Below are 57,671 nucleotides of genomic sequence, written 5' to 3' on the forward strand. Positions count from 1 at the left end.
GTAGTTTTGGAGTTCTTGAGAAAAGAGATTCATTTCGTTTGAAACAGAAAAACTTTATAGAAAACGCCATCCTTCCTGTATATTTCTACAAGAAGAATAGCGTTTTTTAAGTTATGATAATACAAATTCCTTTGATAAGCTTATTTGGCATGCCTGGCTTTCAAGAACTAGGTAGTTTTGGAACAATATCATTTTGTGCTATTAATATACGTTGTTAGCTTGATGGGCATGGGGGAGCGTCAGGAAAATGCGCATTTACAATGCTAAGGAAATTACATGATGACAAACCCCAATTGCTTCATTAAGATGAGAAATTGTGGTTTTTTCATTATGGAGAAATCAAGAAACGAGAAAAAAGCAGTAGAGACTTGTTTGAAATTGAAAAGGATTAAGCCGTTTTTTCTCCCCTTCTCCAATAGTCTTTTTCTTTCAAGACCCCGAACATCCTTCAAACAGGAATGCTGCCCCTTTAGAGTACCAATAAGAAAAACACCTCAACTCTAAGAAATCTATAGAGGTGAGGTGATTTTTATCAAACTTTTTACAAAGCTACAGAAATCTAATATCACAAAGTTTAAAATTTTTTAGTTGTAATCCCCCTCTTACTTCACTTTTGGAATTTGTCTAAAGCCGAATTTAATCCTTACGATTGTGCCTTCTTCATTTCTTTTAAAACGCAGAATAAAATTCGAGTCTTTTATGTGTACTAAAAATGTGTCTTCTGCAATTGGTTTAATTATTGTCTGAATTCCATCTGAATCCATATGAAGTTTTCCCGCTTCAACATGAAGTTTCACTTTCGCTCCTTCACCAGAAACAAATTCACCTTCATATTCCTTTAATTTAGCAAGGGATACATCAATTTCTTTCAAACTAAAATGAGTATCGTAAACAGATTTACCCAGTTGTTCTGCAAATGCACTATATAATAGTTGTGTAGATGGTACTCCTGCTAAGTTAGCAAATGCGATACCTGCTAAACCTAATTCTGGAATCATATTCAATTGGGATGCTACACCTTTAATGGAACCTCCATGTTCTATCAGTCGATAACCAAAAAAGTCTGGTACTATTATTAAACCGTATCCGTAATATTTATCGGGATCACATTGTATATAAGGTGTTGTCATTAATTCGACGCTCTTTGGTGTCAATATTTGTGCCGAGCCTACTTTTCCGTTGTTTCTGAAGATTTCCGAGTATTTAAGCATATCGTTTATAGTAGATTTCAAGAATCCAGCTGCACGCATAGCGGGCGCGTCCCAAGGATTATTCGATTCAAACACGATTGTTTCTTCCGCTTTTTCCCGTGAATTATAAAGGGTGGCAATATCCTCGTGTCCATCTAATTCTTCTAAATGAAATACACTTTGATACATGCCTGCCGGATCTAGAATGTAATCTTTCATATATTGTTCGTATTTGATTCCACTTACTCTTTCAATAATAGTGCCTAAAAGAGCGTAACCCTCATTTGAATAGCTAAACTCTGTACCAGGTGCACCAAATAGCTGATACTCCGCGTTCGCAATACCTTCCATCAGTTCCTCATATGTTTCAATACATGGAAGTTTAGATAATTCATTTTCTTTCTTTTCATCTTCTTCAAATCTTGGATCCAACTCTATACTCTTACGTAAGGCACCCATTAATAATGTTAAAGGAGGTAATCCTGCAGAATGAGTCATAAAGTGATGAATCGTCATTTGTTTTGTATACTCTTCATCATTAGTTTTAAATTCTGGTAAATATTGAACAACAGCATCATGAACAGAAAGTTTTCCAGCCTCTTGTAGCTGGAGAATGGCCATACACGTAAATGACTTCGTTATTGAACCAATTCCAAATACGGTGTCAGAGGATAAAGGTAGCTCCTTTTCTACATTTCGATAGCCAAAGTCACTTTCATAAATTAATTGCCCGTCTTTCGCCAAGCCCATTGCAAACCCTGGAATTTGATATTTCTTTGTAAGTTCACCAGCGTACTGATCGAATTCTTTCAGCATTGTTTCTTGTTTCATATTGTACATCTCTCCATTTCTTAATTTTCTGATTTTTTAATAAATATATCTTTTGGAAATTCATTGTTCTAGAGGCCTGAATTGCTGCATGTGAATGTGATGCAATGATTGGGTTATTGCTTATTTATAGACAATAAGAAATCGATTTCCCCCTTTCGCTGTCTACTTTAATTGTATGGAACGAACTTCTCTTTTTTCTTACTCAATTCTTACAAATTCCTTAAGCTTTGAGACAAGCATAAAAGAGTCTAAGTAAACGTAAAACAGGAGCTTTCGCAGATTCCTCTAATAATGCTACTGTTCAACCAAGGAAAAGCCGAAACTTGCTAGCGAATCACTTTGGTTAGGATTTACTGTGCAGGGTCCCCAAAACACTATATATGCCAATAACAGTGTTAACATTACATTTGAATTCGGTTTTTTAGGTGAAACTTTTACTTTATGGGGTAAAAATATATATAAAATACCCTGCAAGAAAGAAATGTTATCTTTGGTAGAAAAGATCGGTCTATTTTTTTAGAGGAAATATGAACCATACAACAAAGGCGAAGTCTTAAAGCAGACTCCGCCTTTGTTGTATCATGAATCAATTAATATCAGTATTATAATTACATATAGATTTAATCTCTAGACACTTCTTATTCAACTATATTAGTATTTACAGAAATGGTTTCAAATTCGACAGGAATGGCTTTTGTTTCTATCGTTACTGGTTTTTTTGAGTTAGTAATGTCAGTAATTTTAGAATATAAGCGCGTTCCAAATTCGAGTAGCTACCCAGTCCATAACTCCGGAATCATCGAATCACAGTGAACGCAACATACCTCATCCTTTGCTTTTTTCGTTCACTTCTTGAAAAATAGGCCATGAGTAGTGCGATGGTTTCAATATTACCTTGAAATGATTGAGAATACGTTGTTTTTAATAGGATTTAGTTTTGAGTTTTCACGGATAATATCTACTACAATATCTACTATTTTTGTTCAAACGGTTCTTTTCAATAAAACTAGAAAAATCAAATAAAACGGTATCTTGTAATGATAGGATTCAAGAAAAATTAGGCTACTTAAAGCCAAAAGAATTTGGTCAGCAAGCAGCCTAATAATTGTGTTTTATAAGTGTCTCAAATAGCTTTTTTAATGCTTTGAATAGTAACGCTAACTTCTGCTTCTAATATCCGCTTTAATATTCAAACTGACTTATTAGGTCTTTTAACTCATCAGCCATGTCAGAAAGTGCTTGAGCAGACGCATTAATTTCTTCCATAGAAGCCAATTGCTCCTCTGTAGAGGCAGCGACTTCTTCTGATGTAGCTGCATTTCCTTTAGCTGAAAAAGCTAAATCCTGAGTATTAGCTGAAACCTCTTGGACACTCTCTGACATTTGTTCTGATGTGGAAGAAACCTCCTCCATTTGAGGAGTAATTTCTTTCATACTTGACATAATTACTTTGAACTTGGCTATGGCTTCATCTGAAACCCGTAAGCCGCTTAGTACATCTTCAGTGACTTTTGCCATAATACGTACAGATTGCTCTGTGTCTGCTTGAATTCCATGAATAAGGTCAAAAATTTGTGTTGCAGATTGCTGTGATTGCTCTGCTAGTTTTCTTACTTCCCCGGCTACTACTGCAAAACCCTTTCCATGCTCTCCTGCCCTAGCTGCTTCGATTGCAGCATTTAGAGAGAGCAAGTTCGTTTGTTCAGCAATGCCTGTAATGACATCTAGAATAGAGGTGATTTGCTGTGAACGTTCATGTAACGTTTGAATCTTTGTGTTTGAATCTGTAACAGACAGATGTATAGAATTCATTTGATCTTTTGTATCTTGTACTGCTTTCCCTCCCTCTAGGGCATGCTTAGTGGCATGTTGGGAGAGGGTGGTTACGGTGGAAGAACATTTAGCTATATGAAGAATTGCTTTCGACAGTTCATTTAGCGCTTCCACATTCTTATCTGCATTCGTTGTTTGGATATCTGCGTTACTAGAAACTTCTTGTATAGCGATAGCCACTTGCTCAGTAGCCATACTAGTTTGATCGGCATTAGCGGTGAGCTCTTCTGCTGAAGAGGCAACTTGTTCTGCATTTACCTCTACTTTTTGAATAAGTGTTTTAAGACTATCTTGCATGTTATTGAAAACTTGTCCCAATTGTCCAATCTCATCTTTAGAGGTAATCACCAATTTTTCAGTCAAATCCCCTTTACTAATCGTCATTGCACTATCTTTTAAATCTTCAATTGGTCCGATAATTCTTTTTGTAATAAAATAAACGGCAACGGCACATACAACAATTGAAATGGCTAATACGAGAATAGTGGTAACCAAGATGGACGAAGCAGATTCATCTATTTCTTTCGAAAAAATTGTTCCTGTAATTTTCCAACCTGTAAGTTTATTTGTTGTAAAAAATAATGTTCGATTATCACCATCATATACATAATCATACATACCCGATTTTGAATCATAAATCTGATTCATAAAGCTCTCTTTCACTTCCCCTCCCCCTTTTAAAGTAGGGTGTGAAATCACCTTTTTATTTTCATCAAAAATAGATGGGTATCCCGACTTCCCAATACTAATTGAATTTGATACTTTTTGTAATTCTGTTAGGTTAAGGTCCACTGCAACAACACCTGAACGATCATTTAACTGCTGAGCAATTGTAACGATCATATCTTCAGTCCGCACATCTTTGTAAGGTTCTGTTATAAAAGGATCTCCTTTAAGCTCTACTGCTCTTTTATACCAACTTCTTTCTAGAGGATTATAATTTTTGGCAGTAGGTACATTCTCACCTTGAATAAATGCTCCACTATTCGTTGCAACATAAATACTGAAAACATCTGGGTTTAGATTAGAATATTGCTGAAGAGATGATTTTAGGGTAACATCGCCCTTTCCATACATCGAAGAATTAATTTCCTCACTAAAGACGCCTAATTCGTTTATTTTTTCACTGATGGTTTTGTCTATAAGTTTATTTAATACTTCAACACTCTCGTTGGCACTATGAAGAATTTCCTTTTCTATAGAATCTTTAGCTGATAAGTATGACAATATCCCAACCAAAACAACAGGGATTACTAATACAAGCGCAAATGAAATATACAGCTTATTTTTAAGGCTTCTGAATAAATTTTGCATGCAACAATTCTCCTTTTTCTACACTATGCTTTAAAAGCTTTTTTCTTAAGATGCTTTCTTACAACTATTCTCTGTATGCTTTTATTCGCAAACCTTATATCGAAATACTGATAAGGAATCAAAAAAGACAAAAGCTGCTTTCTTACATATTTTTTTAACTACAACTCCTTTGATTGATAAATTATGTCCTTTGCTTTTATCGGTTGAAATAAAATAATTCGAACATTAAAATTATCAATAAAAATCACATTTAAAAATTCGCAACTAATGACCCATTTCAGAAGCATTCTAGCCTCCCGAAATAAATTAATCTAATTCATTAAAACAAACTTCATAAACAGATAAACAAATAGAAAGAACTCATTTTGATCAATCTTCTTTTTTAAAATGAGTTCTATTTTACTTTCTATTAAATTCAATGTTTCAAGGATAAAAAGAATTGTGAAATAAAGATTTTGAATAAATGAAAAAGGTGCAGAACTTCATAAATGCAAGAGATCTGAACCCGATTTGTTTCACAATTGCTTGATAAGGATAGCGTTAATGCATTTACTCCAGATGTTATCGGTGATTTGTTAGCAAATAATGAGTTAGTTGAAGAAAAAGAGGCATCACTTCACATCTACAGTTTTATCTACTCAACCGTATTTATTTCTTCACAGCATGGATATAATGAATTGTTTCAAATGCAGTTAAATAATCTTCTCTATCATTGAAAAATTGTAATTGAATATCTTTTGGAGATAAATGTTCATAGATTAATAAGCCAGCTTTTTGTAAAAGATTTTCTATTTCTTCATAGGAGAAACTTGCTTTCATAGGCTCTCCACTAGCATTAGCTAATGTCACCATATTCTCTACACGATTCGATAAACCTTTTTCGGTAAATAAATTTTCATCAGCATAATCAAATACTATCGAGCTACCCTCAGGCATTTCTTTAAAAAGATTAATTAATAATTGCTCGAGTTCAGCTTTAGATAAGTAATACGATACGCCAAGTAAACTAAAAAAGGTTCTTTTTCGTTTTACATTGTTTTTGAATAAAAAATCTGATGAAATATTTTTAGTGAAATCACATTGAATAAAATGTAAGTTACTAGGAATTGTTAAGTTAGCCTCTTTTAACTTATTTATTTTATATTCTTGTGTTGTAGTGGAATCTACTTCATGAATGGAAATGCTATGTTCAAGTTGAGGATTACGTAAAGCGAATGTATCCATGCCTGCACCTAAAATAATATATTGAGTAGCACCTAAAGAGGTTTCATTGAATAGCACTTTTTCACAAAATGCAGCGCGTGCTAATGGTGTAGGTGACAGTTGTATTTGTGTAATCCATCTTAAAATTTCATCAGGTTGATCTTTCAACTTATCCCCTAATTCAGCATTAAAAAAGTTGATTCCCTTTGTCATATTAATTTTAACAGCTTCAAACTCTTGTTCTGTTAAAAGTTGAGCGGCGATAAAATCATCAAAAATAATAGGTTGATCAAAAAGGTGGTGATAGGCTCGTCCAAAAGCCGAGATTAAAGCAGTTAAACTTGATTCATTTGAATTCATAATAAAACCCTCCATTTGATTTTTATCCTCAATTGCAAGGTTCATTATAACACGCAAATATAATATTATATCACATATAAATATTTTTGTCAATACGTTAAGGTATGGTCATTTCTCTTACCGATACTTTGTCCGCAGAGGTTATCTACTAGGATCATAATTAACATTAAGGGTTAGAAGTTTTCCAAATAGTAAAACCCCCTATTGTCAAGAAACAAAAAGGGGGTTTGTAGTTATTTTGCAAAAATTTGAGTACCGTATGTTGGATATTGAGCGTTTTTACCTGAAACAACAATACCTATTCCAACTTTTTGATAATTAGGTGATAAAATATTTTCTCTGTGACCAGTAGAATTCATCCAGCCATCCATGAAACTTGTTGCTGTTGGATAACCTGCAGCGATATTCTCCCCTGCTGCATATGTTTTATACCCTGATCCGTTAAGTAAGTTTGACCAGCTTCCGTAGGATGGGCTTGTATGGCTGAAATATCGATTTTTCTCCATATCTAGTGAACGAATTATCGCAAGCTTTGTAAGCTTTGGATCTTGCTTTAAAGGTTTCAATTTCTTTTTTGCACGCTCTTTATTTATTATGCTAACTATTTGATCTTGCATTTTTTTATTTCCTAAATCAATGTAACTATCAACAAATTTACCAGATTTAATCCAGTAAGTCTTGCTACCTTTGTTTACTTTAATCCAACCATTTGTATTTGCAGCACTCACTTTATAAATCCCAGCTGCAAGCTTCGTTGTTGATTTGGAACCTTTTGCTTTTTTATAGGTTGTTGTTGTTTTTGAAAGATAGATATAATCACCAGTGAAACCGTTCTTTACCCACTTTTTATCTTTTGTTTGCATCCATTTATCTTTTGTTGTTTTGATAATCGTTACTTTCTTTTTAGCAGCTACTATAGATTTTCTTCCATATCCACCTTGCTTAGTAAACAGTCTACTTGTTTCAGTAAGCGTTACTTGTTTTATTTTTGGACTACTTGCTTTAGCATTTGTTGGGCTTGCTAAACTACATAATAAGATCATCGCCATGAATACGACGCTAAATTTTTTCACCATTTTATTCAACTTAATTCCTCCGAATCTAATTATTAAAACGATAATTTTTAATGTTAGTAGTTCTCTCTCAATAGTCTTTTCAGAGAATTCTCATTAAATATAGTCGTTTAATCAATATCAATTAAAAAAGAATCGTATTGACTACAATTTTTACTCACTATATCACAGTATCAAATTTTTATGGTCATAAAGACAAAAAATAGTTTTAAACTATTAATAAATTTACATAATATAGGGATTTAAACTCAGAAGATAAATTTGTATATTTATTTTCTATCTGTTGTATACTAGCAGTAAAAAGAGTGATTATATGATTTCATTTATATTAACTACAAATCGTCTTTTAAAAGCTCTTATTCGTGCTTTTAAGCAACCGTTATTTATTTCATTGATTACATCATTATTTTTTATCCTTTTGTCAGGGACGATGTTTTATACGAACGTAGAAGGTTGGTCTATACTTGATGCCATTTACTTTTGTGTCGTCAGTCTCATTCCAAGCGGTGTAGATACTTCACTCACACCGACTACAAGTCTAGGCAAAGTATTTACGATGTTTTATTTAGCTGTTGGCGTTGGTGTTATGTTTCTAACATTACTGATTCTTGGAAAGACAATGATTAAGTCAACAGATGAATCGACTTCAGAAATTACAAAAAACAGAAAATTATTGTAAGTTTTAAGGTTGTCTTAATAGACGACTTTTTTTATATTTTTACAACTCATGGTATTTTTATGCAATGAACCTTTACTCTAACGATGAAATTTTTATAAATGTGTTTTAAACCTATCATCAGATATTGTCGAAACAAGGAACTTTTCATACAAATATTTCCCAAATGAATAATTGAAATATTTACTCTATAAGAAATATAAGCTATGATAATTAGGAAATAGTCAATTCTATCTATATTAATTATAGATAGTGATAAATCACTCACTTGCGACCATCTATCTTTTTTGATGGCTAGCATATAGGACGGAGGTCATTAATTTGAGTTTATTAGAAGTATTAAAACAGGCTACACCATACATACAATTGGCATTCAATAATGAAATTTTTGTCAGTATAGTTGATCGTGATCAAAACAAGGTTTACTTTTCGTCTCCTGGTAATAAAGTTGATCTAGGGGTAAAAACTGGCGACATAATGGAGGATACTGAAGAATTACGACAAGCCTACGCAGGGAAAAACGTATCGCGGGATATACCTGCCGAATTTTATGGGGTCTCACTTCATACGAAAATATATACAATTAAAGAAAACGGTCGTGTAGTTGGAGCTCTTAGCTTAGTTTTCTCGATGGAGAACCAAGAAAAGTTACAATCTTATATGAATCATCTACAAAATGCTGTCATTGGTTTACAGGATAAAGTACATCTTGTTGCCTCTCATTCAGAGGAGCTTGCAGCAACAAGTACTGAAATTACAGTGCAATCTCGACAAGCACTTGCTGATTCAGAAGCTTCACATAGTGTAACAGATTTTATCAAATCAATTTCTCAACAAACGAATTTACTTGGTTTAAATGCTTCTATTGAAGCTGCTCGAGCAGGTCAGCATGGGGCTGGATTTAATATTGTTGCTCAAGAAGTACGAAAATTATCTTTAGAAACAAAGTCTGCTACAGAAAAGATTGAAGATTCACTTAAAAATATCACACAAAATCTACAAGGTTTAATGGGGAGTATGAGTCAGATTAATACTGCATCAAATGAACAAGCAGAGCTAGTACAAGATTTCAGCTCAATTATCGAAGAATTAGGTTCCCTGAGTAGTCAGATGGGCCAATTGGTGAAAGAAACATTGCGTTAGATTTCCACATTTTCAAATCGAAATAATCAAGCCCATTGAGTGTTGTGTATGCAATGGGCTAATTTAATCTTACAAATATATAATCTTACTTCACATGCGTGCTATTTGAAAATACTTCCTTATTCTATCTACTTCTAACCACCTTTTACATACTTACAATTTAAAAACTTTATTAGCACCAGTAATAAAAATACTTCTTGATTCAAGGAACAAATGTTCTTATAATGAATATAAGAGGTGAGTCGTATGGAACAACGAGTAAAAAAACAGCAATTGACAACTGTTGAGAGGCACCATTTACAGTGCGCTGCAAACGAACTATTAAACACTGCATCAAAGGATACAGTTTTATCCACTTTAGCAATCTACGCATGTTTATCCAAAATAAAAACGCCATCTACAAAGAGATAGCGTTTTACTATGTTCATTCATAAATTTGGATTTTCATAACCCCTGAATGTATATGGTTCTTCTGGTTGTATTGTTTTCTCCCAAGAATCAACCTTCAATACTGGGATATTTGCTTTAAAAGGTTGGTAGTAAACTGTAGAGATCGTACCTTCTACATTCACCCAATCATCATCTTGTAATTTCATATCATCCGGAAATTCTACTAACATTCCAAAAACACCTGAGTCTGCTACACAGTGAATGACACCAAAGCGTAACACAAAAGCCTGCTTACGATCTATTACTTGCTCTTTGTATATAAATCCTTTATATGAGAGTTTTTTTCCGATAAATTCTCCAGGGAAGTTATAGATTGTCTCCATCCCTTTTAGAAAATTTTCATCATTTAAAGCGACTGTAGGCATATTAGCGAAGACACGGAGCTCTTTTTGCATGATTTCATCATATCCATCTTTTCCAAAGTAAATGCTAGTATCTGGACGTAAATACTGCGTTTGTACAAAAGAATCCCCTTCCTCAAAATCATCAATTGCTTTAAATGAAAAGCCTTTTGATTTTACTACAGTTGAATCTAATGTAGCTATTGGAAGAAATAAGCCTGTCACTAATGGAAAAATAAATATTGCATAGTGGCACATTCTAATGACAAGCGAGCTGTCCTTTTCATGTTTATGATCATGGTCACAGCACTTATGACTGTGTTCCTCTTCCTCTTTTGTCATACTGATAATTTGAACAATGGTCAGTATTGCAAAAAGTATAATTCCCAATATACATATATACTCATACTTCATATTAATATATTTCGAATTATCACCTGATGAGTAGAGGTAATAAAAGAAATAAGTAAAGCTCATTAGTATTAATGCTCGAATCATCTTTATTCCCTCCACTATACTAACATCGAGCTGATAAATACGAAAATAACAATATATAAAATCAGCGTCATTATGAATTTCTTTTTAAATGTTGAAAGCATCATTAATAGGTTTTTAATATCAACCATTGCACCGAACAATAAGAAAGCAACTAACGAAGATGTTGTAAAAGTACCTCTAAATGAGGCAGCTATAAATGCATCTGCTTCAGAGCAAAGTGATAGTACAAACGATAGTCCCATCATGACTAAAGAGGATGTAGCTTTCGTTTGGCCTAATTCTAATAAGAATGAAGTTTTAACGAATATTTGCATAGAAGCTGCTACAAATGCACCGATGATTAAGTACTTCCCTACCGAGAAAAACTCATCAATTGCATGATTAAGAGTACCAACAAATTTTTGTGTAAATGATTTCTTTACTTCGTCATGATGACATTGTAATTCGGGTTCTTCTAATAACTGCGTGTCTTTATATTGAAATGAAATGATAAGTCCAATGATAAATGCAATAACAAATGCTAATCCACCACGATACCAAACCATATCCCAACTATTCCCAAAAGCAATATAAGTCGAAAATAACACGATAGGATTAATAATTGGACCAGTAAGCATAAATGGTATAGCGGCATGTAGTGGCACGCCTTTTTTTAATAATCTTCTAACTATTGGTATAATGCCACATTCACACGCAGGAAATAACGCACCAATTAACGTTCCATATAAAACTGCAAGTATTTTATTTTTCGGTACAATTTTAGCGATCATCTGTTCACTTACGAACATTTGAATAAGTCCTGAAATAAATACACCTATTAGAACAAATGGTAATGCTTCTATAATAATACTAATAAAAATAGTATTCAGTTGTAAAAATGTTGCCACGCTTTAATTACCTTCTTTACTTTATCAATTTAATCACTCTATGCATTGTACTCTAAAAAAAATAAAAAAGAAACTAGAGTAATGACATAAGCTAGTTATTGATTATAACCTCTTTCGAGTGAGCTATATTCATCTTATATATGCTAATAGATTGTATTTAGTACTACTCTTCATTCATTATAAACCGCCTCTTAATACCCATTATTGTATATAAAATTCCATTATATTAAAAAATAGGAATACTACAGTTGTATCAATATCAAAAGGTTTAAGTCAACGTCTCAACCATAATGCATTGAGAAAACGTGCATTAAATACTTCTACTTGACGTTATATAAAGTCAGTTAATTCTGATGATTTTTCAACAAGTGGTGTAAGGACTGTGAAAACAGCATGTCCATATTATCCTGTAACGAATGTAGTCTTATCAACATCTGAAAACTATAATGTGATAAAGCAATAATGAAAATAAGCCCTAAACACTTCGTTGAGTGTATAGGGCTTATTTCTAATTCAATTAAATTTAGAACGTTTAAATCAAGATTCTAATAATAAGTCTTCTGGGTTTTCAAGTAATTCTTTAACGGTTTTTAAGAATCCTACAGAATCTTTACCATCGATGATACGGTGGTCATAAGATAATGCAACGTACATCATAGGGCGAATTTGTACTTCATCACCAACAGCGATTGGACGTTTTTGGATTGTATGCATTCCTAGAATTGCAGCTTGAGTACCATTCATGATTGGTGTTGACATTAATGAACCGAATACACCACCATTAGTGATTGTGAATGAACCACCTTGTAGGTCAGCTATTTGTAATTTTTTGTCGCGTGCTTTTTTAGCTAGACCACCGATTGCATCTTCAATTTCAGCGAAGTTTTTACGGTCACAATCGCGTACAACTGGTACTACTAAGCCGTCTTCAGTAGATACAGCAACACCAATATCATAGAAATTATTTAGGTGTATTTCGTTACCTACGATTTGAGCATTAACGTATGGGTATTTTTTAAGAGCAGCAACTACTGCTTTTGTAAAGAATGACATGAAACCAAGACGAGTTCCGTCATGTTTTTCTTGGAATTGATCTTTTTTACGACTACGAAGTGCCATAACGTTTGTCATGTCGATTTCGTTGAATGTAGTAAGCATTGCCGTACTTTGTTTTACTTCAAGTAAACGAGTTGCGATTGTTTGACGACGACGAGACATTTTTTCAACTGTTACTCGAGATTCGTCAACTGCAGGAGCAGCTTTTGGCGCTTCAGCTGGTTTTGCTGCAGGAGCTTGTGGAGCTGTACCGTGTGCAGCTACATCTTGTACGCGAACTCGACCTTGTGGATCAACTGGAGATACAGCCGCTAAGTCAATTCCTTTTTCACGAGCTAGTTTACGAGCAGCAGGGCTAGCAATTACACGCTCATTTGATGATGATTCTTCTACCACTACAGGTGCTGGTGCAGCTTTTGGTGCCTCTACAGCTGGCGCTGGTGCAACAGGTACAGCTACTTCAGCTGCTGGTGCTGGAGTTGCAGCAGCATCACCTGCTTCAACGATTGCGATTACAGCACCTACTAGTACAGTATCGCCTTCTTCAGCAAGGATTTCTTTCAAAATACCAGCTTCTTCAGAGATGATTTCAGCGTTTACTTTATCAGTTTCAAGTTCTACGATAAACTCGCCCTTTTCTACTCTATCACCAGGTTTTTTCACCCATTGTGCGATCGTACCTTCTGTGATTGATTCTGCTAATTCCGGGACAATAATTTCAGCCACTATAATTTCCTCCTTCAAAGTATTCGCTATTAGCGAGTTACAGCTTCTTCAATAATACGTGCTTGTTCAGCTTTGTATGAATCTGCATCACCTTCAGCAGGAGATGAACGTACGATACGACCGATGTAACGAACGTCTTTGTCTTCTGCTACTTCACGCATATAAGGATCTGCAAATGACCATGAACCCATGTTTTGTGGTTCTTCTTGTACCCAAGCAAGTTCTTTTGCATTAGGGAAACGTTTAATGATTGCAGCAATCTTCTCAGATGGGAATGGGTACAGTTGTTCAACTCGTACTAAGTGTACGTGATCGAACTCTTTACCATCGCCAACTTTTTCTGCAATATCAATAGCTACTTTACCAGAAGCAAATAGAATACGCTCAACTTTTTTCGCAGCTGAACCAGTTGTTGGGTGTTCAATAACTGTCTCGAAGTGGCCAGTTGTTAATTCTTCAAGATCTGCAGCAACGATTTGATTACGTAATAGTGATTTTGGTGATACAAGAACTAATGGACGAATTGCTTCTGTACCTAACATTTTAGCTTGACGACGTAATAAATGGAAGTAGTTTGCAGCACTTGATAGGTTTGCAACTGTCCAGTTGTTTTCACCAGCTAATTGTAAGAAACGTTCTAAACGAGCACTTGTATGTTCTGAACCTTGACCTTCAGCAGCATGTGGTAATAACATAACAAGACCAGATTTTTGACCCCATTTAGAGCGAGATGCTGAAATAAAGTTATCAAACATTACTTGAGCCATATTTGCGAAGTCACCGTATTGTGCTTCCCAGATAGTTAAGTTTTTCTCGTTTTCTAAATTATAACCATACTCATAGCCTACGATAGCAGCTTCAGATAACGGGCTGTTATAAACAACAAATGAAGAATCTGCACCGGAAATATGGTGTAATGGTGTTAATTCTGCACCCGTTTTTTCGTCATGTAATACTAAGTGACGGTGTGCGAATGTACCACGTTGTGCATCTTGACCTGTTAATCGGATTGAATTACCTTCTTGTGTAATTGCACCGAATGCTAATGTTTCAGCATGACCCCAGTCAATTTTTCCTTTACCCATGAATGCATCTTCACGACGGCTTAGGATTTTGCCTAATTTTTTGAAGACATTGAAGTCTTGTGGCCATGTTAATAATTCTTTATTCATTTTTTCTAGACGTTCGCGTTCAACACCAGTTTCTACGATATCATAACCGTTCTTCACAGCTTCTGGCATTTCGTTTTCAACATGTTGCCCTTCGCCAACTTCTTTCACATGATCATAAGCTGCTTGCATTTCCTTTTGTGTATCAGCATCTAAAGAAGCTACTTCTTCTGCTGTTACAATGCCTTGATCTGCAAGTACTTTACCATACAATGCGCGGACAGTATCGTGTTTATGAACACCTGTGTACATTGTTGGGTTTGTGATCATAGGTTCATCCATTTCATTATGACCATATCGACGATAACCGACTAAGTCTACTAAAATGTCCTTACCGAATTGTTCACGGTATTCTATTGCAAAACGAGCCACTTGTACAACTGCTTCTGGATCATCAGCATTAACGTGTAATACTGGAATTTCATAACCTTTTGCAGGATCAGAAGAGTATACAGTTGAACGTGAATCATAATGTTCAGTAGTAAAGCCAATCATATTATTAGCAATAATATGAACTGAACCACCTGTGTTAAATCCTTTTGTACGAGAGTAGTTCATCGTTTCAGTTACGACACCTTGACCAGCAAACGCTGCGTCACCATGAACTAAGATCGCTAATGCAGATTTAGCATCTTGAGTTGGAGCACCTGCATTAAAAGTATTATCTTGAGCTGCACGAGCTTGGCCTGTAACAACTGGACTAACTACTTCTAAGTGAGATGGGTTATAAGCTAATTTGATTGTTGCACCTTTTTTGCTGTTATATGTAGCACCCATGTGATATTTAACATCGCCGAACCATCCTTTAGTCATTTCTAAAGAACCGTCCTGTGGAATAAATAACTCACTTGGAACGTGTGCAAAATCAGCAAACATCATATCATATGGTTTGTGTAATACATGTGTTAACACATTTAAGCGACCACGGTGAGCCATACCGATCATGACATTTTTTACACCTTTGTCTTCTGAACGGTGAACAATTTCATCCATTAGAACAACTAATGCATCTAAGCCTTCGATAGAAAAGCGTTTTTGACCAACAAATGTTTTGTGGATGAATTTCTCAAAGCCTTCAACTTTTGTTAATTGGTTTAAAACTGCTTTTTTCTCATCACTTGAAAGACCAGTGTTTAATACACCACTTTCAATTTTAGATTGAAGCCACACTCTCTCTTCACTGTTAACAACATGTGCAATTTCGAAAGCAATTTTACTTGTGTAAATAGCTTTCAGGTAATTAATAGCATCTAATCCATTGTTAACGGTTGCAGGAATGTCTTTCAATAATACCGAAGCAGGTACTTGTATTAGATCTTGATCAGATAAACCATAAGTTTTTGCTTCGATTCGAGTAGTGTCACGTGGATGGTCTTTTAAAGGATAAATATCTGCGCCTAAGTGACCATATACACGAATGGCATCCGCATATTGAACAGCAGCTAAAACCTTTGTAAAGTTACCAGGATCAACGCTTGTAGCGTCAGATACTTCACTAGTTTGTACTGGTGCACCGTATTGTTCGAATAATGATACAAGTTCTGGATCAACTTCTTCTGGTGATGTTAAGTACAAATCGTACATTTCCATCACATAGCCAAGGTTGGGACCTGAAAATGCTGCCCATGGTGAGCTTACAGGTGAAACATTGTTTGACATGTAGAATTACCTCCAACTTTTTTGCCAAGTGGCAGTTCCATTAATTAATTTAATTAATAATTTGAAAATCCACTAACTATCTTACCATTCTTCCTGCTTAAGTGAAACAACTGTATTAATAAATCAAGAAGAACATTTTTCCCCTTCCATCTTACTACTCTTCACAAAAAATACAATCGTTTTCAACAAATTTAGCAATTTTTTTCTTGAACGAACTAATAATAGAATAAACTTTGAGAAAAACGTCATTTTTCAGCTGGCAAATCTATATAAAAAGTACTACCAAAATGAAGTTTACTTTTCAGTTTAATGGTTCCGCGGTATTTATTTACCAACATATTTACAATACTTAAACCTAATCCTGTGCCTCCATCTTCACGTGAACGAGATGAGTCGACTCTATAAAAACGATCGAATATACGTGCTTGATCTTCCTCTGCAATACCAATACCTTGATCTGACACTTCAATTTGCACAGTTTCTTGTTGTTTCGAGAGTCTAACCTTAATCATTGGACTATTTTCTGAATAGCGTATAGCATTTTGTAAAAGGTTACGTAAAATCTGGCCAAAAGCGTTGTCGGAAATAATCGCTCGGTAACTAAACTCTGGATCAACTTCTAATTCAATCGCAGCAGCTGGAAACAATACTTTTATTTCCTCCATAATATCGGTAGTAATAAAAAGAAGATCTGCACTGTTTTGTATATCATTCTGCTCTCTTCTTGCAAGATCTAACATCTCTTCTATAAGCTTTTTCATACGTGTAATTTCAAGCAAAGAAGTGTTTAGTGACTCTTCAAAAACCGCTGGATCATCTTTGCCCCATCTTTTGATTAACGATAAATGTCCTTCTACTACTTGAATTGGTGTTCTCAGCTCATGAGAGGCATCAGAAATGAATTGTTGCTGACTCAGGAATGATTGCTCTAGCTCCCCCATCATCGATCGATAAACGGACAATAAGTCACCAATTTCATCCTTGGCATCGTATTGAAGTTTAATAGGTGCTGTAAAACCCTGTTCAGCAACTTCTGTCATCTCTAATCTCAAGTCGTCTAATGGTTTCAGTAAAGTTGTCGCCAAAAAATAGCCTATTCCGGCAGATGCTATAAGGGCCCCTAATCCCATAATACACATAGCCGTTAGAATATATCGCATAAGTGATACAAATGAAGTCAAAGGATGCGTCAATTGTATATAGCCTGAGAAAGGTCCAATCCTTATCGTGGATGTCGCCAAAAACGTATCTACACTTTCTACCTTTTCTTTCGATATTGCATAACCGTGATCAGGTAAATTTTCTGGTAATGAAGGCATAATTTTCGTCGAATCATTAATACGTAATATTTCTACTTTATCTTGATTTAAGATACGTACCGTTTGATTTTTATCAACAATAGAATTCATAAGCCCTTTATTTGACTGTATATCATGTATGGTTAAGAAATTACCTTGAGATTCAAAGAACACTGTTAAATCATCCATCGTTCGCTTAACAGACTGCTCCTGTTCATTTAAAAGCCATGAATGGATTGCAATATAGAGAACCGAACAAATTACAGCAAAGCTAATGAAAATGACTACAGCAGATGTAAGTGCCCATTTCCCTTTTAATGACTGGTTTGATAGATAATATTGGAATTTCTTCATTCTCGTATCACATACCCGACTCCACGAACCGTTTCAATATAACTACTTGCCAATTTAGGTAATTTTGATCGAAGGTGACGGATATAAACGTCTACAACATTTGTTTCAACATCTGATTGATAACCCCAAACTTGCTGTAAAATTCGATCACGAGTACAAACACGGTTTTTATTTTCTATAAGTAGGCAAAGTAAATCAAATTCCGTTTTCGTTAAACTCAGTATTTCCTCGTTAACAAATGCAGTGTATGCAGCAGTATTAATAGTTATATTTTTAAATGTTAATTGTTGACCTGTTGATTCTGTTGAAGTGTAGCGTCTTAAAATAGAGCGAATTCTTGCAAGCAATTCTTCTATTGCAAAAGGCTTGACAATGTAATCATCTGCCCCCGCGTCTAGACCCGCTACACGGTCAATTACAGCATCCCGTGCGGTTATTAAAATAATAGGCACATCCGAAATGGCTCTAATACGTCTACATACTTCAATTCCATTTAGTTCAGGTAGCATAACATCGAGTAAAATGACATCGAATTCTTGTTCTAAAGCAGTCTCTAGACCAACACGACCATTAGAACAAACTGTCACTGCAAATTGCTCATGCTTTAGTTCTAATTCAATAAATCGCGCAATGTTTTTTTCATCTTCTACTAATAGAATATGCTTTTGCATTGAAAACACCTTCCATCTTTAACTTGAAAAATGATATGAATTTTTCCCTTTTATTTTTTTGGCAATATATAGTGCCTGATCAGCTTTATCTAGCAATTCTTCTATTGAATGACCATCCTCAGGGAAAGAAGCAATCCCTATAGATGATGTTGGTGAAAAGTGTTGTTCGTGAATTGTCCAGCCGTCTTTTATTGTTTGCTGAATACGTTTGATCGTATTTTTTACTTGTTGCTTTCGAATGCATTGGTCTTTGGACATATTCGTTAAAACAACAACAAACTCGTCTCCACCAATTCGACTAACTATATCTAGATCTCGTACACTGGCAACAAGCGCAAGACCAAAATTACGGATAAAATCATCCCCAACATCATGACCGAATTCATCATTGACCTTCTTAAACTCATCTCCATCTATATAGAGCAATGTTATAGCATAGTTAAAAACCGTCGCTTCTTTGACTAACTTAGTAAATTCCATCAATAAATAACGTCGATTTGGTAGCAAGGTTAAGCTATCATGATAGGCCATAAAGCGCAGCTGATCTTCTCTTTTTTTACGATGAGTAATTTCCCTAGCAACAGATACATATTGGAACACTTCGTCACGTTCTGCATCCTTTACTGCTGTAATATAGGTTTCAGTCCAAAAAGTTTCTCCATTTTTCGTTTTAATTTGTAAATCAATTTGTACGTCTCCCTCTTCTATGAGAGTTGATTTGAATTCACCTTTTAACAGCTCTTTACTATCATCAGACATCATATCAAAATAGAAACAGCCAAGTAGCTCGTCCTTTTCAAAGCCAAGTCGTTTTATATGATTCGGAGACACATAAATAATTATTCCATCATCGTTCGTAATGACAATCAAATCATTTGTATTTTCGGTAATTAGACGAAATGTCTTTTCAACATTACGTAGATTGGTCATCATAACTTTCTTATCAGATACGTCAAAGCAAACAGAAAGGAAACTCTCTATTTCTCCACTATTATCGAAAATAGGGACAATAGTAGTATCCATCCAATAACGATTGCCATATTTTGAATGATTGCAAATCTCTCCACGCCATATTTGACCATTTTGTAACGTTTTCCACATTTCATCATAAAATGAAGAAGGATGAATGCGAGAATTTAATAGCATATTTGTATTTCCTATGAGATCCTCTGGTCTATATTGACTAGATTGTGCATAACGTTCATTAACAAATTGAATGATACCATTTTTATCTGTAATACAAATATTTGCTGCTGAATTCAACGCACCTTTATAACTATTTAGCACTTGATTTACGTGACGTAAATCTTCTTTTAACTGGATATTTTTTGTCAATTCTAACCATTGAATATAAATTGCTACAACTTGTTTATTTGTAGAGATTGGCGAAAAACTGACAAGAAATTTACTCTCATTGCCATCCGCTTTTTTATGTGTATACAAAACGGACGACTGCCCTCTTCCATTTAATGCATCTTGAAGATGCTCTGCAAACGATACACGATCTTCTGGTGAAACAAGCTCAAAGTCAAAAAATAGCCTCCCTTTCCAGTCTCCAATCTTGCAGTTAAAGTACTGCTCAAATTTCGGATTACCATCAAAAAAGGTTAAATCATTGGCTAATACAATTGTCGGATCCATTTTCATGTCAAAAAGTGATTGTAGAAATAAGTTTTTTTCCTCCATCACTTTTTGCTGTGAAATTTCTTTCGTAATGGCAAGAATATATTGCTTCTCGTCATAGGAAATTGGTGTAACTGTCGTCTCATTAGTGCGCTCAGTATCTGAAAATAAATAGAAATCTCTATAGTGTAGAATCTCCTGTTTCTCGATGGATTCATTGTAATATTTGACTATAATCTCAACGATTTCTGTTTCTAAACCAGCAAATAAACTTTTTCCTATTGGCGACTCGTCAAAAACCTCTTCAGCAGCACGATTTATATATACGTATAGATATTCACCATCAACTTTTTCCATAAAAAAAACAAAATCTAAACAATTTTGATAAAGCCCATCAAACTGCTCTTTAGTAATCAGATTACCACTCAATATTGCCACCTCTTCAAGAAGTTAAATAAATAGACGCTGTTTTAGTCTCTGCATAAGTAATTAGTGTTTTATAACCTTTTTGCTCGTCTGTTTCTTTAACAGATTGCCACAACCATTCATTTTCGTTGGTTAACTCTAATTCAGCTAAGAAAGTTGCATTACCAATTAGTTTTAAAACATATTGCCCTTCATTATGTTTTACATGACATTGAACAAAACCACCAGGGTTATAGACTGTTACTTTACCTGTTGAAACTACTCCCTCTATAGAAGAGACCAATGCAGATGCTGTCATCGCAGTGCCACAAGCGTTAGTAAACCCTACGCCACGTTCATATGTACGGACGTAAATAGAATCCTCATCCATAGGATACACATAGCTCACATTTACACCGTCTGGACAATATTCATTATCCCCATTTAATTTGCTAGATAATCTTTCTTGATGATGCGAATTGGCTATTTTATCTGAATGTACAATTCCGATTAAATGTGGGTTAGGAACTGAAACAGCTGTAAATGAAATATCATCTGCAAATTCCTTTATTACTTCATTGCAAATTTGTTGTTTGTTTTTGTAAAACATCGGTAAAGATGCAAGTTCAAACGATACTGGAGAAATTTCAACAGAATATGTTGGAATCTCATCGAAAATCGAAGCTTCTTTCTGTACCTTCAGGACTACTTTCATTGTTTCAATAAGTGCCTCTGAAACATTATATTTTTCACAAATATATCGAGCAACGCAACGTAAACCGTTGCCACACATAGATGCCTCAGATCCGTCAGCATTGATGACGCGCATTTTAGCAAGCCCTTTTTTAGATGGAGCAATAAGTAGTAGACCATCAGCCCCTCCTAGATTACCTTTTTGACAAAGCCAAACGCCAAGTCTAGACCAATCCATACATTTTTCATCAGTTGTTTCATATATATAAAAGGTATTGCCTGAACCATGGACCTTATGTAAATGCATTGTCATATACATCCCCCCGTATTATCTATTTATATCATAATTCTATTTTATCAAGCATACAACTGTATATGTTCCAATTAAGGGATGTAAATATTACAAATTTATTTTTTAATGTTTTTTTCTTTGCAAAACAGGGAAAACTTAGTATAGTTAAATTGCAAAATAATTTCATAAAATGATTCCTATTTTTTATAGAGTCAATATAGGGAAGGCAAATGGTGCGCCACCAGTAGTCATGCTGGTTCTAGTGGGTTCGATTCCCACCCCGAAATTTTTTATGCAACATTATATGAAAAATTTCGAGGGGGCTAGGACCTGCCATTAATTTGGATGTTCACCCCCGTAAAGGAGGCGTTTCGCTTGATTAAGCGACGTGAATTACACGAATGTAACGATCTTTATGAGTTACTAAAACACCCATCTGTCTTCCCTTTTGTGCGTCAGAAAGCTAAGAGTGCCGATGAGTACTGGTTTTTGACTAACCAACTAATGGAAGACGAGGTAAACGGTAACGCCGTTTCCCGTACGATAACCGATGACTGGGGACAACCCATCGGCACAATTACCGTCTATGATGTGCAAGATGGCGCTGGCTTTTTAGGCACGTGGATTGGTACCCCACACCAAGGTAAGGGATATAATCAGAAAGCAAAAGAACTTTTCTTGCACGAACTGTTCTTTGAACTAGATTTCCATACCGTTTTCTTGCGCATTCGCACTGAAAACACCAAATCCCTTCGTGCGGCCGAAAAAATTGGATATATCATGGATGCCAAAGAAAGCCACCCATCCCTGTACGAGCAAATCAACCAAGGTGACAAGCACTTCGAATTAATGAAAATTCAAAAAGACTTCTTTTATTTATATACAGCTAGTCAGAACACAGAAGAAGAAGAACAAGCAATGTAAACTTAAATGCTGAAGGCGCTCGTTCAGCTGTGAGGACGTTGGAAGGCGGAAGCCAAAGTCGTTCTTTGACTTTGAGCGCCCGACTGAAACGACCCGATCAGATAGCGCCTGAAGCTGGATATACTTAAATGCTGAAGGCGCTCATTCAGCTGTGAGGGCGTTGGAAGGCGGAAGCCAAAGTCGTTCTTTGACTTTGAGCGCCCGACTGAAACGACCCGAGCAGCTAGCGCCTGAAGCTGGATAAACTTAAATGCTGAAGGCGCTCGTATAGACTTGACTGGCGTTGGAGGGCTCGAACACAAGACGCTTTTTGTCTTGTGCCGAGAGACCGAAACGATCTGAGAGTCTAGCGCCTGAAGCTGGATATACTTAAATGCTTCAGGCGCTCGTTCAGCTGTGAGGGCGTTGGAAGGCGGAAGCCAAAGTCGTTCTTTGACTTTGAGCGCCCGACTGAAACGACCCGATCAGATAGCGCCTGAAGCTGGATATCTGATTAAAGCTGAACACATCCTTTCAAAGAAAGATGGTCTATTTTTGCCAAATCCATTGCACCTATATCGCTTGTATTAAAAGAAGCCTTCATTATAATGAAAGCTTCTTTTTTAATTCTTCGAAAAGATCATCTTCTATCTAACTTACAAATAGCCTCATAACTCTATAAAAAAGAAGGACATTATATATTAAAGATAGATAATGTCCTTCTTATATAGCTCCCTCATTTAGAGGTAGATTATTTTATTTGGCATGATTTAGTATCAAATCTACCATTTCATCTGGTGTTTTAGGAGATTCAGTTTCACGCATTTGCTTGATTAAGCCTTCTTTATGTTGTTCTAAGCTAAGTAAAGCGTCCATAAATGTTTTGTTGGTTAAATCATCTTCTTGTAGTACTTCTGCTAAACCTTGTTCAGAAAATAGTTTAGCATTCAGAATTTGATCACCACGTGATTTTTGTAGAGATAACGGAATGAGTAGCATTGGTTTTTCTAAAGCTAAGAACTCAAAAATAGAGTTTGAACCTGCTCTTGATACGATTAAATCCGAAGCGTGTAATAAATCTGGCAGTTCTGTCGTTACATATTCAAACTGCTTGTAACCAGGCATATTCACTAGAGCTTTATCTATATGCCCTTTTCCGCAAAGATGAATAATATTGTGCTTTTCTAAAAGTTGCACAATGTTAGCGCGTACTGCATCGTTAATAAATTTCGAACCTTGGCTACCGCCCATAATTAGGATTACTTCTTTTTTTTCTTTAAATCCACAGAATGCTAAGCCTGTTGCTTTACGACCTTCAAATAAAGCAGGGCGTATAATTGAGCCCGTACAAGATGCTTTATCAGCTGGTAAATGCTTAAGCGTTTGTTTAAATACAGTGAAAATATGCGAAGCAAATGGTAATGATAATTTATTAGCAAGACCTGGTGTAACATCAGATTCATGTGCAATTACTCGAACACCAGCCATTTTTGCTGCCATAACAACAGGTACTGATACAAAGCCACCCTTAGAAAAAATCGCTACCGGTTTTAATTTACGAATAATTGTTAATGCTTGTGCAACTCCCGCTAAAACTCTGAATGGATCTGTAAAATTTTTCATAGAAAAATAACGTCTAAATTTACCGCTTGAAATTGCATGATATTGGAGGTCAGGGAATGCCTGGCCAATAATCTCTTTTTCAATACCCTCTTTCGAGCCAATATAGTGTACCTCATAGCCTTTTTTTATGAAAGATGGTATTATAGCCTGATTGAGTGAAACGTGACCAGCTGTACCCCCACCAGTTAATATTATTGTTTGGTTCTTCATTATTATTCTCCTATTCTGCTAGAACAATGTATGAACTGCTTTGGATTTATTAGAACAGCTACTTATTTTACTATACGAAATTACAATAGAAAAGATGTCAATTAATACTTGGAGGCGAATTATATGCATGAAACATCTACGATAAGAGCGAAATGGACAGTCATGCTGAAAATTGTGTTCCCCATCTTAATCACCCAAATTGCTTTATATCTGATGTCGTTCTTCGATGTCTTAATGTCAAGTAAATATAGTACCGCTGACTTAGCAGGTGTTTCCATTGGTTCTTCGATTTGGTTGCCTGTTTATACAGGTTTATCAGGGATTCTTTTATCCATAACACCTATTGTAGCACAATTTGTCGGTGCTAAAAGGCAGAAAGAAGCGACATTTTCAGTCCAACAGGGTTTTTATGTAGCAATTGTATTAGCAATTATGATTTTCGGACTATTAATGGCGGGCATTAATCCCTTATTAAACGCAATGACTTTAGAGCCTGAAGTACAACGCGTTGCACATGATTATTTGATTGCTATGAGTTTTGGCTTAATTCCGTTATTTGTTTATAGTGTACTACGATGTTTTATCGATGCTCTAGGAAAAACTAGAATATCAATGTTCATCACTTTACTAGCTACTCCTGTTAACATTTTCTTTAACTACTTATTAATATTCGGTAAATTTGGCTTTCCAGAACTTGGTGGCATTGGTTCTGGGGTTGCTTCAGCCGTAACTTACTGGATCATTTGTATTGTGGCTATTTTAATTACGCTGAAAGGCCAACCATTTAAAGCCTTTCAATTGTATGCTAGTTGGCCAAAAGTCCATTTTGCAAAATGGCTCGAAATTTGCAAGATCGGCGTACCTATTGGTCTATCTATTTTTGCCGAAACAAGCATATTCTCAGTTGTGGCAATAATGATGAGTAATTATAGTACTGCTGTTATTGGCGCGCATCAAATTGCTATGAATTTTGCAAGTCTTGCATATATGATACCTTTAAGTATAGCTATGGGTGCAACTATTCTTGTTGGATTTGAAGTCGGTGCTAAACGTTTTAAAGATGCACGTATATATAGCTATCTATCTGTATTAACTGCCGTTATTTTCAGTTTCCTTTCCGCTACTATTTTAATCATTTTCAGGGAACAAATAGCGAGTGTATATTCAACAGATCCACAAGTAATCGCTCTAGCTACTCAGTTTTTAATCTATGCAGCTTTCTTTCAGTTATCTGATGCCATTCAAGCACCGGTACAAGGCGCTTTACGTGGATATAAGGATGTAACGATTACTTTTATAATGGCGATGATATCATATTGGGTAATTGGATTACCTCTTGGATATGTTGTTGCAAATTATTCAGATTTAGGTCCATTTGGTTACTGGATTGGTCTTATTAGCGGACTTACAGCTGGTGCAGTTACCTTAAGCTTCCGTCTCATTATTGTTCAGAAAAAAGAGTCACAAGAAAACGCCTCTATTGCTTAATAGAGGTCTCAGACTGTAGACAAACTCGAAGAAATCCGGGTTTCTCTACAGTCTTTTTTATTTTAAATATAAATAAATAGGACCGTTGATTTCCACTACGGTGGATGCTTTCCGCGGGCGGACGCCAACCCGCTTCGTCGCTACGCTCCTGTAGGGTCTTGGACTGTCTCGCTTTTCCCGCTGGAATCACCACCTACTCTACAATCAACTACACATGTAATATAAACAAATACATAAGACGCTGATTTCCACTACGGTGGACGCTTTCCGCGGGCGGGCGCCAAGTCGCTTCGTCGCTACGCTCCTGCAGGGTCTTGGACTTTCTTGCTTTTCCCGCTGGAGTCACCACCTACGCTACAATCAACTACACATGTAATATAAACAAATACATAAGACGCTGATTTCCACTACGGTGGATGCTTTCCGCGGATGGATGCCAAGCCGCTTCGTCGCTACGCTCCTGTAGGGTCTTGGACTTTCTCGCTTTTCCCGCTGGAGTCACCACCTACGCTACAATCAACTACACATGTAATATAAATAAATACATAAGACGCTGATTTCCACTACGGTGGATGCTTTCCGCGGACGGATGCCAAGCCGCTTCGTCGCTACGCTCCTGTAGGGTCTTGGACTGTCTTGCTTTTCCCGCTGGAGTCATCACCTACGCTACAATCAACTACACATGTAATATAAACAAATACATAAGACGCTGATTTCCACTATGGTGGATGCTTTCCGCGGACGGATGCCAAGCCGCTTCATCGCTACGCTCCTGCAGGGTCTTGGACTTTCTCGCTTTTCCCCTGGAGTCACCACCTACGCTACAATCAACTACACACTTGGAAACTTTACTTGAATTCAATCGACCTTCTAAAGTTAAGAATGAAAAAACCAGCTCTCAAAATTGAGAACTGGCTTATTAAACACTATTATTTTGCTTTAATAAATTGTTGTGTCCAGTAATGACCTTTTGCTACATAACCTACGCCAATATGAGTAAATGATGTACTCATAATATTAGCACGGTGACCAGGTGAGTTCATCCAACCTTTTACAACTTCCTCTGGTGTTGTTTGACCCATAGCAATATTTTCTCCAGCAGCACTGTATTGAATACCTAGTGCTTTCATACGGTCAAATGGTGAACCAAATGTTGGACTTGTATGTGAGAAGTATTTGTTTTGTTGCATATCAAGTGATTTCTCACGTGCAGCACCCATTAAAGCTTTATCTGATTTAAGAGCAGCTAGTCCAGCTTTTTGACGCTCAACATTAGTTAACTCGATAACTTTTTGTTCGAATTGATCTACAGAAGTTGATGCTGAGTTATTCGAATCTGATGAATTGTTTCCAGAGTTACTTGTGTTGCCATTAGAAGAACTGTTACCCGTATTATTTGAGTTACCATTTGATGGCTTGTTCTCTGGTTTAGTTGTAGTGCTACCAGAAGGTTTGTTTGAATAGTGATTATACTTGTAAGTAATCTTACAAGGTTTAACCCCTTTATATATTGTTTGCGTTTGCTTCGATGTATCGGATGAGTTTGTAGAAGTTGAAGCTTCCACCGTTCCTGCCTGTACGCCCATTAGCATAACGAGACTCATTGGTAATAACCATTTTTTCATGTTTTATTCCTCCTTGTCTGCAAATATCGTAACGCGGGATTTTTGTAATAAAGCGTCCAATAATTGCTACCTCGACCAATTAAGAATAAAAACACCTTGGTTTCAATCATGAGTAGGCTATGAAATTGTGCAAATTTAGCAATCTATCGTTTTATTACTAGAAGGATTGGGTTGACACCTAAAAAAATGGCTTGTTATGTTACATGGTACCGACAACCTCGAGCTCATTAACATCTTCACCAATAATGACAACATTAGGTGGCATCTGCATGTATTCTGGCATCCATTGTGTTAAACCATATGCATATTGAAAAAGCATCGGGTTTTTCGTTCCTTTAATAGGAACATACCCCTTCATGCGATAAATTGTTGAAGGAATTGTTCTAAGCCACTCCTCAAAAACTTCTTGTTCTATTGGTTCAGTGAATGTCACTAAGCGCGAACTTAAGTGCATGTGACCTATTGGTGCTGATTCGATTTGAGTAGGACGGGCTGTTGCATACAAGCTTTGTAAAAATTTTAGAGGTACTCTTCCATTAGTTGTTTGTAGTAATTGCGCATGCGGATTTAAAGATTGTATTTCAAATGTCACCTGTGCACGTTCTTCTTCTGTAAGTAAATCGGATTTATTAGCTAAAATAAGATGCGCATGACGGATTTGTTCTAAAAACAGGGAGCGTACTTGAGGTGATAATTGATCTCGTTCTAACCAGCGCTTACTATCTGCGACTGTCACAATCCCTTTAATATTTAATTGATCGGCAAAAAGAGGAGAATATACAGCGTCTAAGGCCTCTACTGGATGTGCTGCACCTGTTGTTTCAATTATCAGTACATCAAACTCTGATTCTGCTAATAATGTTTGTATTTGCGCTTCTGTTTTTTCTGAACCTGAGCAACAAATACACTCGTTTAACATTTCTTTTAATGGAACATCCTCTTCCACTGCTTGTGAATCAAAGTTTAATTTGCCTAGTTCATTCATAATAATTGCTGGTTTAATATTTTGTTCTTTTAATTGACGGATTACATCTGTCATCATAGAAGTTTTACCACTTCCTAAAAATCCACTAAAAAGATATACATCGACCATGTAAAAATCATCCTTTCTTTATAAATGCATGAAAAAGCTGACCTCCTTTGACGGTCAGCTCTCCATGCATTTCTTTTTTATCACTAAATGTGATTTTATATTATTTCGAACTACTTTGTTGTTTCATCAATTTCTTAGCTTTTAATAACTGTGGATCGTCTTTTTTGATCTTCTGTCTTAGCTCTAACATTAATGCATATGTTGTTTGGCCTTTTAAAACGCCAGTTTCTTTAAGCTTTTGGTCTTTTTGGAATGACATTACTGCAGCTTTTGTTGTTGCATCAAATAGTCCATCCACTTTACCTGGTTTATAACCTACTGCTTTCAACATTTTTTCTGCAGCCAACACTTGATCTGATAAAGAGCCCTCTTTCATTGCTTTTTCAGGATCAAGATATGGTAATGAAGCATATGAAGGATAATTTACTTTAATAGTTGGTTCAATACCCTTCTCATGAATCCAATTACCTTTAGGTGTTAACCACTTAGCTGTAGTAAATTTCAAGTTTGAACCATCTTTTAAGTTACTAGCAGTTTGAACTGTTCCTTTACCAAATGACTTTTCACCAATTAATGGAATATTAGCAGATTCACTAAGTGCACCAGCTAAAATTTCAGAAGCCGAGGCACTACCACCATCGATTAATAACGACACAGGTACATTCACTTTACGTCCACCTTGCGCTTCAATCACTTCTTTTTTTCCAGTTCTGTCTTCAATTTGCATAACAGGTTCCCCTGTTTTAACAAATAGGCTTGCAATACTAACAGCAGAATCAAGCAAACCACCTGGATTTTGACGAACATCAACTACAAGTGATTTCATGCCTTTAGCTTCCATATCATCAAGTGCTGTTAATAGTTCTTTATATGTGTTATTAGAGAAGGTTGTAATTTGAATATGTGCAACTTTCCCGCTCAACATTTCACTATAAACTGTTTCAATCGGAATATCGTCTCGAACAATTTTCATCTTAACTTTTTTCTCACTATCACCACGAACAATTTCAAGTGTTACAGATGTTCCTTTTTCACCACGAATTAATAGTACAGCCTCAGAAGAAGTCATGCCTGAGATACTTTTACCATCAACTGTAGCAATGATATCGTTTGGTAAAATCCCTGCTTTTTCAGCCGGCGAGTTTTTAATAGGTGAAACAACTACGATATTGCCACTTTGCTCTTGGATTTCAGCTCCAATCCCTTGGAAGCTAGAAGAGATACTTTCATTGAACTGCGAAGCTTCCTCAACATTCATATAATCTGAATAAGGATCTCCAAGTGCTTCAATCATACCGTTGATCGCACCGTTTACTGCTTCGTCTGTATCAATGTCTTTGTAATAGTTTGCTTTCAATTCATCAAATGCGTTAAATAGTTTTTGGAATTCTTTATGAGTTGGCGTACGAACTTCTACAACTTTTTTCTCTCCAAATGTTAGCGCAAAGATTGTTAAACCAGAAGTAAATAATATTAAAACAATTACCATCATGATCAACGCAAAAGGTTTAATACGTATGTATTTGCCAGCCGGCTTTACATCTTCTAATTTTTCTTGCTCATCAGTGGGTAGATCTTTTTTTTCTGGCTCCACTTTGTTTTGCTCGTCCATTTATTTCACCACTTTCAATCTTCAAGTGTTTTATACACTAATACCATAATAAAGCACCGCTCTTTCAACGTCAATTAAGCCCTTTCATTGAGATTAAAATATCTTTATTTATAGTCACCCCCTCCCCTCTCGTGATTTTTTTTAGAAATACGTTTCCTGTAATCATCAAGTACTTTTCATTTCTTATTTTTCTTGAGTAAATGAAAGGATTATTTATGCTAATGCCGAAAATATATTTCACAACGAATTATAGGAGGCTACAATGACTAATTTAAGTTCGCATATTGCCACCCTTGAAATACCCGTCACTTATCTAGCAAAATCAATTGCGTTCTACACTGATATTCTAGCTGCTGAAGTGCAGTTTAAAAATGAAAAAACGGCAGGCAAAAGGAGTGCCAACAATATTCTTAGTTGAAACAGAAGCAATTGGAGGATTATCATTTAAAAATACGAATAACGAGATTGTTCATAGCGTAATGGACTTTTATACTCCTTCCTTAACAGAATTACATGAGTGGCTTAAAGGAAAACAGGTTGAAGTAGACACTTTAAATTTACAAGGTGAATTAGGCTGTTTTGGATTTAAAGATCCAGATGGAAATAGGTTAAGCGCCTGCAATATCCTCCATCCAGAACAGTAAATAAAAAAGACCAATTACAAAGAGTGGTCTCAGCTTACCGACAAAAGGCAGTTGGTTTAACTCATTCCAACTGCCTCTAATTGGTTTCGTTCATGATTTTGGTTTCTCATCATCATTTTCCATAATATTATTCTTACCTTTTAATTATAAAAGTGAATGAGTAAATAGAAAAGTAGAAAGCAATAAATTTATTGGTTTGGAGAAGCGTCCGCTTGACTCCTGCGGGAAAAGTGAGAAAGACGAGACTCTACAAGAGCGTAGCGACGAAGCGGCTCGGCGCTCGCCAGCGGTAAGCTTCGGAAAACCTGATCTAACCTGTATAAAAAAACTGTAGAAAACTCGTTATTTTCGAGTTTGTCCATAGTCTGAGACTACTTACAAAATTTTATTAAAAGTCAATAATCAATCTACAAATAACTAAATAGAAAGCAATTTAATAAGATGATGTTGCACATTTAATGTTCAATCTAAGGCAGAATCATAAAGATTCTCCCTTTTGTTATAATTCGGTGATTCATCATTAGTTTGATTGAGCATCCTGTTTTCCCAGGTGTAGCTTTTGAATAATTAATTTTGATAATATATAAAAAAGTCTGAACGTTTATACTCCTGAAGAATCTTATAACAGATACCCATCAATTGATTTAACATCAGAGAAATATTATTTAGTACCATTTGGGCACTCAACAAATCCCCATACAACTGAGCCAGGTAATGCACCAGAACAATCTATACTAATCTACCCGTAATATTTTGAGATAATGTAACTTTATTATCCATTAAAAGGCGCTTTAATGAAGTAATGAAAAAGCTCAATTTTTCTATTAAAATTTAGGGAGAAGTTGGACTTTTTAGTATTGGATTTCCTTATCGGTGTGAATCCGCATTTTCCAGGCGGTACTCCTTATTGCGTATAAGGCTACTGCCGACATTTAATCGCTAAGCCCCGTCCTTACTTCATTTGTTCCCCATTTATTATCAAAAATCAATCGATTTAGTTGTTCACGTTTTTCCCAGTTGTGTATTTCAAGCAAGGGTCGATCTGGATAATTATCTGTATACCCAATAGAAATTAATGCTATGGGATCAATATGATATGGAATCTCAAGAATTTTTCTTACATCGGACTTTTTATAAAAACTTACCCATCCCATAGCTAACCCTTCTGCGTAAGCAGCAAGCCACATATTTTGAATCGCACAACTAACAGACATCAGATCAGTTTCCGGAATAGAGTTTCTCCCCAATACATGATCCCCCCCGCTAAAAGGATTGCAAGTTACACATATAGTAACAGGAGCTTCAATAATACCGGCAATTTTTAGATCAAGAAACTTCAACTCACGATCTGTATCTTCATAATGTATGGCTAATGCTCGTCTTTCTTTTTCAACGATTTTTGCAAGTTCTTTCTTAATCTCATCATTTTTTATAATAATAAAATTCCATGGTTGCATAAAACCAACTGATGGAGCATGGTGAGCTGCCTCTAATAAATTATATAATTTATCATCAGGTATAGGGATATTTAAAAAGGACCTTATATCTCTCCTATTAAAAATGGTCTTATATACTCCGTTTCGCTCTTCTTTAGTTAATTGATACAAAACTACCCCTCCAAATTTATTAAAATTACCATTTTTTTACAATGACTAGGTCAAATCTTAGGATTTTCTTACAGCTATACTTATTTTATATCCCTTTTGAGTAAATCACCTTATCAATTCTCCCTATACAATCATGGTAGTAATGCGTTAAAGGTAAAAATGGCTGATTTCCTTTGAATACAAGTAACTGATATTTACTTTCGATATGTTTTGGGTAGTATTCATACCCATACATTTATTTACACCTCACAGAATAGAACGTTTGTTCAATTTTAACTTTTTCACTGTTTATTGTAAATATTTTATCATTTATTAAATCAATAGAAATGAAATCAAAATAAAAAAACGTACACCACTAAATTGATTTTAGTAATGTACATTTTTATAATATGTGCAACATTATAAAAAAGTTATGATAATGAACTATCATACACATTTACTTGTCTTTAATATTACAGAGTAAGTGGTCTCAGCTTAGATTTTCCGAAACTTACCCCTCGCTTTCCGCGGGTGAGCAGACGCTTCTTCAAACCAATAAACATTTATTACGAGTGGCTATTTTTATGCCACAGTTTCTTCCTATAATAGTACCGATAACAAACTTATCACTCCCACAACAGGTAATAAAGCTATCCACATCCATTCCACTAACGCTACATCTTCAGGTGCAATATCCTCATCAACGAAACAATAGTAAATACTCAACAAAATCTTCATGTCCATACACCCCTATGGTTTAGATTTTCCAAGCCTCATCCATTATTGATTTCACTTTGATACTTCTACTCACACGCTTGATGGCTGTATAGATGACTGATTCTAAGCACTCAACCTTCCCTCGCTTATACGCACACATAACACTTAAATGATACGAAGATATAAAAAAGAGTGAGAGCCACTAATCGCCTATCACTCTTTTTCATTGTTCTAATCCAAGTCTTTTCTTAACTTCATCGTTTACTTGATTCCTAAGTAAATACAGAATAACGCAACTCCTGATTATTCCCTTTAGATCTAATAAAATATTCATCAATCTTTTTTGTTTCTTCCATAACCTTTAAGCCGTGCATTCCTAGCGTTCGGTTCACATCTCTTAAATCTTTGTGTAATTTTCTTAACTCTTCATCTATCCATAATTCAAATGCAAAGTGTGATTTTAACTGGCTCATATACTTTTTATTTCGTTCTAATGTACGCATTGTAAGCTCTAAAATTATCGCTTTATGAACATGGATTTGTTGGTCATGCTTTATCATACAACTTCATTCTCTCTACGCAATACAGGAACAACTGCAAGAACAGTATCAATAATAAAAATGCGTTTGGCACTCTTCCCGAAACAATAAGCCTGAAACAAATCAGATGTCATCTTAATGATTTTCACACGCCTTTTAGTTACCTCTCCACCTTTCGACATATACATTAAATCAATTACCTGATTGCGTTGCATGGCTTTTAATAGCTGTTCTTTCACGGTTTTTCCTCCCTAAAAATAGAACGTTAGTTCGTTTTATTATAAGGAACATTTGTTCTTATTTCAAGAAAAAAAATAACTACCGCTATTTGTGGTCTTTTTCATCCTCATTTTTAAAATCAATTATATCCCGTATATCCTCTAATTCAAATGCAGCTGCCATTTTGGATAATGCTTGTTTTTGGAACACGTTCTATTTTATTGTTCGCTAAAACAGAAATAGTTCTCTGAGTATATTCAATTAAATACAGAATTTTTTTAAATAAAAACAAAAATGTTTTCCTTTTCTCCTAATATATGTTATTGTGAATACATGGTAAAATTTTGTTTATATGGCATAATTTTACTAATAAAAAAAAGGGAGTTGTAAAATATGAAAAAATTAGTAATTGTACCTTTAGCTGCTTTAACATTAGGTTTTGGATTTTTAGGTGATATTGCAAGTGCTAGTGAATCTCACAATACTACCCCTGTTAAAATGAAACTGGCTAGCGTTGATACACTAATTGATGAGCAAGAATCTACTTATGATGGACATTACAATAGTTCATTTTATGTATCTTATGGTCGTGATGTGAGAGTATATGTAAAAAACAATGGAGACATACCCATTACTGTTACATTGACTAATGAAAATGGAAAGCAAATATTTAAACAAGTAATACAAGGTAAAGGTCAGAAAGAATTTCCTGAAAAATACTTTACCGAAGGTGAATATTATTACAGCATCGATGGAAAAGGTGCTGACACTGACTTCCGATTTAGAGCAGTAGGATTGTAAAAAAATTAGAATGTCGATAAAAAAGAACCCTATACACCAACGGTTTTGCACTGATGCACTGACCTAAAAATATGAGACAAATAAAAACACCTTTCGTTGAAAAAACGGGTATCCTACCTTTAAAAACAACGTGGAGGTGTTTTTTCTATGGGGACAAGAGTCAGTTATCCAGTAGAAACGAAAATGAAGGCAATTGAAATGAGATTAGCTGGGATTCCAGTAAAACAAGTATTAGAAGTGTTGAATATTCGTAATCACAGTCACAAATACTGAATTTCAAACACAATTATCTTAAAACTCCCTTTCTAATTCAATAGATAAAGGGAGTTTTACTATATTACATTTTTTCCTTTGATATATCGATATATCTTCATTTTACTCACATCTATATCCCCTTTCAATGGATTAAGCATCTCATTCTTATCATTTCCAAACATTCCCTCACATTGACATATATCAAATAGTAATAGTTATACAGAGGTGTCTCAAAAAAACTTCTGGATTGGTGAAGTGGATATACAATTTATAGTTAATCCGTGACATAATGTGTGTCTAAATGTATATGGACTATCATATTTTATAAATTGTTAAAACTGAAACTCACAAATCTATACCTAAATCCAAATACTGTTTTGTAACCTCTAAATTCGAGTGTTCAAGAGCTTTAGAGATTAAAGCTATATTTCTCCCTTATTAAGTAAACTCTTTGTATACGCCCTTCTAAGTGCATATGCATTGATGTTCTTCAAGCTGCTTCTGCATGTATTGACCATAAACCTACATCCATAGTCTTTACTGTCTTTCTATTATTTTTACTACTTTTACACATCGTAATAACTTTGTTTTTCTTGAACCTCTAGAGAATTCAAAGCGTCACTAAACAATTTAATTTAATATTAATTATGAAAGGTTTGATTAAAACTCCATATGGATTGCTATACAACTCAAAGAAGAGCCCCAATTGGCAAGTTATCAACTATTAAAGCCTACTAAAACAGACAAACCACGTATTAAATTAATATCGGAATTTAGGTATGATGAATCTGGTAAACGATTGCGTAAAACAAAAACCGTTACTTTAAAGCAGTGGAATGGGGATATATTGAGGAAAATCCATGTAGTAAGGCAACCAAGCCGAAACGGATTAGTCGTAACACGGTTAATTATTATAATGAAGCGCAGATGAAGCAGTTGTTGGAGATTATTCCTCTACTTCACATTAAACACCAATTACCGATTAAAATTGCTCTGTTTTGTGGGTTACGGATGAGTGAAATTGCTGGCAATTGCTGGCTTACGTTTTGAGAGTGTTGACTTCACACATCATTCCATTTACGTCGGTAGAACACTTCAATATGACAAAGAAGACAAACGCTTATTCCTCGATACAACAAAAACGGGTGAAAATCGTGTTGAATACACCGCAGAGCCTTATTGAAGAGTTAAAAGTATATATGGAGGAGAAACAGAAGAAGCTGTCTAAAATCGGTAAGAAGTTCAATCCGATACTTGATGATAATGGTCGTCCTATCTATCTAAACCATCCAGACCGCATGAGTAGACAGTGGTTAGACGTCGTAAAAAAATATGATTTACCGTACATTACGTTTCATGGTTTACGTCATACGTGTGCGTCTTATATGCTTGCGAATAATGTAAATATCAAAGTTATCCAGGAGCAGCTAGGACACAAAAATATACGTGAAACTCTTGATACGTATTCCCATATTGATGTATCTCAAAAAGAACAAGCAACACAATTATTTAAATGAATTAAACAAATAAAAAAGTGACCACCTTTTTTGAAAATGGTCACTTTTGGTCACTTGTTAAAAATTGCAAACTCATAAACCCTTGCTACGACTAGTCTTGAATCGCTGCTTCTAATGCAACAATCATCATATCGTTAAATGTTAATTGACGTTCTTCAGATGATGTTACTTCACCAGTAATGATATGATCACTTACTGTTAGGATTGAAAGCGCTTGACGGCCATATTTTGCTGCTAAAGTGTAAAGTGCTGCTGATTCCATTTCAACTGCTAAAACACCATAACGAGCTAATTTTTCATTTTGATTTTCTTCACTATAGAACATATCTGCAGTAAAGATGTTACCCACTTTTAAATTCAGACCCGCTTCTTTTCCAGCATTATATGCTTTTAAAAGTAAATCGAAATCAGCTGTAGGCGCATAGTCTAAACCATTGAAGATAATTTCGTTCATTTTTGAATCAGTAGAAGCACTTTGAGCAATAATAACGTCGCGTACTTTAACATCTTTTTGAATTGCTCCACATGTACCTACACGGATTAGTTTTTGTACACCGTATTCTTGCATTAATTCGTTTACATAAATAGAAATTGATGGCACACCCATACCTGTACCTTGTACAGATACACGTTTACCTTTATATGTACCTGTGAACCCTAACATATTACGTACTTCGTTATAGCATGTAACATCTTCTAGATAAGTTTCTGCAATGTATTTTGCACGTAATGGATCTCCAGGAAGTAGAACGATTTCTGCGATATCACCTTGTTTGGCATTAATATGAATACTCATTAGTATCACTCTTTTCATTAGTATAGTTATTCATCATATTTCTATAAAACAGCTATGATGCTACAAGCATTGTACCAAGAAAGTCTGACCTCTGACAAATGATATCTTAAATAAGTTTAAAAATTTATATTAATTAATTTACCCCATTGTTGCTTAATAATAACTTAAATTAGTTATATTTTAATTCGTATAAATACCAAAGTTCATCAAAAACACGTGCGCTCATTTCGTCATCTGCTTTTTCTTCGATGTATTTCGAAAGCATATGGAAATCTGTTGATTGTTTAGGAAAACCATGATCTTGAAAAGCTGCTTCTGCAAACGTAGCTTTCTCATCATGTTTTTCACCACCACGAAATGTTTGAACATAACTGTAGAACGAATGATTCATAAATATCTCCCTCCTAGTAGTTACTTAGTCATGATTTATTTTTCAAAAAGTATAGAATATTCTTTCATAAAGAAGTAAAATGAACAGTATTCAATAGAAATATGGAAAGTGGGTGACAGATTGGTAAAAAAATTCAAAATTAATGCGCAAAACGTAAGGGAAAGTAATGATCAAAGCCCTAATAAGTCATCAGTTTCAATGGCTTCATTTTTCAGAAAGAAAAAGAAGCAAAATAACATTGAAGTTCAAGGACCTATTCAATCAAACTTTTTCCAAATGATTCGCGGCCGCATCATTACTAACTTCTTGATACTCATCATTATTCTATCAGCAATGCTTGTTGTTTCCTATTCAAATATGTCTAACCTTCAAAACGAATTAAAGGTTTTTACAGGGAAGCATCTTGCAGAACAGATGAAAGTAAATAGTTTAGCTGCTGATATTGCGAAATTATCTAACTCTGAACAAAGTTATATTATAACGGGAAAAGATAATTTCCTAAGACAATATAGTCAGGATAAAAACCATATTGAATCCAATTTATTAGAACTTCAAAAAATATTCGCTGACCGAAAAGAAGAGTTAGATCGAATTACTTCCATCGACCAATTTTATAACAATTATATTCAGTATTCGAAACGATTGATTGACACTCGCCAAAATTCAGGTCTTGAAAACGCGCAAAAACTCGTTCTTGCTGGAAATGGCAAGACGGCCATGGGTTATATAGATGTGCATATTGAAATGATTAATGACATGCTAATAAAGAAAAGTAATGAACAAATCAAATCACTTGAAAAACAGACGGAAATTGCAATGATAATATTCTTAATTTTAACAATATCGTCTATTATTTTAACTATTGTAACGGGTACCATTTTGTTCCGTTCAATTAAACGTAACACATTAGCTATTAATAGATCTATTCTGGATATTGCTCAAGCAAACGGGGACTTGACTAAACGAGTAAAAGTAAAAACAAAAGATGAATTTGCTGAAATCGCCAATAGTACAAATGTGTTAATCACATCCATCTCTTCATTAGTCAAACGCGTGAGTACACTTGCTGAAAGTGTATCTGCTAGTGGGCAACAATTAATGGCTTCAGCCGATGAAAATTCGAATATTATCCAATCAATTGCCGATACAACAGGTGAAATCGCTGAAGGTAGCGAGCAAACGATGCTACGTATGAATAACGCCGTTCAAAAGATGAATTTGTTAGAAGAAGCTGCACGTTACTTAAGTACAGATGCTGAACATGTGAAAACAGCAACTGATCAAATGAAGATTGCTGCTGAACTTGGTGAAAAAAGCGTAGAACAGTCTTCAAAAGTGATGATGTTGATAGAAGAAACTATGGCTAATACAACAGAAACTGTTGAAGCACTAGGTAAAAAATCATCCGATATTACTTCCATTATTCGTACAATTACTGATATCTCAGAACTAACAAACTTACTGGCCCTTAATGCAGCCATCGAAGCAGCTCGTGCTGGTGAACATGGTAAAGGATTCGCTGTCGTAGCAGATGAGGTTCGAAAGCTAGCTGAGCAATCTCAAAAAGCCGCACTGGAAGTAACGGGGATCGTTTCATCAATTCAATCAGAAGTACAAGCTATTATCACACAAAATCATGATGGTGTACAAAATGTGATACACGGTGTTGAAGTGACAAATGAAACAAATGCTTCTTTAGATAAAATTATTAAACAAACAAACGATACTGTAGCGATTATTAACAAAATGGTCATTCAAATTGAGCAAACTTTAAGCTATAGCCAAGAAGTGGCTGCCTCCTTTATAGAAGTAAATCAGATTGCAGAAAATACAGCAATGAGCACAGAGCGTTCCGCAGCTTCTGCAGAAGAAGGCTCTGCATCAATGCAAGAAATTACAGCTTCAGCAGTTGAACTATCCAATCAAGCTGACGAATTACGAAAAGTGGTTGGGGAATTCAAAGTATAACTTTTTCACTAAATGACTTGCAATTTCTATTGAGATTGCAAGTTTTTTTATTCCGCTCATTAATTTATATGTATTAGAAATTCCTTCGTTCATAATGTTATTACCCCAATCCTCCCTTCTTAAGACAACATTTCATGTGATAACAATGATTACACTGGGATGTTAGTCGTATATAAAAAAATGGCAGGAGACATGACATCATCTCTCGTCCATTTACATATTAACAAATTCGGCATACGTTTTATTACCATGTACTTTGCAGCCATATAGATAACATTTTAAAACATAGTATGGCTCGAAATAAATTCTTGGGCGGTAGCCCTTCAAAATTCGTCCAATCAGTGTATTATATTTTTCTTTTGTATGTTGTAAGTCCATATTGGATTCTTCGAGATTTTCCTCTATCAACGCTTTATCTATTGCTCTTACACTACTTTTTACAATTTCATCAGCAGTTTCTGTTTTCATCTGGTCTATAATATCTGACGCTTCTTCTACTCTACCTAATTGAATAAGCGCATAAACATAATGTTCTACCCAATCATACGATCTAACAATTTCTCTCCATCCTATTTCAAACAAAGGAATTGCTTCTTCAAAGTAGTTAATTTGCGCATAAAGTTCAGCAACATTTACTTCACCCATATAATTTTCATCATCTGCATTAACTTTTTTAAGCGTATTAAGTACAGAATCGTAATCATCTAAATATAAGTAAGAAACCATTTCCGCATATTTTAAAAAATCGCCATCAGTTGCAGATTTTTTATAATGTTCTGCTGCTTTTTCAAAATTGTCCATGTTAAAATATGCTGCTGCTAAATTCCCATGAACTACTTCAGTATCTTCCATTTTTAAAGCATATTCTAAAATTCTGATTGCTGAAATATATTTTTCCATTCGCAAATAAATTTCACCTAGTAAAGCAAAAGGAAAATAATGTTTTGGTTGTTGTTCTATTGCTTCAGCTAAGAGCGGTAAAGCTTTGTAATATTCTTCAGCGTCTTTAATATAAAAACATGCTAAGTTATGGAGCGATTGTATATCTCTTTTTTCTATTACTGCTTGCTCTAGCATCATTTGAGCTTCTTCAAATTTAAATTCTTGTAATAACTGATTAACAGCTATGTCATTTAAATTCATCTCGTCACCTTCCAATTCAACTATGCAAATAATAGCATATTCATATAAAAATTGTACCACTTCTCAAAACTTATCAACTTTTCAAATTATACTTGTTTCATAAAAATGTTGATATTCTCATGTTTACATGGTAAAATTTCATTATTATCAACTTTCAAACAATTGAATATACTTACTTATCAAGAGAGATGGAGGGACTTGGCCCGACGATATCTCAGCAACCACCCTATTTGCGGCAAGGTGCTAATTCCAGTAGACGTAGTCTTGTAGATAAGGAGATTGACTTCATATTTTGAAGGCCCTCTTCCTTAGAGGGCCTTTTACTTTTTTAATAAAGGATGATGACATGATGACAAACAACCGTATTGAAACACGCCTAGTTCAGCTTGGTAATAACACTGATCAAAAAACGGGTGCTATTAACACACCGATTTACCTTTCGACAGCCTATAAACATGCGGGTCTTGGACAATCTACTGGCTACGATTATACACGGACAAAAAATCCGACACGCACTGTATTAGAGGAAGCTATAGCTAACTTAGAATCTGGAGACGCTGGCTTTGCCTGTAGTAGTGGGATGGCTGCTATTCAATTAGTATTGTCCCTTTTCAAATCAGGTGATGAGCTTATTTTACCTGAGGATATTTACGGTGGAACTTACCGTTTACTTGCTCAATACCATGAACAATATGCGATTAAACCTCATTATGCGAAATTCTCTTCAACTGAAGAAGTTGAGTCCTACATTAACGACAAAACGCGCGCCATTTTTATTGAGACTCCAACTAACCCTTTAATACAGGAATTTGATATTGAGCTATATGCAAAGCTTGCAAAAAAACATCATTTACTTCTGATTGTTGATAATACCTTCTTAACACCCTACTATCAACGTCCAATAGAGCTAGGTGCTGATATTGTTCTACATAGTGCAACTAAATACATCGGTGGCCATAATGATGTTCTGGCTGGGCTTGTCGTTAGTAAAGGTGAAGAGCTTAGCGAAAAACTATTCACAAATCATAATGCAGCAGGTGCAACACTTGCTCCATTCGACTCATGGTTACTGCTACGAGGATTAAAAACGTTACATCTTCGCATGAAACAACATACGGAAAATGCTAAGCAAATCGCGGCTTATCTAGAACAAGAACCTTTAGTAAAAGACGTTCTGTTTGCTGGTAAAGGCGGCATGATTTCTTTCCGTTTACAAAAAGGTGACTTAGTTGGTAAGTTTTTAGAAAGCTTGAAATTAATCGTCTTCGCTGAAAGCTTGGGCGGTGTGGAAAGCTTTATCACATATCCAACTACACAAACACATGCGGATATTCCAGAAGAAGAACGTATAGCTCGGGGTGTTGATGACTCTTTACTTCGCTTTTCTGTGGGTATTGAAGAAGCAGAAGATTTAATCGCCGATTTACAACAAGTTTTTTCTATCTTAGAAAAAGAGGTGTCATCATATGAGTTCAATTAATGAACAAATCGAAACAAGTTTAATCACCGCTTCTACTCGTGGTAATTACGAGCAAAAAACTGGTGCAGTAAATGTTCCAATATACTTATCATCTACATTTGATCAGGAACATTTCGATTCTTTTGGTCCGTATGATTATAGTCGTTCTGGCAATCCAACTCGTGATGCTTTAGAGAAGACAATTGCTGAACTTGAAGGTGGTACTCGTGGATTTGCATTCTCTTCAGGAATTGCAGCCATTGCTTCCGCCTTTATGATCTTAGAAGCCGGCGACCATATTGTTGTGACATCTGAAGTATACGGTGGAACATACCGTTTCGTAACACAAGTGTTAACAAAGTTTGGAATTGAACATACATTTGCTGATTTCTCTGAATTAGCATCAGTTGAAGCAGCTATACGTCCAAATACAAAGGTATTATATATAGAAACACCAGCTAATCCCCTTTTAGGTATTACTGATATAGAAAGTGTTGTGGCTATTGCAAAGGCAAATGGTGCTCTAACGTTTTTAGATAACACTTTTATGACACCTTTATATCAACGTCCATTAGATCTTGGTGTGGATGTTGTATTACACAGTGCAACTAAGTTTTTAGGGGGGCACAGTGATATTATCGCAGGGCTTGCAGTAACAAAAGACGTAGATCTTGGTAACAGAATCTACTTCATGCAAAACTCATTCGGTGCTATTTTAGGTGCGCAAGATTCCTTCTCTTTAATTCAAGGTATCAAAACGTTAAATGCCCGTTTAACACAATCAACAGCATCCGCATCAAAAATTGCAAATTATTTAGATGCTCATGAACTCGTAGAAGAGGTATATTTCCCAGGCTTAGAATCGCACCCAGGTCATGATATCCATACAAAACAAGCAAAAAATGCTGGTGCCGTATTATCATTTAAACTACCTAATCGTGAAATCACAAAAGCATTTGTTGAACATGTACAAATTCCAATTTTCGCTGTGAGCCTTGGTGGCGTAGAGTCCATCCTTTCCTATCCAGCTACAATGAGCCACGCCGCTATCCCTAAAGAAGAGCGTGAAAAACGTGGTATTACAGATGGACTTTTACGCTTCTCTGTTGGGCTTGAAAATGTTGATGATTTAATCGCAGATTTTGAGCAAGCTTTTGCTAAAGCGATAGAACTTACCGTTGTTGGCAATAAATAAATGATTGCATAAGCCGCTTCACTGAATTGGTGGGGTGGCTTTTTTCTATACTTTTTGAGAGCACTTACACAGATTTATTGATATTTAACCATAAAATTGGTAATTTTATACACCCCTTCCCCTTTCTTCTACATAAAAAAATAACAACCCACAAAAGTGGATTGCCATTAAAATATTTCATTCAAAATATTTTAAATATTCTCCGTAACCCTCTTCATAAAACTTGGCCTTTGGTACAAACTTCAATGCTGCAGAGTTGATACAATAACGTAATCCTGTTGGCTTTGGACCATCTGGGAAGACATGTCCTAAATGTGAATCAGCTTGTCCGCTACGTACTTCTGTGCGACGCATACCAAAGCTTGTGTCGAAGTTTTCTTGTATACTAGCACCTTCTACTGGTTTGCTAAAACTTGGCCAACCACAGCCTGCATTGAATTTGTCTTTTGAGTGGAATAATGGTTCGCCAGATACGATATCTACATATAGACCTTCTTCAAAATGACTGTCGTATTCGTTTTGGAAAGGCGGCTCAGTTCCATGCTCTTGCGTAACATGGTATTGCATCGGTGTTAATGTTTTTAACTTTTCTTCTTTGTTCATGATTTTGTCCCCCAATGCTGTTGTTGGAATGCAGTTCGCCCAGAGCCAACTGAATAGCGCTCGTAATGTGCTGGATTCTTCTTATAGTAGTGTTGATGATAAATTTCTGCTGGGTAGAACGGTTTTTCTGGTAGAATTTGTACAGCAATTGGAGCTTTGAATTTACCTGAGTCTTGTAATGCTTTTTTTGACGCTTCAGCTATTTTATGCTGTTCTACATCATGGTAGAAAATCGCGGTCATATAAGACTGTCCTCGGTCATAAAATTGACCACCTGCATCTGTTGGATCAATTAAAGTCCAGTATAGCTCGACTAACTTTTCATAAGGATAAATCGCTGGATCAAAAGTGATTTGTACAGCTTCAAAATGCCCTGTTGTTTCACTACAAACTTGTTCATAAGTCGGATTTTCAGTATGTCCACCAGTATAACCAGATATTACGGACTCGATGCCCTCTTGCTGATCAAATGGTTTTACCATACACCAAAAGCATCCACCTGCAAATGTTGCTACTGCCATATGCTATTCCTCCTATTCTTGAACGGGAACCGTTACTTCCAGTATAATCTTACCTTCTTTTAAATTAAATTCTTTTGCTTGCATGTGCGAACCTGAAAGTACTGATATCTCTGTTAAACCCATATATACTTCTTCTTTGTTTGGACGAATAACCATCCAAGAAGGTAAATCTACTGAGTCATTTAACAATTTTAATGCCGTACTTGGAGGGATGTTCAACATACCGACTTCTACATTTGTTTGTTTTAATAATAGATTGCCTTCTTCATCAATTATTGGGTCAAACTTCATCGTAATTGGTAACTCCATTCCAAAAACACTGAGCTCACTAACTAAAGAAACTTCTTCATTAATGTACATATGTACAGGGATGGACTTGGCTTTCATTGCGTCCTGAATGTACTTGTTTGCAATTGCTTCAAAATCCGCAGGTGTTGTTTGAACTAATAATTTACTACCTTCAGGCATTGTAGTTGTTTCAGGTATTGGCATATCAGTTGCCGGTTTCGTAATGAAGACAAACAATCCAATAATTACTGATAATATTAAAGTTGCTAAAAAGAAAAAAGCTATTTTCCACTTATTCACCGTCACATCACTCCTTGAAGTCCATTTCTCCATTTGTTAAATTTTTTAAACCGCAAGACTTTATTGTGCCAACTATGCGGTCTGTCATTTCATCGTAGCCTCTAGCATTAGGATGGAAAAAGTCCGTATGATAAACCATATTCTCGTTCGAATCGAATAAATCCTCTACATTTACAAAACATGCATTTTTATCTGCATCTGCAAAATCTTGAATATCTGTATTCCATTCATACATAATCGTATTTAAGTCCGATTTTTCCTTCGTAAAGATGGAAAGAGGATTATAAACGCTGATTAATATAATAGGTGCTGATTTATTTTGTTTTCGGATTAACTCCATAATTTTACCATAACGCTTTTGAAATTCGATACGTTCCGTATCAAATGCTTCTTTATTTAAATTCAACAAATCACGTCTAACAATTTTCATCAAGTCATTTCCACCCATAGTGAGTGTAATAAAGTCAGCTTTTTTTAATTGCTCGTCAATTTTACCGCTCTCAAGTTGTGCTAGGAGCTGATCAGTACGTCGACCTTTTTTTGCTGTATTTTCAACTTCGACGTATTTAACGCCTTCCCACCCAAGCATCTGATCCGATAATCTACCGACATAACCATGCTGATTTAGCTCATCACCAACACCTTCTGTCAAAGAATCGCCTAAAGCAACATAAACGATATCTTTTGGAATGACTTCTTGTGTTACTGGTGTTTTTACTTCCTTGCTGCAAGCACTTAATAAAAGAACTGCAAGCATGAAAATGATTAATTTCTTCAAGTTCCATTTCTTCCTTTCGTTAAGTACGTATAATGAAAGAAAGCAGGGAATGAAATCATCCCCTGCTCATCATATTAATCAGTATAGTACATAAAACCAATTGCGCCCGGGCCTGTATGTGTACTAATAATTGGTGAAGTATAGGCAAATTTCGTATCCATATAACCTGATTCTTCAAGTTGTTTTTTTAGTGGCTCTGCCATTGCTAATCCTTCAGCATGCGAAAGACCTACACCTTTAATAACTTTCCCTTGTGTATCTTCTTTAAACTGGTTAATTAAATATTTTACTACTTGTTTATGGCTTCGTACTTTTGCTACAGGATTGTATGCGCCACCTTCAAGAGAAGCTATCGGTTTAATATTAAGTAAAGAACCGATCATACCTGTCCCTTTACCAATACGGCCACCTTTAATTAAATTATCTAAAACGTCTACAACGACGTATAAATTCGTACTCTCACGAACTTTATTTAATCTTTCAACGATCTCTTCAACTGATTTTCCTTGTTCTGCTAATTGGCATGCTTCAAGTACTTGGAATCCTAAGCCAAATGAAGTAAAACGAGAATCAACAACTGTTACCTTTGAATCTGTCATACTTGCAGCAGCTTCTGCTGATTTTACAGTACCACTCATTCCGCCAGTCATCATGATAGCAATAATTTCGTTGCCACCTTTTCCTAGTTCATCAAATAATTCTTTAAATACACCTGCAGCAGGTTGAGAACTTTTTGGTAGTTCCTTTGCTTTACTCATTTTATCCAAAAATTCTATTGGCGTAATATCGACACCATCAGTATACGTTTGACCTTCAATATGTATTGATAGTGGAACGATATGTATTTCGTGTTTTTCAATTTCTTCTTTTGTTAAATCTGCTGTTGAATCCGTTACTATATGAATTCGTCTCACATTGACACATCCTTTGTTTCATTGTTCTTATTATAAAATTAAAGCAAGGTCATTGTAAACCGTTAGCTATTTATTCTATTTTACTAGTTTTTGTCACCCAATACACGTGACATTTGTCAGTTCAAATGTATACAAAGCCGCCGCATAATAGATATATAATTAACTTACCATTACAAGGAGGCAATTCATATGCAACAGGCTTTTGATTATAAAAACACGAAAGAAGAGATATGGAATGCCATAACACATGGCATCGCTTTCTTATTATGTATCCCAGCGCTTGTCTTACTAATTATGAAAGCAATTGATAAAGACTCCACTCTATATGTTGTTAGCTTCATCGTTTTTGGTGTTTCAATGCTAATTCTATTTTTAGCTTCAACTTTACTTCACAGCATGCCTGAAAAATATAAAAAATTCTTTGCTATATTAGACCACTCATCTATTTACATTTTAATCGCAGGTACATATACTCCATTCCTGTTGATTGCATTAAACGGGGCATTAGGATGGACTTTATTTGGCATCATTTGGGCGCTAGCATTACTTGGTATTCTTTTTAAATGCTTCTTTATTCACCGCTTTGAATTTGTATCAGTAATCTTCTACATTTTAATGGGTTGGCTTATCATTATCGCTATTAAACCATTATATGCACATATTACAGGTGCAGGTTTCTCACTTCTATTAAGTGGCGGAATTTTATATACGATTGGTGCATTCTTCTACGCATACCGCAAAATACCTTATAATCATGCGATCTGGCATTTATTTGTTATTGCTGGTAGTGCCATGATGTACTCATGCATCTTATTTTATGTCTAAATGACTTTTCAATTTGACGCTTACTTATCCCTTAGAAAAAATCTCAATCCAAATAAAAGGTTGCCACTAATTATTTTACAGTGGCAACCTTTTCATTTACTTATTTACGCTCATACACCAAATATGAAAACTTCAAGCCATCCTCTGTTTCATTCACTTCGGACTGTGAAACAATTTGCCATTCGCCCCCATATGACGGGAAGAATGTATCGCCTTCGTATTGCTTTTCAATCTTCGTAACATAAAGACGATCTGCCATAGGCAAAGTCATACGGAAAATTTGCTCCCCACCAATAATCATTATTTCCTCTGACTCTTTTTTAGCCTCAACTAATGCATCTTCTAAAGAATGTACAATGACAATACCTTCTTCAGCATACTTTTCATCACGAGTAATAACAATATTCGTACGTCCCGGAAGAGGCTTACCAATAGACTCGAACGTTTTGCGTCCCATAATCATCGGTTTCCCCATTGTTGTACGTTTAAAATAGGCTAGGTCTCCTGGTAAATGCCATGGCATTGCATTATTTAAGCCAATGACATTTTTTTCATCATGAGCAACGATCAATGAAATCATTTATTTACCCCCTTACACCGCAATTGGCGCTTTAATTCGTGGATAAGGATCGTAGCCATCAATCGCTAAATCCTCTATTTCATACTCAAAAATGGATTCTTTTTCTGTTTTTATAACAAACTGTGGCAATGCACGTGGTGTTCGAGATAGTTGCTCTTTTACTTGATCACAATGGTTACTATACAGATGTGCATCACCTAAAGTATGGACAAAGTCACCCACTTCTAAGCCACATTCTTTCGCAATAAGATGCGTTAATAACGCGTACGAAGCAATATTGAATGGTACGCCTAAAAATACATCTGCGCTACGTTGATAAAGCTGACAAGAAAGTTTCCCATCTGCTACATAGAATTGGAATAGTGTATGGCATGGCGGCAACGCCATATCATCTACTTCTGCAGGATTCCAAGCACTAACAATATGGCGACGTGAGTTTGGATTGTTTTTAATTGATTCAATGACGTTTTTAACTTGATCAATTGTTTCTCCATCATCCGCTGGCCAAGAACGCCATTGCTTGCCATAGACAGGTCCAAGATCACCAAATGCTTGAGCAAAATCATCATCAGTCAATACTTTATCTTGGAAAATAGCCATTTGCTCTTCATACTGAACTTTGAATTTAGGATCCTCATTAACGCGTAAACCGAAATTCGTCATATCTGGACCTTCGTATTGATCGCTTTTCACCCATTTTTCAAAAGCCCATTCATCCCATATATGATTATTTTGGGCAATAAGTGTGCGCACGTTTGTATCGCCTTTTAAAAACCAAAGTAATTCGGTTGCAATAAGACGGAATGCAGTTCTTTTTGTTGTTAATAAAGGAAACCCCTTTTGTAAGTCAAATCTCATTTGATAACCAAATACACTGCGCGTACCAGTTCCAGTACGATCACCCTTATCATTTCCTTCATCTAAAATATGTTGGCAAAGTTGTAAATATTGTTGCACTGAACTGCCTCCTAGAAATTTATATAGTTTTAACTATATCATAAAATTCCCCTTTATTATCTCAAAAGCTAAAGGAAAATAGTTAAAATGATAAAAGAAATAATTTCAATTACGACCATTAATATCTGAATATTTCCTGGGTAATATTCAAATATTTCATGTTATAAGGAATAATAGATTGTTGCCTTCGGAAGAGAAATTAGCACTTATCTAATACTGCATGATACTTCTTGAGTATCTAAGTCTTTATAAATAGTAGTTCACAATCGCATTATATATTTCCTGAAAATAAATAAAAGACTCTTCCGCACTTTTTCAGAGCAGAAGAGTCTAATTTATCGGTTGTTTGCATTTAGATGGCTTATTCAACTTCTGTAGTCAATCCGTGAGAGCTTAACATTAAGATAACCATTTTGGTGGTGTGTTTTTAGACCAATAGATTTCACCTAAGTCGTAATGTGCTGTGAATTGATCTTCATACGTATGATAATGGAAATTGTAATAATAGCCATCAAATGGGCGATTTTCCGTACGTACATGGAAACGTATGACGTCTTGTTTAGATGCAGTATTATAAACGTGGAAAATTTTCTCCGCGTAATCACCACTTGGGTTTTCGGTAATTGCCAATGATTTTGTTGTTTCGTTATCAAAGCGATTTACTGTCATTTCAATCGCTTCTTGCATTTTCGGGAAAATGACATCCTCAAACTCATTACTAATTTGTGGTCCTACTCGTGAACCGAATTTTAAATAGGCTTGTTCCTTTGCTGCTGCAAAGGCGTACTCTTCAAAATTTTGTTCTTCTTCTGTTGAAATAACTGATTCATTATGTGTTTCTATGTATTTCGTAAGTTGACTAGTAGTATCGCCTGAAAATTGCGCTTTCGCATTTGAACTATGATCTAGTAAGCCTTCCCAGATTGCATGACTCGGCGTAATTACACCTAATGTGATTACCGCTACGGATGCAACAAGGAACTTTTGGATCCATTTTTGCATATTCATTACCTACTTTCGAACATTTTTAAATCTTCAATATCTATATTATATATACGAATCTCACAAGTAAAAGTTTCATCATTCCTAGTGTAATTATACAAAAACCATTAAAATAAAGATACTATTAGGAATATACAAACTATTCAACTTAAATCTATTTCTCATTTTCCTGAATTATTTTAATAGTTGAAGCACTTCTAATATACTATTTATAATCATTATATCGAAATATTATTACAGGAGTACCCTCAGAAAATCTATATTTCTTATTATAACATTTTGACAAATACTTAAGATGTTCCCCAGATTTCAAGTTACACTATTTTATTGATAGGATTAAAAAATCATTATTTACAAAAGATATTTGTACGTATTTGTAAGATTTGTTCACAAATCCTTGATGTATATGGAATTGTATAGATTTTTTACTTTATTCATTGTACAATATTAATGAATAAACATGTTCGCTTTTTGTAATAAAGGAGGGACAAAAATTATGTCTTCAATTGCTATTGGTATTGGATTTTTATGTTTATTAGCATACTTATGCTCTCTAAGTATCACGGACTAATATTTACTAAGCCGTCTTGTTCTTTTTGAACAAGGCGGTTTTTCTTTTCTTCCTTACAAGAAAAAACACAAGTACAAATTTGTACTCGTGTTTTTCCTTATATAGATATTGGTATAAAACGCTGTCCTAAATAAAACGTCATTCCTTCTGTTTCAATAGGACGAGCAATGTGGGGGGCGTTCATCATAATGCGAATGATTGAGACGGTTTCATTTCTCAATCTACATTCCACTTTCATGTTGAGTTTTTCGTTAAACATCTCATTTTTATAGCGTCTAATATTATTAGCTGTTATTAGAAAAAATGATGATGCAAAAAGGCTAGTTGGAACTCTTGCCTCTTTACTATTTAAATAATGGACAGACTGATCTACAGCAGGATAGCTTTTTTCATGACTTTGAACCATATTCCGCTTCGGGAGCCCAGCTTTTGTTAAGTCATCTACTGCACAGCCATTCAATACTTGTAAAACGGGATCACGATTTGCATCATTAGAATATGATACACTTTTACATTCATTGAATGAATGTGAAGCTAGCTGTTTCGCTTTTTCCTCCTTTTTCAATTGCTTAAATAACTGCATAGGGAAAATCCCAACATTAGTCTCAGTGGTAATAACTTCTTTATTGTTTGAAAACGGAGACTTTTCTAATGCATGTACAATTGCCATCGTACCATCAATACCTGCATTCACTTCTCTAATTGGTGTAAAGTATCGAAGTCTTATATCAGCTAATTTAGACTTAACGATAAATATTGTTTGTACAAATCCAGTTTTCATTGCCACTTCCTGCATTTCTGAAGTCGTAAGTGAATTCCCGTCAAAAACAACACCGATATTTGTCTTACCCATATGGCCACTTTTTCTTACTTCAAACATATACACTTTGACCATGTTCTAGCTCCTTCCTTCAAGTAAGAGATAAGAGACCGCCTTATTGCCTGAACAATAAGGCATGGTTTCGTTTCATATTAGAAACTGTTTAAAAATGCTGTGATGAAATGCAGGCGTCCTGGATTTGCCTCAGCGTACGAAGAAGCGAAAGCTCCAAAAAATAATGCGAATGATAGCAGACTAAATACAGCGAATTTAATTTTTTTCATAGTTAATTCTCCTCTACATTTTTTTTAAGCATTCCGTGCAAAGTAATTGCATTTCAAATGCTTTTTTATATTTTTTATTCATTGCTAAATAAGTTGCATAATCCTCAGAAGCTAATATTAATTGTTTTAGATCAATATGCTCTTTGTATAATTCGATACTTCGTTGAATGTCATCCTCATATTTTTCAAAATCGCCTTTTTTATAATAGACCCTTGCTGCAAAAAAATAATATCCTGCTTTATTTTTTTTTGTTCGAATATTAGAAACTAATAGAGGTATTTGACTTTCAACATATGATAACTGATTAAGCTCCAATAAAATTTCTAATCTTAATTTTATGGAAATATAATTATCAGCATAACTAATTGTTTTTTTATACTTTATAGCAGCATTTATTTGTATTAATGCTTCTTCAAATTGTTGTTTCTCATATAAAATGAGCGCCAAATTATGATGCAATAGTGACTTTAAATTATGGAACTCCGGACGGCAAATATTAAAACCTCTGTTTATATACTCTGTTGCTTGATCCAGTTCATTCTTTTCAATCAATGAAATTGCAATTAAATTGTAACTATCTCCGGCCTTCATCCACTCATGGAGCTTTAAGTAAAGATCTTTTGCCTCAATTGCATACTTTAATGCTCGTTCAAATTGACATAAGTGAAAATGAGCCATTGCAATATTGTACGATATCCTCGCATTGAGTAGTTGATCTTCATTCATCACCAAAAGCCTTTTGAATCTCTCTCCACTTTCCTTAAAATCCCCAACATAGAAGTGGTAGACAGCAGTTACATAAAGATATTGATGTCTTGTTGATACAAATAATTGCGATTCATCAATTTCAATCATTGCAATTTCATTTTCATATAATTCAATTGCCAGATTATCTTGTTCCATCTTAACTAATGCTAGAAACTTAAGAAGTAAGAAATAATATTCTTGCCTGATGGAGGGTATGTATCTAAATTGCTCTTGATGTAAGTCCAAATATTGCTGGACCTCTTCAACACTCTCCTTATCAATTTTAGATTCCAGGGTGGATAAGATATTTTGCATTTCAGTTGTATCTTCATAAATATTATGAAAATATCTTTCCGGTACTTCAAGTCTAGCAGCTAGTAACTTGAGTGTATCAATAGAAGGGGTATATCTGCAATTCTCAATATTGCTATAATGGGTTGGCGAGATAATTCCGTGGCAAATATCTGCCTGTTTTAACCCCTTTAAAAGTCGGATTCTTTTAATTCTATTGCCAAGTTTCAAATCTTTCTCCCCCACTTCACAAAGAGCTAGTCAATTTCTATAAAAATATTGTTTTTCGATTTTTATTGAAATAAATACCAAAAAAGTACATTCAAGTGACATTGTAGTACCATTTCCTATTTATATTTTATTATTTAATAGGCATTTAGTATACAAAAAATAGCATTTACTTATAAATAAATCATGATAAATAGGTAATGATTAGATATATTCTATTATAAAAGAACTGCTATTCACCGATTTTGATTCCGTGAATAGCAGTTCTTTTATGTTAATTCTTTTATTCCATAGTGAAATTTTGACGAAAGACGAGCGTCTCGAACGAAGCCATATTGCCCAAATAACGCTGATTTGAAGTGTGCTTTTAAAACAATTCGTTTCTTTGCAACACGCTCTGCTTGTGACATCCATTCATCTGATAAACCTTCATGAAGCCCTGCTTGTCGAAGTGGTTGAAAGCTAGTAGACTCTTCAATCGTTTCTTCAAACATTGGATCCATATAAACAACATCAAAACTATTGTCAGGCTGTAACTTCAAATAATCTAGCGCTACTGAATGAACAACTTTAATCTGCTCCATACAAGAAAGAAGGGGTAAGTCAGTAATATCATAGCGCTTCATCCCTTCACTGACGATGAAAGCAACATTAGCATTCCCTTCACAGCCAATGACTTCGCCTGATTCACCGACCGCAAATGCTGCCATCATACTATCTGTCGCCATACCTAAAGTACAATCCAGAAAGGTGTCACCTTCGTTCAACTGGCATGCAGCTAAAAAGGTATCTATTTCCCCTCTTGCCGCGCGTTTCAAGCGAAATGCCGCAGAGCTTGGATGGAAGAAGAACGGAGCGTCTGCCCCTAGCGTATAATATTCATAGCGATTTTTTCCTGCAACAATCACGTTTGCATTATAATATGATGCCATTTTCGCAACCCCACGCTTTTTCCGCTCAACAAAGCGCGCATTTAATGCTTCACATGCTCGTTCCGCAAATTTCTTCGATAATGCATCTGGTCTTGCCGCAGTTGTTACTATCGTAGTTATTTCGTGCATACTTGATCTAATACACCTGCTAAATGATCACGTACTTGCTCCATCGCGAATCCTTCGATTTGTTCACGAGGGATGAAGTAAGCTAATTGACCATCTTTTAATATTGCAATAGAAGGAGAGCTTGGTAGTACTTCCTCAAAATAACTACGCATTTGGGCAGTTGCTTCTTTATCTTGTCCTGCAAATACTGTCACTAAATGATCCGGTTTATGTTCAGCTGCTTCAAGAGCTGCAGCAACAGCTGGTCTTGCTAAACCTGCCGCACAACCACAGACTGAGTTAATGACTACTAGTGAAGTTCCTTTAGATTCTTGGACGTGTTCAGCTACTTCATCAGGTGTTAATAGCTCTGTAAATCCAACGTTAACTAGCTCCTCGCGCATCGGTTTTACAATTCCTAACATATATTCTTCGTAAGCATTCATATTTTCTACCTCTTTCTTATCTATTCATATTTCTTGATTTATAAGGGTTTTCACCTTCTTATTGTATATGTACTTACATATAATTTCACCCTTTTTCACTTCTTATGTGATTTTTTTGTGATTTTTTCAAAAAAGATCACAATACAAATTTGTGCATAATATACAACGAAAAACGATAAAGAGCGAAGCCCACTAATTGGCTATCGCTCTTTATCATATTTTAACCCTAATCGCATTTTTACTTCCTCATTCACCTTATTACGTAAAGCTACTTATCTCGTACTTTTGCCAGAGGGCTTGTTACATCTTAAATTCCAATTAATTCGAATGTCATACAATCTAATTAATAGTGCAAACAGTAATATAAAGGTATAATTGCCATATCTTAAAAATCAAAGGAGTTTTATCTTATGAGTGAAAGAGTTCCCTATTATACTGTTGCACCTGATGGGTTGAAAATCATGATGGATATGGAGAAGTACACCAAAAAATCTACTATTAATCGAACTACTAGAGAACTTATCAAAATTAGAGTGTCCCAAATTAACGGTTGTGCTTATTGTATAGATACTCATTCATCCGATGCTCGTAAGATGGGTGAAACGGAACAACGAATTTATTGTTTAAATGCTTGGAATGAATGTACTTTTTATACACTTGAAGAAAAAGTTGCTCTAGAACTATCTGAACATATTACTTTAATCCCTACTAAAAGAGTTCCTGAAGATCTGTATAAGCGAGTACGTGAACTGTATAACGATAGAGAATACGTTGATCTTGTGCTAATCATCAATCAAATCAACAGTTGGAATAGAATTTCTATTGCAATGGGAAATATGGCAACCGAAAAATAATCCCTCTCAACGAGCATCTTAAGGTGTTCGTTTTTTCCTTTTACTTCTCATTATTCTTCTACCATCCCTAACTAATTAGCGCTTAGGGGCCATTGTATAAACACGATGACCGTCAAAACTATTTTTTATAATTAGAGTGTCAAACTATCAGATATACATTTTCCTACATAAAGGCCACTTGCTGCTGCTTGTGATAATGAATGAGTAACACCTGAACAATCTCCAATCAAATACAATCCTTTAATAGGTGCCTCAAACTGTTCATTGGTTTTAATAGTAGGAGCATAAAATTTCCCATCAATTCCATATAGCAAAGTATCTTTATCAATAGGTTCTTCAATAAATTGTTCTAAACGTGACAAAAATTGTTTAAGACCTTCAATATATAATTGTGGAATTTCTTTATTAAGGTCTCCATAATCCCCAGATAGTGTAGGCTGTATATGATTATATTTCATCACGTTTGCCACTGTAGGTTGTCCCCTCAATAAATCCTCCAAACGCTGTACAATAATTCGATCTCGTCCTTGGTTAATTCCTTTAATAATTGTCCTTGCATATAAATTTGCTTCTGTGAGAGTAGGAAAATAACGTGGGATAAATAAAGTGAAATTTAGGTTAGAAGTGCCAGTCTTTTGTTCTCGAAAATTTTGACCGTCAGGCATAACTAAACCTTCTTCGTACTTACGGATAATACGTCCTTTTGGATTCATACAGTAAGTAGTTGCTGTGAAATGTTCGTGTTGATAAGAAAGTTTTGTTTCAAATGTATCTTTTAATATTGAGCGAAGTTGATTTTCTTTCATTTCTACTCGAATACCTAAATCTACGCGACTTTGTTCCTGTGTAATTTTAAGAGTCGAGCACATTTTTTTTAACCAATCTGTCCCAGAACGCCCAGTTGCAAATACTAATTGCTTAGAATGAACTATTCCTTGATTTGTAGTTATTTTAAAATGTTCTTTCTGTTTAACGATATGTTGTACATCTATCTGAAATCTGATATCTATCTTATTAAGTAAAAACTCATAGAGTTGCTGGAAAACATTTGTCGAAAGTATAGTACCTAGGTGCCGCACTTGTGTTGTTAGCATTTGTAAGCCACTTGACTCGGCTCTTTTGGTGAGATTTATATTATCTGTGGAGTATTTTAGAACTGAATTTCCACCAAAACGACATAGGATCTCATCTACTTCATCCATTAGTTTTATAAAAACTTCTTTACCTATTTTTTGCTCTAGCTCCCCTCCGAACCCATTTGTGTAATTAAATTTTCCTTCAGATTTTCCTAGGCCACCAAAACCAAAATATTTATCACATGTATTACAGTTACATGATTCCTCTTGTTCTAAAGGACAATTTCGATGATCTAATGGTTTTCCTTTATCAAGAATTAAAATATTTTTGTTGCTGTGGGCTAATGTATAAGCCATAAAAACAGCGCTTACTCCGGAGCCGACGATTGTAACATCATACATATTCTTTCACCTACTATTGAAATGTTTGGTTTTTATTTTCTAGTGTATAACAAATTTTCATTGCTGGGAAATAAACTTACATTAATTAGAGATACAAATGTTTGTAAATTCATAAGTTATTTAATAGTCGATAGATATTATTGTTACTTTTTAGTAACGTTTCCTTTCGATTGTTCATCCCTTTTATCTTGATTCTTCCACTTTCGTATTTGTGAATCAGACAGTTCTAATTGTTCAGCAACGTCTTTTAGCTTCATTTCACCACTACTGTTCTTCTACAATTCAAAAGCTTCATCACGTTTGGGGTTTCTCGGTTTATCCATCTTTCATAACACCACCTCCGAATAATCAATTGTCTCTGTATCACCTCATTATGCTAATTGCCATTCAATTTAGTTATAATCTTCCAATAAATAAAATATTATAATTAATAAGGAGGTGATTAATATTTAAAAGAAATTAGGTATTCTTCTTTTTGCTGTAGCACTTTTTGGTGCAACATCTGCATTTGCTGCCTCTGCTGCTGGACCAAAATGTTACAGGGCAGGTACGTTATGGATATGCGAATACTAAATCATTAATAAAGATATAGATAATAGATTTTATGTTTAATT

54 protein-coding genes, 1 pseudogene and 1 riboswitch are annotated in these 57,671 nt (G+C 35.1%); of the genes and pseudogenes, 17 read left to right on the forward strand and 38 right to left on the reverse strand.

What is annotated here, in order from left to right; all coding sequences use genetic code 11:
* Nucleotides 1-602: 602 nt before the first annotated feature.
* The 4 genes from ACQKMD_RS12210 to ACQKMD_RS12225 form a co-directional block, all read right to left on the reverse strand.
* Complete coding sequence (locus tag ACQKMD_RS12210; protein ID WP_427752388.1) at nt 603-2,021, reverse strand: serine hydrolase domain-containing protein; 1,419 nt, start codon at nt 2,019-2,021, stop codon at nt 603-605.
* Between the two features lie 1,182 nt (nt 2,022-3,203).
* On the reverse strand, nt 3,204-5,168 hold the full coding sequence (locus tag ACQKMD_RS12215) for a methyl-accepting chemotaxis protein (protein WP_427752389.1): 1,965 nt from the start codon (nt 5,166-5,168) through the stop codon (nt 3,204-3,206).
* 648 nt (nt 5,169-5,816) lie between these two features.
* Nucleotides 5,817-6,731 carry a class I SAM-dependent methyltransferase gene (locus ACQKMD_RS12220; RefSeq protein ID WP_427752390.1) on the reverse strand — a complete coding sequence of 305 codons (915 nt, stop codon included), beginning with the start codon at nt 6,729-6,731 and terminating at the stop codon, nt 5,817-5,819.
* A gap of 233 nt (nt 6,732-6,964) precedes the next feature.
* Nucleotides 6,965-7,807 carry a CAP domain-containing protein gene (locus ACQKMD_RS12225; protein ID WP_427752462.1) on the reverse strand — a complete coding sequence of 281 codons (843 nt, stop codon included), beginning with the start codon at nt 7,805-7,807 and terminating at the stop codon, nt 6,965-6,967.
* 310 nt (nt 7,808-8,117) lie between these two features.
* Here ACQKMD_RS12225 and ACQKMD_RS12230 point away from each other — a divergent pair, with 310 nt between their 5' ends.
* The 3 genes from ACQKMD_RS12230 to ACQKMD_RS12240 all read left to right on the forward strand — a co-directional run bounded on the left by ACQKMD_RS12230 (nt 8,118) and on the right by ACQKMD_RS12240 (nt 10,034).
* Nucleotides 8,118-8,483: an ion channel gene (locus ACQKMD_RS12230; RefSeq protein WP_427752391.1), complete on the forward strand. Its 366-nt coding sequence runs from the start codon at nt 8,118-8,120 to the stop codon at nt 8,481-8,483.
* A gap of 318 nt (nt 8,484-8,801) precedes the next feature.
* A complete protein-coding gene (locus ACQKMD_RS12235; RefSeq protein ID WP_427752392.1) occupies nt 8,802-9,623 on the forward strand; it encodes a methyl-accepting chemotaxis protein in 822 nt (273 codons plus the stop codon).
* Nucleotides 9,624-9,869: 246 nt separating this feature from the next.
* Nucleotides 9,870-10,034, forward strand: a complete 165-nt coding sequence (locus ACQKMD_RS12240; protein WP_427752394.1) for a hypothetical protein — start codon at nt 9,870-9,872, stop codon at nt 10,032-10,034.
* A 17-nt stretch (nt 10,035-10,051) separates the two neighbouring features.
* Here ACQKMD_RS12240 and ACQKMD_RS12245 read toward each other — a convergent pair whose 3' ends face one another.
* From ACQKMD_RS12245 to dapF, 8 genes are all read right to left on the reverse strand, one after another.
* Entirely contained in the window at nt 10,052-10,912 is an 861-nt protein-coding gene (locus ACQKMD_RS12245) for a TIGR03943 family putative permease subunit (RefSeq protein ID WP_427752395.1), read from the reverse strand.
* A 14-nt stretch (nt 10,913-10,926) separates the two neighbouring features.
* Nucleotides 10,927-11,799, reverse strand: a complete 873-nt coding sequence (locus ACQKMD_RS12250) for a permease (RefSeq protein WP_427752396.1) — start codon at nt 11,797-11,799, stop codon at nt 10,927-10,929.
* Between the two features lie 537 nt (nt 11,800-12,336).
* Entirely contained in the window at nt 12,337-13,581 is a 1,245-nt protein-coding gene (gene odhB / locus ACQKMD_RS12255) for a 2-oxoglutarate dehydrogenase complex dihydrolipoyllysine-residue succinyltransferase (protein ID WP_427752397.1), read from the reverse strand.
* 29 nt (nt 13,582-13,610) lie between these two features.
* Nucleotides 13,611-16,409, reverse strand: a complete 2,799-nt coding sequence (locus ACQKMD_RS12260; RefSeq protein ID WP_427752398.1) for a 2-oxoglutarate dehydrogenase E1 component — start codon at nt 16,407-16,409, stop codon at nt 13,611-13,613.
* A 245-nt stretch (nt 16,410-16,654) separates the two neighbouring features.
* On the reverse strand, nt 16,655-18,061 hold the full coding sequence (locus ACQKMD_RS12265; protein ID WP_427752399.1) for a HAMP domain-containing sensor histidine kinase: 1,407 nt from the start codon (nt 18,059-18,061) through the stop codon (nt 16,655-16,657).
* Nucleotides 18,058-18,732, reverse strand: coding sequence for a response regulator transcription factor (locus ACQKMD_RS12270; protein WP_427752400.1), 675 nt, complete (start codon nt 18,730-18,732; stop codon nt 18,058-18,060). The genes ACQKMD_RS12265 and ACQKMD_RS12270 overlap by 4 nt, the downstream gene beginning before the upstream one ends.
* A gap of 18 nt (nt 18,733-18,750) precedes the next feature.
* Complete coding sequence (locus ACQKMD_RS12275) at nt 18,751-20,784, reverse strand: sensor domain-containing diguanylate cyclase (protein ID WP_427752401.1); 2,034 nt, start codon at nt 20,782-20,784, stop codon at nt 18,751-18,753.
* Nucleotides 20,785-20,797: 13 nt separating this feature from the next.
* Complete coding sequence (dapF, locus tag ACQKMD_RS12280; RefSeq protein WP_427752402.1) at nt 20,798-21,766, reverse strand: diaminopimelate epimerase; 969 nt, start codon at nt 21,764-21,766, stop codon at nt 20,798-20,800.
* Nucleotides 21,767-22,120: 354 nt separating this feature from the next.
* Here dapF and ACQKMD_RS12285 point away from each other — a divergent pair, with 354 nt between their 5' ends.
* Nucleotides 22,121-22,669 carry a GNAT family N-acetyltransferase gene (locus ACQKMD_RS12285; protein ID WP_427752403.1) on the forward strand — a complete coding sequence of 183 codons (549 nt, stop codon included), beginning with the start codon at nt 22,121-22,123 and terminating at the stop codon, nt 22,667-22,669.
* Nucleotides 22,670-23,404: 735 nt separating this feature from the next.
* On the opposite strand, the gene ACQKMD_RS12290 is transcribed toward ACQKMD_RS12285, so the two are convergent.
* On the reverse strand, nt 23,405-24,481 hold the full coding sequence (locus ACQKMD_RS12290) for an undecaprenyldiphospho-muramoylpentapeptide beta-N-acetylglucosaminyltransferase (RefSeq protein ID WP_427752404.1): 1,077 nt from the start codon (nt 24,479-24,481) through the stop codon (nt 23,405-23,407).
* Nucleotides 24,482-24,604: 123 nt separating this feature from the next.
* On the opposite strand from ACQKMD_RS12290, the gene ACQKMD_RS12295 reads away from it, so the two are divergent.
* On the forward strand, nt 24,605-25,969 hold the full coding sequence (locus ACQKMD_RS12295) for an MATE family efflux transporter (RefSeq protein ID WP_427752405.1): 1,365 nt from the start codon (nt 24,605-24,607) through the stop codon (nt 25,967-25,969).
* 929 nt (nt 25,970-26,898) lie between these two features.
* On the opposite strand, the gene ACQKMD_RS12300 is transcribed toward ACQKMD_RS12295, so the two are convergent.
* The 3 genes from ACQKMD_RS12300 to ACQKMD_RS12310 all read right to left on the reverse strand — a co-directional run bounded on the left by ACQKMD_RS12300 (nt 26,899) and on the right by ACQKMD_RS12310 (nt 30,299).
* A complete protein-coding gene (locus ACQKMD_RS12300) occupies nt 26,899-27,594 on the reverse strand; it encodes a CAP domain-containing protein (protein WP_427752406.1) in 696 nt (231 codons plus the stop codon).
* Between the two features lie 199 nt (nt 27,595-27,793).
* Nucleotides 27,794-28,687: a CobW family GTP-binding protein gene (locus ACQKMD_RS12305; protein ID WP_427752407.1), complete on the reverse strand. Its 894-nt coding sequence runs from the start codon at nt 28,685-28,687 to the stop codon at nt 27,794-27,796.
* Nucleotides 28,688-28,787: 100 nt separating this feature from the next.
* Nucleotides 28,788-30,299 carry a S41 family peptidase gene (locus ACQKMD_RS12310; RefSeq protein ID WP_427752408.1) on the reverse strand — a complete coding sequence of 504 codons (1,512 nt, stop codon included), beginning with the start codon at nt 30,297-30,299 and terminating at the stop codon, nt 28,788-28,790.
* Between the two features lie 262 nt (nt 30,300-30,561).
* Between ACQKMD_RS12310 and ACQKMD_RS12315 the strand changes: the two genes are divergently transcribed.
* Both ACQKMD_RS12315 and ACQKMD_RS12320 read left to right on the forward strand, forming a co-directional pair.
* The gene (locus ACQKMD_RS12315; protein WP_427752409.1) at nt 30,562-30,717 is read left to right on the forward strand and encodes a hypothetical protein; all 156 of its coding nucleotides are present in this window, start codon (nt 30,562-30,564) and stop codon (nt 30,715-30,717) included.
* Nucleotides 30,695-30,943, forward strand: coding sequence for a hypothetical protein (locus ACQKMD_RS12320; protein ID WP_427752410.1), 249 nt, complete (start codon nt 30,695-30,697; stop codon nt 30,941-30,943). The genes ACQKMD_RS12315 and ACQKMD_RS12320 overlap by 23 nt, the downstream gene beginning before the upstream one ends.
* A 932-nt stretch (nt 30,944-31,875) precedes the next feature.
* Here ACQKMD_RS12320 and bluB read toward each other — a convergent pair.
* From bluB to ACQKMD_RS12340, 4 genes are all read right to left on the reverse strand, one after another.
* The gene (gene bluB / locus ACQKMD_RS12325; RefSeq protein WP_427752411.1) at nt 31,876-32,550 is read right to left on the reverse strand and encodes a 5,6-dimethylbenzimidazole synthase; all 675 of its coding nucleotides are present in this window, start codon (nt 32,548-32,550) and stop codon (nt 31,876-31,878) included.
* A 579-nt stretch (nt 32,551-33,129) separates the two neighbouring features.
* The gene (locus tag ACQKMD_RS12330; protein WP_427752412.1) at nt 33,130-33,267 is read right to left on the reverse strand and encodes a hypothetical protein; all 138 of its coding nucleotides are present in this window, start codon (nt 33,265-33,267) and stop codon (nt 33,130-33,132) included.
* Between the two features lie 251 nt (nt 33,268-33,518).
* Nucleotides 33,519-33,806, reverse strand: a complete 288-nt coding sequence (locus tag ACQKMD_RS12335; RefSeq protein WP_427752413.1) for a hypothetical protein — start codon at nt 33,804-33,806, stop codon at nt 33,519-33,521.
* The gene (locus ACQKMD_RS12340) at nt 33,803-34,024 is read right to left on the reverse strand and encodes a transcriptional regulator (protein ID WP_427752414.1); all 222 of its coding nucleotides are present in this window, start codon (nt 34,022-34,024) and stop codon (nt 33,803-33,805) included. Before ACQKMD_RS12340 ends, ACQKMD_RS12335 begins: the two co-directional genes overlap by 4 nt.
* Before the next feature lie 373 nt (nt 34,025-34,397).
* On the opposite strand from ACQKMD_RS12340, the gene ACQKMD_RS12345 reads away from it, so the two are divergent.
* From ACQKMD_RS12345 to ACQKMD_RS12365, 5 genes are all read left to right on the forward strand, one after another.
* Nucleotides 34,398-34,805, forward strand: coding sequence for a hypothetical protein (locus ACQKMD_RS12345; RefSeq protein WP_427752415.1), 408 nt, complete (start codon nt 34,398-34,400; stop codon nt 34,803-34,805).
* Between the two features lie 147 nt (nt 34,806-34,952).
* On the forward strand, nt 34,953-35,078 hold the full coding sequence (locus ACQKMD_RS12350; protein WP_427752470.1) for a hypothetical protein: 126 nt from the start codon (nt 34,953-34,955) through the stop codon (nt 35,076-35,078).
* 688 nt (nt 35,079-35,766) lie between these two features.
* The gene (locus ACQKMD_RS12355; RefSeq protein WP_427752416.1) at nt 35,767-35,991 is read left to right on the forward strand and encodes a hypothetical protein; all 225 of its coding nucleotides are present in this window, start codon (nt 35,767-35,769) and stop codon (nt 35,989-35,991) included.
* Between the two features lie 84 nt (nt 35,992-36,075).
* Nucleotides 36,076-36,243 carry a hypothetical protein gene (locus tag ACQKMD_RS12360; protein WP_427752417.1) on the forward strand — a complete coding sequence of 56 codons (168 nt, stop codon included), beginning with the start codon at nt 36,076-36,078 and terminating at the stop codon, nt 36,241-36,243.
* Nucleotides 36,218-36,577 carry a tyrosine-type recombinase/integrase gene (locus tag ACQKMD_RS12365; protein ID WP_427752418.1) on the forward strand — a complete coding sequence of 120 codons (360 nt, stop codon included), beginning with the start codon at nt 36,218-36,220 and terminating at the stop codon, nt 36,575-36,577. The genes ACQKMD_RS12360 and ACQKMD_RS12365 overlap by 26 nt, the downstream gene beginning before the upstream one ends.
* Before the next feature lie 91 nt (nt 36,578-36,668).
* On the opposite strand, the gene deoD is transcribed toward ACQKMD_RS12365, so the two are convergent.
* Together deoD and ACQKMD_RS12375 are read right to left on the reverse strand one after the other, a co-directional pair.
* On the reverse strand, nt 36,669-37,373 hold the full coding sequence (deoD, locus tag ACQKMD_RS12370) for a purine-nucleoside phosphorylase (protein WP_427752419.1): 705 nt from the start codon (nt 37,371-37,373) through the stop codon (nt 36,669-36,671).
* Nucleotides 37,374-37,542: 169 nt separating this feature from the next.
* A complete protein-coding gene (locus ACQKMD_RS12375) occupies nt 37,543-37,764 on the reverse strand; it encodes a YozE family protein (RefSeq protein WP_427752420.1) in 222 nt (73 codons plus the stop codon).
* A 120-nt stretch (nt 37,765-37,884) separates the two neighbouring features.
* Between ACQKMD_RS12375 and ACQKMD_RS12380 the strand changes: the two genes are divergently transcribed.
* Nucleotides 37,885-39,732, forward strand: coding sequence for a methyl-accepting chemotaxis protein (locus ACQKMD_RS12380; protein WP_427752421.1), 1,848 nt, complete (start codon nt 37,885-37,887; stop codon nt 39,730-39,732).
* Between the two features lie 213 nt (nt 39,733-39,945).
* On the opposite strand, the gene ACQKMD_RS12385 is transcribed toward ACQKMD_RS12380, so the two are convergent.
* A complete protein-coding gene (locus ACQKMD_RS12385; RefSeq protein ID WP_427752422.1) occupies nt 39,946-40,875 on the reverse strand; it encodes a tetratricopeptide repeat protein in 930 nt (309 codons plus the stop codon).
* A gap of 173 nt (nt 40,876-41,048) precedes the next feature.
* A riboswitch (SAM riboswitch) is annotated at nt 41,049-41,152 on the forward strand.
* A 72-nt stretch (nt 41,153-41,224) separates the two neighbouring features.
* Between ACQKMD_RS12385 and ACQKMD_RS12390 the strand changes: the two genes are divergently transcribed.
* On the forward strand, nt 41,225-42,355 hold the full coding sequence (locus ACQKMD_RS12390; RefSeq protein WP_427752423.1) for a methionine biosynthesis PLP-dependent protein: 1,131 nt from the start codon (nt 41,225-41,227) through the stop codon (nt 42,353-42,355).
* Entirely contained in the window at nt 42,351-43,529 is a 1,179-nt protein-coding gene (locus ACQKMD_RS12395) for an aminotransferase class V-fold PLP-dependent enzyme (protein ID WP_427752464.1), read from the forward strand. The genes ACQKMD_RS12390 and ACQKMD_RS12395 overlap by 5 nt, the downstream gene beginning before the upstream one ends.
* A gap of 177 nt (nt 43,530-43,706) precedes the next feature.
* Here the strand turns inward: ACQKMD_RS12395 and msrB are convergent, their stop codons facing one another.
* From msrB to ACQKMD_RS12420, 5 genes are all read right to left on the reverse strand, one after another.
* The gene (msrB, locus tag ACQKMD_RS12400) at nt 43,707-44,132 is read right to left on the reverse strand and encodes a peptide-methionine (R)-S-oxide reductase MsrB (RefSeq protein WP_427752424.1); all 426 of its coding nucleotides are present in this window, start codon (nt 44,130-44,132) and stop codon (nt 43,707-43,709) included.
* A complete protein-coding gene (gene msrA, locus ACQKMD_RS12405) occupies nt 44,129-44,653 on the reverse strand; it encodes a peptide-methionine (S)-S-oxide reductase MsrA (RefSeq protein ID WP_427752425.1) in 525 nt (174 codons plus the stop codon). Before msrA ends, msrB begins: the two co-directional genes overlap by 4 nt.
* Nucleotides 44,654-44,665: 12 nt before the next feature.
* Nucleotides 44,666-45,241: a YpmS family protein gene (locus tag ACQKMD_RS12410; protein ID WP_427752427.1), complete on the reverse strand. Its 576-nt coding sequence runs from the start codon at nt 45,239-45,241 to the stop codon at nt 44,666-44,668.
* A gap of 7 nt (nt 45,242-45,248) precedes the next feature.
* Nucleotides 45,249-46,019 carry a GDSL-type esterase/lipase family protein gene (locus tag ACQKMD_RS12415; RefSeq protein WP_427752428.1) on the reverse strand — a complete coding sequence of 257 codons (771 nt, stop codon included), beginning with the start codon at nt 46,017-46,019 and terminating at the stop codon, nt 45,249-45,251.
* Nucleotides 46,020-46,093: 74 nt separating this feature from the next.
* Nucleotides 46,094-46,933: a DegV family protein gene (locus ACQKMD_RS12420; RefSeq protein ID WP_427752429.1), complete on the reverse strand. Its 840-nt coding sequence runs from the start codon at nt 46,931-46,933 to the stop codon at nt 46,094-46,096.
* A 189-nt stretch (nt 46,934-47,122) separates the two neighbouring features.
* On the opposite strand from ACQKMD_RS12420, the gene trhA reads away from it, so the two are divergent.
* Nucleotides 47,123-47,758, forward strand: a complete 636-nt coding sequence (gene trhA / locus ACQKMD_RS12425) for a PAQR family membrane homeostasis protein TrhA (RefSeq protein ID WP_427752431.1) — start codon at nt 47,123-47,125, stop codon at nt 47,756-47,758.
* A 100-nt stretch (nt 47,759-47,858) separates the two neighbouring features.
* Here the strand turns inward: trhA and ACQKMD_RS12430 are convergent, their stop codons facing one another.
* The 8 genes from ACQKMD_RS12430 to ACQKMD_RS12465 all read right to left on the reverse strand — a co-directional run bounded on the left by ACQKMD_RS12430 (nt 47,859) and on the right by ACQKMD_RS12465 (nt 54,725).
* Nucleotides 47,859-48,338 carry a dihydrofolate reductase gene (locus ACQKMD_RS12430; protein ID WP_427752433.1) on the reverse strand — a complete coding sequence of 160 codons (480 nt, stop codon included), beginning with the start codon at nt 48,336-48,338 and terminating at the stop codon, nt 47,859-47,861.
* A 12-nt stretch (nt 48,339-48,350) separates the two neighbouring features.
* Nucleotides 48,351-49,295 (reverse strand): thymidylate synthase, encoded by a 945-nt coding sequence (locus ACQKMD_RS12435; RefSeq protein ID WP_427752434.1) that lies wholly within the window; start codon nt 49,293-49,295, stop codon nt 48,351-48,353.
* A 399-nt stretch (nt 49,296-49,694) separates the two neighbouring features.
* Entirely contained in the window at nt 49,695-50,297 is a 603-nt protein-coding gene (locus tag ACQKMD_RS12440) for a YpjP family protein (RefSeq protein WP_427752435.1), read from the reverse strand.
* Nucleotides 50,298-50,965: 668 nt separating this feature from the next.
* Complete coding sequence (locus ACQKMD_RS12445; RefSeq protein ID WP_427752437.1) at nt 50,966-51,763, reverse strand: PhzF family phenazine biosynthesis protein; 798 nt, start codon at nt 51,761-51,763, stop codon at nt 50,966-50,968.
* A gap of 77 nt (nt 51,764-51,840) precedes the next feature.
* Entirely contained in the window at nt 51,841-51,972 is a 132-nt protein-coding gene (locus ACQKMD_RS12450; protein ID WP_427752438.1) for a hypothetical protein, read from the reverse strand.
* Between the two features lie 13 nt (nt 51,973-51,985).
* The gene (locus ACQKMD_RS12455; RefSeq protein ID WP_427752439.1) at nt 51,986-53,242 is read right to left on the reverse strand and encodes a helix-turn-helix domain-containing protein; all 1,257 of its coding nucleotides are present in this window, start codon (nt 53,240-53,242) and stop codon (nt 51,986-51,988) included.
* A 266-nt stretch (nt 53,243-53,508) separates the two neighbouring features.
* Nucleotides 53,509-54,300: a class I SAM-dependent methyltransferase gene (locus ACQKMD_RS12460; protein ID WP_427752440.1), complete on the reverse strand. Its 792-nt coding sequence runs from the start codon at nt 54,298-54,300 to the stop codon at nt 53,509-53,511.
* Nucleotides 54,288-54,725, reverse strand: a complete 438-nt coding sequence (locus ACQKMD_RS12465) for a BrxA/BrxB family bacilliredoxin (RefSeq protein ID WP_427752442.1) — start codon at nt 54,723-54,725, stop codon at nt 54,288-54,290. The genes ACQKMD_RS12460 and ACQKMD_RS12465 overlap by 13 nt, the downstream gene beginning before the upstream one ends.
* A 410-nt stretch (nt 54,726-55,135) precedes the next feature.
* On the opposite strand from ACQKMD_RS12465, the gene ACQKMD_RS12470 reads away from it, so the two are divergent.
* On the forward strand, nt 55,136-55,579 hold the full coding sequence (locus tag ACQKMD_RS12470; RefSeq protein WP_427752443.1) for a carboxymuconolactone decarboxylase family protein: 444 nt from the start codon (nt 55,136-55,138) through the stop codon (nt 55,577-55,579).
* Between the two features lie 131 nt (nt 55,580-55,710).
* Here the strand turns inward: ACQKMD_RS12470 and ACQKMD_RS12475 are convergent, their stop codons facing one another.
* Entirely contained in the window at nt 55,711-57,057 is a 1,347-nt protein-coding gene (locus ACQKMD_RS12475) for an NAD(P)-dependent oxidoreductase (protein ID WP_427752444.1), read from the reverse strand.
* 143 nt (nt 57,058-57,200) lie between these two features.
* Nucleotides 57,201-57,320 (reverse strand): annotated as a pseudogene (locus ACQKMD_RS12480) (phage terminase small subunit-related protein); the annotation flags it as partial.
* Between the last annotated feature and the right edge of the window lie 351 nt (nt 57,321-57,671).

The sequence above is a fragment of the Viridibacillus sp. NPDC096237 genome (assembly GCF_050278625.1).
GTDB lineage: Bacteria > Bacillota > Bacilli > Bacillales_A > Planococcaceae > Viridibacillus.

What these genes read in the sequence shown, in the direction of transcription:
- ACQKMD_RS12295 (WP_427752405.1), top strand. Translation starts at nt 24,605, where the DNA reads ATGCATGAAACATCTACGATAAGAGCGAAATGGACAGTCATGCTGAAA.
- ACQKMD_RS12445 (WP_427752437.1), bottom strand. Translation starts at nt 51,763, where the DNA reads ATGGTCAAAGTGTATATGTTTGAAGTAAGAAAAAGTGGCCATATGGGT.
- ACQKMD_RS12460 (WP_427752440.1), bottom strand. Translation starts at nt 54,300, where the DNA reads ATGCACGAAATAACTACGATAGTAACAACTGCGGCAAGACCAGATGCA.
- ACQKMD_RS12305 (WP_427752407.1), bottom strand. Translation starts at nt 28,687, where the DNA reads ATGGTCGATGTATATCTTTTTAGTGGATTTTTAGGAAGTGGTAAAACT.
- ACQKMD_RS12350 (WP_427752470.1), top strand. Translation starts at nt 34,953, where the DNA reads ATGGGGACAAGAGTCAGTTATCCAGTAGAAACGAAAATGAAGGCAATT.
- ACQKMD_RS12430 (WP_427752433.1), bottom strand. Translation starts at nt 48,338, where the DNA reads ATGATTTCATTGATCGTTGCTCATGATGAAAAAAATGTCATTGGCTTA.
- ACQKMD_RS12345 (WP_427752415.1), top strand. Translation starts at nt 34,398, where the DNA reads ATGAAAAAATTAGTAATTGTACCTTTAGCTGCTTTAACATTAGGTTTT.
- ACQKMD_RS12440 (WP_427752435.1), bottom strand. Translation starts at nt 50,297, where the DNA reads ATGCAAAAATGGATCCAAAAGTTCCTTGTTGCATCCGTAGCGGTAATC.
- msrB (WP_427752424.1), bottom strand. Translation starts at nt 44,132, where the DNA reads ATGAACAAAGAAGAAAAGTTAAAAACATTAACACCGATGCAATACCAT.
- ACQKMD_RS12245 (WP_427752395.1), bottom strand. Translation starts at nt 10,912, where the DNA reads ATGATTCGAGCATTAATACTAATGAGCTTTACTTATTTCTTTTATTAC.
- ACQKMD_RS12225 (WP_427752462.1), bottom strand. Translation starts at nt 7,807, where the DNA reads ATGGTGAAAAAATTTAGCGTCGTATTCATGGCGATGATCTTATTATGT.
- ACQKMD_RS12465 (WP_427752442.1), bottom strand. Translation starts at nt 54,725, where the DNA reads ATGAATGCTTACGAAGAATATATGTTAGGAATTGTAAAACCGATGCGC.
- ACQKMD_RS12300 (WP_427752406.1), bottom strand. Translation starts at nt 27,594, where the DNA reads ATGAAAAAATGGTTATTACCAATGAGTCTCGTTATGCTAATGGGCGTA.
- ACQKMD_RS12260 (WP_427752398.1), bottom strand. Translation starts at nt 16,409, where the DNA reads ATGTCAAACAATGTTTCACCTGTAAGCTCACCATGGGCAGCATTTTCA.
- ACQKMD_RS12470 (WP_427752443.1), top strand. Translation starts at nt 55,136, where the DNA reads ATGAGTGAAAGAGTTCCCTATTATACTGTTGCACCTGATGGGTTGAAA.
- deoD (WP_427752419.1), bottom strand. Translation starts at nt 37,373, where the DNA reads ATGAGTATTCATATTAATGCCAAACAAGGTGATATCGCAGAAATCGTT.
- msrA (WP_427752425.1), bottom strand. Translation starts at nt 44,653, where the DNA reads ATGGCAGTAGCAACATTTGCAGGTGGATGCTTTTGGTGTATGGTAAAA.
- ACQKMD_RS12215 (WP_427752389.1), bottom strand. Translation starts at nt 5,168, where the DNA reads ATGCAAAATTTATTCAGAAGCCTTAAAAATAAGCTGTATATTTCATTT.
- ACQKMD_RS12210 (WP_427752388.1), bottom strand. Translation starts at nt 2,021, where the DNA reads ATGAAACAAGAAACAATGCTGAAAGAATTCGATCAGTACGCTGGTGAA.
- dapF (WP_427752402.1), bottom strand. Translation starts at nt 21,766, where the DNA reads ATGACAATGCATTTACATAAGGTCCATGGTTCAGGCAATACCTTTTAT.
- ACQKMD_RS12230 (WP_427752391.1), top strand. Translation starts at nt 8,118, where the DNA reads ATGATTTCATTTATATTAACTACAAATCGTCTTTTAAAAGCTCTTATT.
- ACQKMD_RS12375 (WP_427752420.1), bottom strand. Translation starts at nt 37,764, where the DNA reads ATGAATCATTCGTTCTACAGTTATGTTCAAACATTTCGTGGTGGTGAA.
- ACQKMD_RS12265 (WP_427752399.1), bottom strand. Translation starts at nt 18,061, where the DNA reads ATGAAGAAATTCCAATATTATCTATCAAACCAGTCATTAAAAGGGAAA.
- trhA (WP_427752431.1), top strand. Translation starts at nt 47,123, where the DNA reads ATGCAACAGGCTTTTGATTATAAAAACACGAAAGAAGAGATATGGAAT.
- ACQKMD_RS12390 (WP_427752423.1), top strand. Translation starts at nt 41,225, where the DNA reads ATGACAAACAACCGTATTGAAACACGCCTAGTTCAGCTTGGTAATAAC.
- ACQKMD_RS12335 (WP_427752413.1), bottom strand. Translation starts at nt 33,806, where the DNA reads ATGATAAAGCATGACCAACAAATCCATGTTCATAAAGCGATAATTTTA.
- ACQKMD_RS12270 (WP_427752400.1), bottom strand. Translation starts at nt 18,732, where the DNA reads ATGCAAAAGCATATTCTATTAGTAGAAGATGAAAAAAACATTGCGCGA.
- ACQKMD_RS12290 (WP_427752404.1), bottom strand. Translation starts at nt 24,481, where the DNA reads ATGAAGAACCAAACAATAATATTAACTGGTGGGGGTACAGCTGGTCAC.
- ACQKMD_RS12330 (WP_427752412.1), bottom strand. Translation starts at nt 33,267, where the DNA reads ATGAAGATTTTGTTGAGTATTTACTATTGTTTCGTTGATGAGGATATT.
- ACQKMD_RS12475 (WP_427752444.1), bottom strand. Translation starts at nt 57,057, where the DNA reads ATGTATGATGTTACAATCGTCGGCTCCGGAGTAAGCGCTGTTTTTATG.
- ACQKMD_RS12310 (WP_427752408.1), bottom strand. Translation starts at nt 30,299, where the DNA reads ATGGACGAGCAAAACAAAGTGGAGCCAGAAAAAAAAGATCTACCCACT.
- ACQKMD_RS12220 (WP_427752390.1), bottom strand. Translation starts at nt 6,731, where the DNA reads ATGAATTCAAATGAATCAAGTTTAACTGCTTTAATCTCGGCTTTTGGA.
- ACQKMD_RS12315 (WP_427752409.1), top strand. Translation starts at nt 30,562, where the DNA reads ATGACTAATTTAAGTTCGCATATTGCCACCCTTGAAATACCCGTCACT.
- ACQKMD_RS12385 (WP_427752422.1), bottom strand. Translation starts at nt 40,875, where the DNA reads ATGAATTTAAATGACATAGCTGTTAATCAGTTATTACAAGAATTTAAA.
- ACQKMD_RS12240 (WP_427752394.1), top strand. Translation starts at nt 9,870, where the DNA reads ATGGAACAACGAGTAAAAAAACAGCAATTGACAACTGTTGAGAGGCAC.
- ACQKMD_RS12450 (WP_427752438.1), bottom strand. Translation starts at nt 51,972, where the DNA reads ATGAAAAAAATTAAATTCGCTGTATTTAGTCTGCTATCATTCGCATTA.